Annotated in this window: 47 protein-coding genes and 1 pseudogene (1 of these 48 running past the window's edge); 16 read left to right on the forward strand and 32 right to left on the reverse strand. The window is 61.2% G+C overall.

Features of this window, described 5'->3' with window-relative positions; genetic code table 11:
- The 5 genes from HNO86_RS24445 to HNO86_RS24465 all read left to right on the forward strand — a co-directional run.
- Positions 1-1149: hypothetical protein (locus HNO86_RS24445; protein WP_175379491.1), on the forward strand; the 1149-nt coding region annotated here is incomplete at its 5' end.
- A gap of 10 nt (positions 1150-1159) precedes the next feature.
- Complete coding sequence (locus tag HNO86_RS24450; protein ID WP_175379492.1) at positions 1160-1642, forward strand: hypothetical protein; 483 nt, start codon at positions 1160-1162, stop codon at positions 1640-1642.
- Between the two features lie 306 nt (positions 1643-1948).
- Entirely contained in the window at positions 1949-2278 is a 330-nt protein-coding gene (locus HNO86_RS24455; RefSeq protein ID WP_175379493.1) for a DUF3077 domain-containing protein, read from the forward strand.
- A 438-nt stretch (positions 2279-2716) separates the two neighbouring features.
- Positions 2717-3046: a DUF3077 domain-containing protein gene (locus HNO86_RS24460; RefSeq protein ID WP_175379494.1), complete on the forward strand. Its 330-nt coding sequence runs from the start codon at positions 2717-2719 to the stop codon at positions 3044-3046.
- Positions 3019-3228, forward strand: a complete 210-nt coding sequence (locus tag HNO86_RS24465; RefSeq protein ID WP_218583533.1) for a hypothetical protein — start codon at positions 3019-3021, stop codon at positions 3226-3228. The genes HNO86_RS24460 and HNO86_RS24465 overlap by 28 nt, the downstream gene beginning before the upstream one ends.
- Before the next feature lie 56 nt (positions 3229-3284).
- Here HNO86_RS24465 and pelG read toward each other — a convergent pair whose 3' ends face one another.
- The 8 genes from pelG to HNO86_RS24505 all read right to left on the reverse strand — a co-directional run bounded on the left by pelG (position 3285) and on the right by HNO86_RS24505 (position 16459).
- Positions 3285-4655, reverse strand: a complete 1371-nt coding sequence (gene pelG, locus HNO86_RS24470; RefSeq protein ID WP_175379495.1) for an exopolysaccharide Pel transporter PelG — start codon at positions 4653-4655, stop codon at positions 3285-3287.
- Positions 4656-6170, reverse strand: coding sequence for a GT4 family glycosyltransferase PelF (gene pelF, locus HNO86_RS24475; RefSeq protein ID WP_175379496.1), 1515 nt, complete (start codon positions 6168-6170; stop codon positions 4656-4658). It lies immediately after the preceding gene.
- Positions 6167-7156: a HEAT repeat domain-containing protein gene (locus tag HNO86_RS24480; protein ID WP_175379497.1), complete on the reverse strand. Its 990-nt coding sequence runs from the start codon at positions 7154-7156 to the stop codon at positions 6167-6169. The genes pelF and HNO86_RS24480 overlap by 4 nt, the downstream gene beginning before the upstream one ends.
- Positions 7134-8498, reverse strand: coding sequence for a PelD GGDEF domain-containing protein (locus tag HNO86_RS24485; protein ID WP_256672746.1), 1365 nt, complete (start codon positions 8496-8498; stop codon positions 7134-7136). The genes HNO86_RS24480 and HNO86_RS24485 overlap by 23 nt, the downstream gene beginning before the upstream one ends.
- A gap of 5 nt (positions 8499-8503) precedes the next feature.
- The gene (locus tag HNO86_RS24490) at positions 8504-9022 is read right to left on the reverse strand and encodes a penicillin-binding protein activator LpoB (protein WP_175379498.1); all 519 of its coding nucleotides are present in this window, start codon (positions 9020-9022) and stop codon (positions 8504-8506) included.
- Positions 9023-9050: 28 nt separating this feature from the next.
- Positions 9051-12674 (reverse strand): tetratricopeptide repeat protein, encoded by a 3624-nt coding sequence (locus tag HNO86_RS24495; protein ID WP_175379499.1) that lies wholly within the window; start codon positions 12672-12674, stop codon positions 9051-9053.
- Positions 12652-15465, reverse strand: coding sequence for a bifunctional glycoside hydrolase 114/ polysaccharide deacetylase family protein (locus HNO86_RS24500; RefSeq protein ID WP_175379500.1), 2814 nt, complete (start codon positions 15463-15465; stop codon positions 12652-12654). Before HNO86_RS24500 ends, HNO86_RS24495 begins: the two co-directional genes overlap by 23 nt.
- Before the next feature lie 61 nt (positions 15466-15526).
- The gene (locus tag HNO86_RS24505) at positions 15527-16459 is read right to left on the reverse strand and encodes an SDR family NAD(P)-dependent oxidoreductase (RefSeq protein ID WP_175379501.1); all 933 of its coding nucleotides are present in this window, start codon (positions 16457-16459) and stop codon (positions 15527-15529) included.
- A 517-nt stretch (positions 16460-16976) separates the two neighbouring features.
- Between HNO86_RS24505 and rimJ the strand changes: the two genes are divergently transcribed.
- A complete protein-coding gene (rimJ, locus tag HNO86_RS24510) occupies positions 16977-17564 on the forward strand; it encodes a ribosomal protein S5-alanine N-acetyltransferase (protein ID WP_175379502.1) in 588 nt (195 codons plus the stop codon).
- 43 nt (positions 17565-17607) lie between these two features.
- On the opposite strand, the gene HNO86_RS24515 is transcribed toward rimJ, so the two are convergent.
- On the reverse strand, positions 17608-18441 hold the full coding sequence (locus HNO86_RS24515; protein WP_175379503.1) for a phosphatase PAP2 family protein: 834 nt from the start codon (positions 18439-18441) through the stop codon (positions 17608-17610).
- 26 nt (positions 18442-18467) lie between these two features.
- Positions 18468-19154: a histidine phosphatase family protein gene (locus tag HNO86_RS24520; protein WP_175379534.1), complete on the reverse strand. Its 687-nt coding sequence runs from the start codon at positions 19152-19154 to the stop codon at positions 18468-18470.
- A gap of 374 nt (positions 19155-19528) precedes the next feature.
- Here HNO86_RS24520 and HNO86_RS30700 point away from each other — a divergent pair.
- Together HNO86_RS30700 and HNO86_RS30705 are read left to right on the forward strand one after the other, a co-directional pair.
- Positions 19529-20455: pseudogene (locus HNO86_RS30700) on the forward strand (methyl-accepting chemotaxis protein); the annotation flags it as partial.
- On the forward strand, positions 20450-21313 hold the full coding sequence (locus HNO86_RS30705; protein ID WP_372242558.1) for a methyl-accepting chemotaxis protein: 864 nt from the start codon (positions 20450-20452) through the stop codon (positions 21311-21313). The pseudogene HNO86_RS30700 and the gene HNO86_RS30705, both read left to right, overlap by 6 nt.
- Before the next feature lie 92 nt (positions 21314-21405).
- Here the strand turns inward: HNO86_RS30705 and HNO86_RS24530 are convergent, their stop codons facing one another.
- The 8 genes from HNO86_RS24530 to HNO86_RS24565 form a co-directional block, all read right to left on the reverse strand.
- Positions 21406-21774: a glyoxalase superfamily protein gene (locus HNO86_RS24530; RefSeq protein WP_175379505.1), complete on the reverse strand. Its 369-nt coding sequence runs from the start codon at positions 21772-21774 to the stop codon at positions 21406-21408.
- A 274-nt stretch (positions 21775-22048) separates the two neighbouring features.
- A complete protein-coding gene (locus HNO86_RS24535; protein WP_175379506.1) occupies positions 22049-23506 on the reverse strand; it encodes a D-aminoacylase in 1458 nt (485 codons plus the stop codon).
- A gap of 1 nt (position 23507) precedes the next feature.
- Positions 23508-24368: a MurR/RpiR family transcriptional regulator gene (locus HNO86_RS24540; RefSeq protein ID WP_175379507.1), complete on the reverse strand. Its 861-nt coding sequence runs from the start codon at positions 24366-24368 to the stop codon at positions 23508-23510.
- 16 nt (positions 24369-24384) lie between these two features.
- Positions 24385-25734, reverse strand: a complete 1350-nt coding sequence (locus tag HNO86_RS24545) for a GntP family permease (protein WP_175379508.1) — start codon at positions 25732-25734, stop codon at positions 24385-24387.
- Between the two features lie 259 nt (positions 25735-25993).
- Complete coding sequence (locus HNO86_RS24550; RefSeq protein ID WP_175379509.1) at positions 25994-27439, reverse strand: SulP family inorganic anion transporter; 1446 nt, start codon at positions 27437-27439, stop codon at positions 25994-25996.
- A gap of 205 nt (positions 27440-27644) precedes the next feature.
- Positions 27645-28538, reverse strand: coding sequence for an NAD-dependent epimerase/dehydratase family protein (locus tag HNO86_RS24555; protein WP_175379510.1), 894 nt, complete (start codon positions 28536-28538; stop codon positions 27645-27647).
- 103 nt (positions 28539-28641) lie between these two features.
- Positions 28642-29553: a LysR substrate-binding domain-containing protein gene (locus HNO86_RS24560; protein ID WP_175379511.1), complete on the reverse strand. Its 912-nt coding sequence runs from the start codon at positions 29551-29553 to the stop codon at positions 28642-28644.
- A gap of 86 nt (positions 29554-29639) precedes the next feature.
- Positions 29640-30230 carry an NAD(P)H-dependent oxidoreductase gene (locus HNO86_RS24565; protein ID WP_175379512.1) on the reverse strand — a complete coding sequence of 197 codons (591 nt, stop codon included), beginning with the start codon at positions 30228-30230 and terminating at the stop codon, positions 29640-29642.
- Between the two features lie 163 nt (positions 30231-30393).
- Here HNO86_RS24565 and HNO86_RS24570 point away from each other — a divergent pair, with 163 nt between their 5' ends.
- Positions 30394-30708 carry an antibiotic biosynthesis monooxygenase gene (locus HNO86_RS24570; protein ID WP_175379513.1) on the forward strand — a complete coding sequence of 105 codons (315 nt, stop codon included), beginning with the start codon at positions 30394-30396 and terminating at the stop codon, positions 30706-30708.
- Here the strand turns inward: HNO86_RS24570 and HNO86_RS24575 are convergent.
- Complete coding sequence (locus HNO86_RS24575; protein ID WP_175379514.1) at positions 30698-31462, reverse strand: sulfite exporter TauE/SafE family protein; 765 nt, start codon at positions 31460-31462, stop codon at positions 30698-30700. The genes HNO86_RS24570 and HNO86_RS24575 overlap by 11 nt on opposite strands.
- Positions 31463-31669: 207 nt before the next feature.
- Here HNO86_RS24575 and HNO86_RS24580 point away from each other — a divergent pair, with 207 nt between their 5' ends.
- Positions 31670-32554 (forward strand): LysR substrate-binding domain-containing protein, encoded by an 885-nt coding sequence (locus HNO86_RS24580; protein ID WP_175379515.1) that lies wholly within the window; start codon positions 31670-31672, stop codon positions 32552-32554.
- Here HNO86_RS24580 and HNO86_RS24585 read toward each other — a convergent pair.
- On the reverse strand, positions 32495-33934 hold the full coding sequence (locus tag HNO86_RS24585; protein WP_175379516.1) for an amino acid permease: 1440 nt from the start codon (positions 33932-33934) through the stop codon (positions 32495-32497). The genes HNO86_RS24580 and HNO86_RS24585 overlap by 60 nt on opposite strands.
- Positions 33935-34063: 129 nt before the next feature.
- The gene (gene kynU, locus HNO86_RS24590) at positions 34064-35314 is read right to left on the reverse strand and encodes a kynureninase (protein WP_175379517.1); all 1251 of its coding nucleotides are present in this window, start codon (positions 35312-35314) and stop codon (positions 34064-34066) included.
- Positions 35315-35492: 178 nt separating this feature from the next.
- Between kynU and HNO86_RS24595 the strand changes: the two genes are divergently transcribed.
- Positions 35493-35966 carry an Lrp/AsnC family transcriptional regulator gene (locus HNO86_RS24595; RefSeq protein ID WP_175379518.1) on the forward strand — a complete coding sequence of 158 codons (474 nt, stop codon included), beginning with the start codon at positions 35493-35495 and terminating at the stop codon, positions 35964-35966.
- A 147-nt stretch (positions 35967-36113) separates the two neighbouring features.
- On the forward strand, positions 36114-37517 hold the full coding sequence (locus HNO86_RS24600; protein ID WP_175379519.1) for an amino acid permease: 1404 nt from the start codon (positions 36114-36116) through the stop codon (positions 37515-37517).
- Between the two features lie 57 nt (positions 37518-37574).
- Here HNO86_RS24600 and kynA read toward each other — a convergent pair whose 3' ends face one another.
- Both kynA and kynB read right to left on the reverse strand, forming a co-directional pair.
- Positions 37575-38429 carry a tryptophan 2,3-dioxygenase gene (kynA, locus tag HNO86_RS24605; RefSeq protein WP_175379520.1) on the reverse strand — a complete coding sequence of 285 codons (855 nt, stop codon included), beginning with the start codon at positions 38427-38429 and terminating at the stop codon, positions 37575-37577.
- Positions 38426-39085: an arylformamidase gene (kynB, locus tag HNO86_RS24610; protein WP_175379521.1), complete on the reverse strand. Its 660-nt coding sequence runs from the start codon at positions 39083-39085 to the stop codon at positions 38426-38428. The genes kynA and kynB overlap by 4 nt, the downstream gene beginning before the upstream one ends.
- A gap of 263 nt (positions 39086-39348) precedes the next feature.
- On the opposite strand from kynB, the gene HNO86_RS24615 reads away from it, so the two are divergent.
- From HNO86_RS24615 to HNO86_RS24625, 3 genes are all read left to right on the forward strand, one after another.
- Positions 39349-39699, forward strand: a complete 351-nt coding sequence (locus tag HNO86_RS24615) for a cupin domain-containing protein (protein ID WP_110966221.1) — start codon at positions 39349-39351, stop codon at positions 39697-39699.
- 460 nt (positions 39700-40159) lie between these two features.
- Positions 40160-41560 (forward strand): GABA permease, encoded by a 1401-nt coding sequence (gabP, locus tag HNO86_RS24620; RefSeq protein WP_175379522.1) that lies wholly within the window; start codon positions 40160-40162, stop codon positions 41558-41560.
- 87 nt (positions 41561-41647) lie between these two features.
- Positions 41648-42748: a GlxA family transcriptional regulator gene (locus HNO86_RS24625; protein WP_175379523.1), complete on the forward strand. Its 1101-nt coding sequence runs from the start codon at positions 41648-41650 to the stop codon at positions 42746-42748.
- Between the two features lie 265 nt (positions 42749-43013).
- Here HNO86_RS24625 and mmsB read toward each other — a convergent pair whose 3' ends face one another.
- Positions 43014-43901 (reverse strand): 3-hydroxyisobutyrate dehydrogenase, encoded by an 888-nt coding sequence (gene mmsB, locus HNO86_RS24630; RefSeq protein ID WP_175379524.1) that lies wholly within the window; start codon positions 43899-43901, stop codon positions 43014-43016.
- Between the two features lie 10 nt (positions 43902-43911).
- Positions 43912-45438 carry a CoA-acylating methylmalonate-semialdehyde dehydrogenase gene (locus HNO86_RS24635; protein WP_175379525.1) on the reverse strand — a complete coding sequence of 509 codons (1527 nt, stop codon included), beginning with the start codon at positions 45436-45438 and terminating at the stop codon, positions 43912-43914.
- A gap of 161 nt (positions 45439-45599) precedes the next feature.
- Between HNO86_RS24635 and HNO86_RS24640 the strand changes: the two genes are divergently transcribed.
- Positions 45600-46547 carry a LysR family transcriptional regulator gene (locus tag HNO86_RS24640; RefSeq protein ID WP_175379526.1) on the forward strand — a complete coding sequence of 316 codons (948 nt, stop codon included), beginning with the start codon at positions 45600-45602 and terminating at the stop codon, positions 46545-46547.
- A gap of 128 nt (positions 46548-46675) precedes the next feature.
- On the opposite strand, the gene HNO86_RS24645 is transcribed toward HNO86_RS24640, so the two are convergent.
- The 7 genes from HNO86_RS24645 to recC form a co-directional block, all read right to left on the reverse strand.
- The gene (locus HNO86_RS24645; protein WP_175379535.1) at positions 46676-47386 is read right to left on the reverse strand and encodes a CatB-related O-acetyltransferase; all 711 of its coding nucleotides are present in this window, start codon (positions 47384-47386) and stop codon (positions 46676-46678) included.
- 102 nt (positions 47387-47488) lie between these two features.
- Positions 47489-47998 carry an OmpA family protein gene (locus HNO86_RS24650; protein ID WP_175379527.1) on the reverse strand — a complete coding sequence of 170 codons (510 nt, stop codon included), beginning with the start codon at positions 47996-47998 and terminating at the stop codon, positions 47489-47491.
- A gap of 12 nt (positions 47999-48010) precedes the next feature.
- The gene (locus HNO86_RS24655; protein WP_175379528.1) at positions 48011-49267 is read right to left on the reverse strand and encodes a diguanylate cyclase domain-containing protein; all 1257 of its coding nucleotides are present in this window, start codon (positions 49265-49267) and stop codon (positions 48011-48013) included.
- Positions 49264-49839, reverse strand: coding sequence for a YfiR family protein (locus HNO86_RS24660; protein WP_175379529.1), 576 nt, complete (start codon positions 49837-49839; stop codon positions 49264-49266). The genes HNO86_RS24655 and HNO86_RS24660 overlap by 4 nt, the downstream gene beginning before the upstream one ends.
- Positions 49840-49934: 95 nt before the next feature.
- On the reverse strand, positions 49935-52040 hold the full coding sequence (gene recD, locus HNO86_RS24665; RefSeq protein ID WP_175379530.1) for an exodeoxyribonuclease V subunit alpha: 2106 nt from the start codon (positions 52038-52040) through the stop codon (positions 49935-49937).
- Entirely contained in the window at positions 52037-55729 is a 3693-nt protein-coding gene (recB, locus tag HNO86_RS24670; RefSeq protein WP_175379531.1) for an exodeoxyribonuclease V subunit beta, read from the reverse strand. The genes recD and recB overlap by 4 nt, the downstream gene beginning before the upstream one ends.
- On the reverse strand, positions 55726-57671 hold the 3' portion of the coding sequence (gene recC / locus HNO86_RS24675; RefSeq protein WP_175379532.1) for an exodeoxyribonuclease V subunit gamma. Its footprint extends 1507 nt past the window's final position; 1946 of the gene's 3453 nt are visible here — the last part of the coding sequence; its start codon lies off the right edge, out of view — the gene reads right to left on this strand; the stop codon is at positions 55726-55728. The genes recB and recC overlap by 4 nt, the downstream gene beginning before the upstream one ends.

Consider the following 57671-nt stretch of genomic DNA (forward strand, 5'->3'; position numbering starts at 1 on the left):
GATCGCCTCGGTTCACCGCCTGCGCAACCCGGGCAAGCATTATTCAAACTCCTCGCCGAGATCAAATGGTGGCTGCCGGTAGTTTCAACGCTTATCTCAATCTCACTACTCACCAAGTACCTCTGGGTAATCCATCACCCCGAGTTGATCCTGAGTTCGTTAGGGAACCCTTCGAACCTCGTCGCCTGGTTATTCTTCAGCCTGCTGATACTCGCGTCGCTGCTGCTCATCGTATCGGTGCCGTCTTTGGTCTTCACGTTGAGCATGTCTGTATGCACCGTTGACAGAGAGCTGGAAAAGAGGCTCGCCTTACGCTTTGGCCTCATCGTAGGCGGGGGCTACCTACTGCTATCGCTCAACCTGCTGGGGGCCCTCTTTGATCACACTATGGCCCCAGGCTACTTCTTCCCTATCGTCGTAGTAGCTGCCGCTTGTGCCTTGATTGTTCTGCTTCGCCGCGATGCGCCCCTGCACAACAAAGTACTGGAGCTGCCGCCTGGTCCCCGCAAACCCTTGCATCGCAAACTCTATTACACAGCCCTCGTTGGCTGGCTAGGTACGCTGCTAGCGTTTACTTCGGTGAGTGGAGTCATGCCCGCCCAGCTAGCCATCATGACGTGGCGAGGCGGAGAGAGCGACGAAGAGGCATTCGGGGGTATCGCTCTCTGCTTATTGATAATGTGCCTCTACCTAGCGCCAGTCCTCGTCTTTTATTTGACAAACGGCAATGCGATACAGCGCACCGGCCGAGCCGCACTAGTGCTGCTCGGGTGCATCTTCGTCAACGCCATGCTGTTGCCGGCCCTCTTGGACCTGTGGGTCTATTCCGCCGCCAATCTGATCAAAATCAGGGACAATATCGAGCTTAGCTATGTGTTGAATGAAAAGGATTATCCGAAGGAGGTATTCAGTAGCGCCCCGTGGCAACTGGAGAGCTACGAGGGGCCGAATGGTTTGTACAGCGTCAGGGCGTTTCGTCAGTTCCGCTTCGGCGATACGTTATTGATCTGTCCCGCTAGCTACCGAAATATCGCTTTGAAAGAGATCGACAGCTACGCACATCGCTGTATTGCGTTGTCCGAGGCCAAGGTGCATGTAGCCGCTCCTGTATTAAGTAAGGATGCCGCGACGGTAGCCAAGCCGAATTGATCCTGCCCCCATGCCTACTCACGTTCCGGTGTTGATTGAATACCGGAACGCAAAATATAAATCTATCCCCTTTTATCGCGCTTACTTGATAGAGTTGGCCACGATTCGTTTTTGGGGCAGACCTCAAAATGCACCGTCCATGGGAATCCAGACCACGCAGCGTTCCAAATGGTATTCCAAGCAAGCTCACCAAAAAATTATTTACGCGCCAAAACAGATAGATACCGACTGGTTTCAGATTACCCCGGCCCACCAAATGATCAAAAAAAGACGTCCACGGACGTCTTTTTTTGTGCCAGAGGTTTGGCAAATACAAGGATTAGCGCCCATTGAGGGCTGTTGGTATCTCACGGAAGAGCGACAACCGGCCTTCCCGATTCCGGCCGTTAGCAGACGAAATCGAACGTCCGGGATATCCCCCTGCCCTGCACCGATGGGCCGCATCGCGTTGTTTAAAAACCGCCGTTTAACCGATCCCACAAATCTTTCCTGAAAGCTACAGCACCTTGCGCCCTTGCCTACGGGTACGTGAGAATCCGCCGGCTTGTGCGCTTTTCAGACGGGTTCTATCGTTTTCCGGTCGCTGCGAAGTAGCGATCGGGTTTGGTAGCCCGGCTGACTTTTGTGCATAGCATCACCTGATCCAGGCACTTGCTTGTGTCTTTAATGGTGGCCATGCGCAGGGCGCTTTCGAGCGCGCCGGGTTTCCAAGTCACCGGTCTACCAACCCGCGTATGGCTGCCACCCTCGTTTGGTAGCGAGAGTGATGGCTCCTCGTTTCTGATTTGGAGTTTCACCTATGCCCAAGCCAACACCGAACCCGCCAAACACCGATACATCCTCTTCGCACGAAGATCCCCGTCTGACGACCATCGGCCTCACATCCTTTCATTACTGCCACAATCAACCGCTGTTCCGGGTCAACCGCGGCGTGCCCCTCGCAGATGCCTTGGAGCAAGCGTCGGATTTGCTCTACCTGGTCAAGTCATTGACCGTCGATGCCGCTTACTCCAAGGGCAGCGACCGTCACGCCTGGGCGGCACATCATTTGACGTCGATGAGCAAGGTAGTGGTCGATGATGTGCAGAAGGTGCTCAGCAGATGGCCACCGATGAAAGCTGGCGGCTAACAGTCAAACGCGACACAAAAAAGACGTCCCCTCGGACGTCTTTTTTTGTCCTGAAATTCGGGTACCGATGGGCCGCATCGCGTTGTTTAAAAACCGCCGTTTAACCGATCCCACAAATCTTTCCTGAAAGCTACAACACCTTGCGTCGCTGCCTACAGGTACGTGAGAATCCGCCGACTTGAGCGTTTTTGGGGTGGGTTTTATCGTTTTCCGGTCGCTGACCAAAACAGTGATCGGGGTTTGGTAGACCCTCCGCATCGACGCATAGCGTCACCGTTGTTCAACCCTCTTGCGGGTTGCGTTTTATGGTGGCCATGCGCAGGGCTCCTCCGGGGGCGCCGGTTCCGATGCCCGGTCTACCAACCTTCGTATGGCCGCCACCTTCCGTTTGGTAGCGAGTGGGTGATAGCCCCTTCGAATCGCATCGGAGTTCCATCTATGCCCAAGCCAACGCCGAACCCACCAAATACCGATACCTCCTCTTCGTACGAAGATCTTCGCCTGACGACCATCGGCCTCACGTCCTTTCACTACTGCAACAATCAACCGCTGTTCAGGGTCAACCGCGGCGTGTCCCTCGCAGATGCCTTGGAGCAAGCGTCGGATTTGCTCTACCTGGTCAAGTCATTGACCGTCGATGCCGCTTACTCCAAGGGCAACGACCGCCACGCATGGGCAGCCCATCATGTAGTGTCGATGAGCAAGGCAGTGGTCGATGATGTGCAGAAGGTGCTCAGCAGATGGCCACCGATGAACACCGACGGCTAGCAGTCGCACGCGACATCAAAAAAGACGTCCACGGACGTCTTTTCCTGCTCACGCCGCTTGGGGAAAGTTTGCGACCGATTCTGAATGCGCTGATCGAATGGGGCACACATCACGCCACGGAGCTGGACGAGGTTCATCGGCTGCTGCCCTGCGAAGCCGTCGTTCGGGATCGCCGTAACTGACGCCCTAAACCCTGTAGGAGCGAGCTTGCTCGCTCCTACAGTTTTTTCGGGATCAATCAGCGCGACAGCATGAAGGTGTCGTACTCCAGGTCTTCCAGCGCCGTGGACAACCGGTGCAGCCCCAGCAACACGCAGATCAGCAACGACAAGGTGAAGCCATAGCCGAAGAAGCTCGGGCCCAGGTGCATGCTGAGCAGCGTCAGGGTGGCGTTCAACACCGCAAACAGCACGCATAACTCCAGCACCACTTTGCGCTTGTCCAGGTAGAAGAACACGTTGAGCAGCGCCATGAACACCACCTGGATGCTCACACCGATCAGGTCGATGTAGAACAGCGGCAGGTAGTAACTGGAGATCCCCAGCCACTCCAGCAGACGTGGTGCGAACAGATACAACAGCACCACGGTCAGCCCTTGTACTTTGCAGATTTCCAGCAGGCCCTGGCGGATCGACAGGGTCATCTCGGTTTTCAGCGAGTTGATGTGCTGCAGGGTTTCACCTTCGCGGATCGCCCGGAACAGACGGTCGTACCACTCGGCGAAATCGGTCTCGATGCGCACCAGGAACACCGCCATGCCGGGAATGATCGCCAGGTACGCGAGGAAGATAGGCAAGTCATACAGGATCGATGCACGCAGCGGACCGATGACGTTGTTCGAGGTGCCTGGGTTGAACCAGAACAGGAACTTGTCGATCCAGATGCCGAAGTTGTAGAAAAACCCGGTCACCAGCAGGCTCATGAACACCTGACGACGCTGGAGGAAGTCGAAGGCGATCAGCTTCTCGGCGCGGTACTCACGCAGGATGTCGTAGAGAAACAGGAACAGCAGCGAGCTGTGCCCGATCAGCAAAGCCAGCAACAGCCCCGGGATCTGCAGGAACGCCAGTTGCCAGGCACTGATCACCATCAGCGTATAGCCCACCAGCATGGTCAGCAGAATGCGGTTATAGGCCTTCATCCCCGACAGGAAGATGATCACCATCCACAGGTTGCACAGCACCACGAAGTTCGCCAGCACCAGCAAGCGATAGATCAACGGCTGATCGAACAGCGTGCTCAGGATGACGATACCCAGCACGCCAGCGCTGATGGTGACCATCAGCAACACGCCCAACAGGTTGGGCAGGATCTGCTCGTACTTGTGTTCGAACAGGCGGTCGGAAACGAAGCGGGTGAAGAACAGCTGCAGGCCGCCGGTGAGAATCAGCGAGGTGGCCATCAGGTAGGTCACCGTCACCAGGAACTGACCCACCAGCGTATTGGGGATTACCAGCCCCAGACTGATGATACCCACCAGCATCACGCTGATGATCGACAGCACCCAGGGACCGGAGCTGATCAGCCCGGCGTACACATAAGCGTGCAAGGTCGCGGTGTAGGAATCGCGCGACAGGATCTTGCGGAGTTCGAAGCCAATCCCGGCCATTTAACTGTTCTCCATGGCGGCTTGATACAAATCGCGGTAGCGCTGCAGCATCAAGGCTTCGGTGTAGTAACGGGTGACCCGTTGCAGGCCGCTGGCCTGAGCGGCTTCCCAGCGTTGCGGGTTGCGCAGCAGTTCGAGGATGGCGGTACTGGTGGCTTGCGGATCGGCGATCGCCACGACCTTGCCGGCCAGGCCCAGGTCACGGTCTTCGGCGCTGCCGCCTTCGATCAGCTCGCGGCACGAGCCCACGTCGCTGCTGACCACCGGCGTACCGGCGGCCCAGGCTTCGAGGATCACCAACGGTTGCGCCTCGCTGATCGAGGTCAGCACCATCAGCCCCAGTTGCGGCAGGATTTCCTGAATGCGCTGGAAGCCAAGGAAATGCACCTTGCCCTCCAGCCCCAGGCTGGCCATCAGGCTGCGGCACTCGCTGACGTACTCTGGGTCTTCCTCTTCCGGACCGACAATCCAGCCTTCGGCATCGGGCATGGCGCTGATCACACCGCGCATGGCCCGCAGGAAGGTTTTCACGTCCTTGATCGGCACCACGCGCCCGATCAGCCCGACCACCGGTGCAATCCCCGGTTTGCGGGATTCGAGCGCCGCGGTCCACTGCGGCAGGTTGATGCCGTTAGGGATGACCCGCGTGCGAACCGGATCGGCGCCGTCCTTGATCTGTCGCTGACGGTTACCGTCATAGAGGGAAATGATGCTGTCGGCGCTGTTGTAGGTCAGCTGACCGATACGCTCGAAGAAGCGCACCCACAAGGTACGGATGTAACCGGAGCCTGAATCGAGGCTGCGATTCAGCGCCTCGCCGGAGCTCTCGGCGATCCAGCTGGCCTGTGCCAGGTCGATCTTGCGCTCCTTGGTGTAGATACCGTGCTCGCTCAGCAGATAGGTGCACTTCCAACGCTGCTTGAGGATGCAGCCCAGGAGCCCTGCGTAACCGGTGGAAATCGAATGCAGCACCCGCGCCCGCGGCATCTTGCGTGACGCTTCGGCGAGCATCAGCATCGGCGACTGCATCGAGCGCAGGGTCCAGAAATAGTTGATGAACGACGGGTCCGCGCAGTGCAGGCGATAGCCTTCGCTCAACGCTTCCCAACTGGCGCGGCTGCGCAGCACGTCGTCCAGGGTCATGCGGCCTTGAGCGATGCAGTCGAGCATTCTTTCACCCAGGGCCGGCTCCGGCGCGTCCGGGTGATGCAGGAAGCGATACAGGTCCTGCTGTTGCTGCAGATCGGCTTCCCGTGGGTTACCCAGATTAGCGGGCGAATGGGTCGCATCCTCGAGAAAGACTTCTTCGATGTGCAGCACGTTCGACGGCACTTCATAGCGACGCTCGCCATAGGCCACGCGTTGCCCGCCGATGAACATCACCGAGAAGGTCAATTCCGGCAGGCCCAGGATCATCTGGTGAATCCAGCTCGACACACCGCCACGCACGTAAGGCCAGGTGCCTTCGAGCAGCAGGCAGATGTCGGCCATCGGCGCCTCTTCCTTTTGACTCATGTCCAGCTCCTCACCAGATCAGCGAAGGGAGGTCGCTGACGGGTTTTTTCGGGAAGGCTGGCCAGCAACCCCGGGATTTCATGGTAATGACCGGATTCGAAGGCAAGCTCGGCGTGGAACGGCAGAATCTGCGCCGCGTCCATGCCGTCTTCCTGGGCCTTGGTCAGCAGCACTTCAGCGCGTTGAACATCGCCGCGCTCCAGAGCGATACGCCCGGCCAGCAGGAACAGCTCACCGCCCTCGCCCGCTTTCAAACCTTCTTCGGCATGCTCGTTGGCCTGATTGAGCACGTGCTCCAGCACGCTGCCCTGCGCCAGGCCCAGATAAGCCAGTTCCCAGTACCAGCGCGCCAGGGTGCCGTGCAACTTGCCGGCGGCCTTGGTGGTAGCGCCATTGAGTTGGCCGAGGGCAATCTGGATGCGCAGGTTGATGTCGCTTTCCTGCTTGTCGAGCATCGAGTAGGCGAGCAGTCGTACGTCGTCGCTCGGGTCGCCCAGCGCCAGCTTGAGGATCGGCACCGCTTCCTTGCCGGGCATGCGCTTGGTGGCCAGCAATGCGGCCAGGCGCTGATCCGGATCGGGGGCATGGCGCAGCACGTCCTGCAAACCGCCATCGGCGAAGATCGGCGAGCGGGTTTGCAGTTGCGCCCGATAAGGCAGGTCCGGAATGCCGACCGATTGCCACGCCTGCTTGTCGCGTTTACGCGGCAGGTACAGCGCCGGGAAGATCGCCGCGACCACACCCACGGTACCCAGAACCGGCACGAAGAACGCCAGGCTGAAAATGAACAGCGGACTCCACGGCAGCGGCGAACGGTAACGCGCCGGCAACAGCAGCCAGACCGCCGCGCACAGCATCACGCACGCCAGACCATGGCTGAGGGTGAACACCCACAACTGATGCACATCGGGCATGCCGGACCACAGGGTGGTCCAACTGCCCGCCTCTAACAACAGGGCTCCGCTAAACAGCCACTTGCTGATCATTCAGTCCACACTCGTTGAACAGGAAGTTACGCAGCCCGTTGGGTTCACCAGGCTCCAGATTGAAGGGCATGACGCGCACACCCAGACTGTCCATGCTGCTTTCAATACCGAAGTGCTCGTGCAGCATCAGGTTGATCCGCGCCAGGTAACCTTCGGTGCCCTGCGGACTGGTCAACGGCAGCAGTACCAGCAACAGTTGATGGTCACGGTTGTTACGCAGCGGCAAGTGCAAGTCCAGACCGCGCTGGCTGCGTTCGAGCAAGCGCGTCAGTTCTTCATTGGGGCGGGTCATTTCGAAGGCGAACAGGCCGGCCGACAACTTGTGTTTCTCGACGTCGACCACCGAGCGCTTGAGTTGCAGCGTGAAGTGCTGCGCCTCGGAATCCTGCAGGTGCAGCACCTTGGTGTCGCGCTGCAGCAGGTCGGCGATGTGCCCGGCCAGCAGCGCCAGCAGGCTCAAGGTACGTTCCTGGAAGGCGAAAAACGGCATCTGCCGCACAGCCAGTACCGCCAGCAGACGGCCTTCGGCATCGATCAACGGAATGCAGGCCTGAAGCGAGGAGAATTTCCCCACGTTACCGGCTTCGAGCAGTTCCTGGCGCACACTCACCAGCTCGCCACGCTCGAGACACAGTTTGACCAGACCATCGTCGACATCCAGAGCACCCATGACGCCAATGGTCGCCAGTGGCGCAGGCTGCACCCGCGCACCGTTTGCGTCCACGCGATAGAGGCCGGCCACTCGCAGGGAACCATACTGGCCCAGTACCGCGGTGATCGGGTCGGCCAATGCCGCCAGCGCATCGTTTTCGTCCGGCATCACCCGCAGTTTCTCGCGCAGGCCCAGCAACGAACTGCGCAGACTCTGGTCGCTGCCCGCCACACGCTGTTCCAGCAGATCGTGGGAGACCCGCAGAATCTGGTGCGAACGGGTGAATTCATCGAGACGATACTGACGGTAGTCGTTGGCCATTTGCAGGCGCTCCAGACGTCGCTCCCACAGGTCGCGAACCTCACCGACCAGCATCCCGCAAACCAGCATGCCTACGATCCACGACGGCTCGAGCTCCGTGTAACCGGCATGACCGGTGTAGCGCAGGACGAACACTGCCAGCACCAGAATCGCGCCGCTGAACAGGCCGCGAACAAATCCGTAACGCACACCCAACAGCAGCGGCGCCAGGATCGGCCAAGGAAAACCACCGTGCATCTGCAACGGGTCTTCCGGGGTCAACCACAGGCCGAGGAGGATGGCCAGGCCGGTCACCAAAAGCGTTTCCAGCCAAGACACCGGGCCACTGGCGCGAGGCGCCAGGCTGTAATCCATGTGTGGAGAATTCATCGCGATCACTCGAACCGAAGGGCGCCAACAAGTTTGTCGAGCACAGTCTGCGCGGTGCCCGCCAGGCTTTCACGGGACCAGCCGGCACGTGCGCCGCTCTTGCTCCACAGCACCTGACCGTTGCTGGCATCGAGTACGCGCAGGCTGATGCCTACCGCTGGCTCACCGTCCAGACCGTTCTTGTACTGCCACTCTTCAACGCTGCCGGAGACCACGTAGTCGAGCTTCTGCTGACGAGCCCAGTCGAGAGCGCCGGACAGACGCTCGTTGTCGTCCATCAACGCCTGCTCGCCCTGAGTGCTGGCCGGGTACACCCGAGGTTTTAGACCGTGGCTGCTGAGTACGCTGATCAGGATCTGCTCGCTGCGCTCACCCGCTTGTGGGGTTTGCGAATAGTTGACCATCGGCACCACACCCCATTGCGCGTTGCGTGGCAGGTTCGGGCTTGCTTCATCGGTGAAGCTTGCACAACCGGCAACAAACAGGACGGTCAGTGCCAGGCTCAGATTACGAATTGTTTGCATACGTCGTTCTCCCGTAAAAATTCTTTGATCAGCGTCCAAAGCGCACGCCGTAGCTCACACCCATTGTTCCACCGGACTTGCCGTCCCCGCCTTGTGGCGCGGATTGGTAGCCGAAGGTCAGGGCCAGTTCGTCATCACCCAGCACTTCAAAACCGATCCCGGTATTGATGCCGTAGTTGAAGGTTTGATCCGTCCATTGCCAGCCCGCCGTCAAATCCACCAGCCAGGTGTATTGCGGATGGGTGCGTACCAGATCCCCAGGCAAGCCACGACGCCAGGTGCTGCCGAAATACAGCTGGCCATAGCGGCTTTGCAACAGGTCACTGGCTTGTACGGTCGGGATGTCCGCCGGGTCGATCGGCTCGACGACACCATCCTCGTCAACGAACGGTTCCGGTGGTGCCGCGGAGATGACCGGGCCGCCAAAGTTGCTGGACAAGTAATTGAGCGTGCGGTCCTTGACCTTGTTTTTCTGGTAATCGACGCCGCTGCGCACGGACCAGTTGGGACCTGCGAATTCCAGGATGTGGTTGAGCTCCATTTTCAGCGCATGACCGTCACCCAGATCGTCGCCGGCCCGAGTGGAGAACTTGCGCTGGGCAACTTCCCAGCTGAACTGATCGCGACCGGTCAGGTTGTGACGGCCGCCCAGATACACACGGTCCTGCTGGCCGAAAGCGCGCATCAGGCCGCTGTCTTCGTTCTTGCGATGCCAGTCCAGACCTGTCTCCAGTTCATTGCTCACACCCAGCTGCCAGGTCCGCGACAGGCCAATGCCATTGCGGTCGTCGTCGCTACGCTGGCTGGTGTCGAGGAACAGCTTGTAGCTGCCGTTCTCGACGCCGTGCTGCAAGGTCAGCGCGGCATTGTGCTCTGTGCCGATTTCCGAAGACTTGATGTCATCGCCACTGTAGTCGCCCTGCTCAACCTGGAGATCGGCGTACAGCTTGTCGCCCAGGTTGTGCGCAATCTCCAGACGAGGCCCTTTGAACTCGACACCGCCGAAGTTCTGGTCCTGCCACGATATTTGCGCGCCTTGCGGCGTACGCTCGTGGATCTCCACAGCCTGACGGCGCAGCTGTTCGCGTACCTCTTCAGGCTGATCGTCACCCAATGCCGACAGACTGGTATCGAGGGCTTCGTTCAAGCGACCCAGGCGGTTGAGCGCCTGAGCCCGTTGCGCCGGGTTCAGATCGCTGCTGGCCAACAGGGCTTCGACCTGCGACTTGTTGCGGCTGCGCAGGGCTTCCTGGATCTGCTCGTAGCGCTCGACCTTCAAGCCCTGGCTACGTGCCCATGCCAGCCATTCATCCTTTTGCGATTCCGAATTGGTTGCGTCCAGACGCGCCAACAGGCGTTGGAACCACAACTGAAGCATGGCGGGCGAGCCGTCCTTCCACTTCAGCAATTCCTGCTGCGCCTTCTTCGGCGAATAGCTGCTGGTCATCAGACGAAGCCAGACCGCATAGCGTTGCGACGACGGCTTGATGTCCTCGCCTTCCGGGCTGCGCAACAGCTTCAGGCGCAAGCGCTGGGCGGCATCTTCATAGCCGGCGTTTTCCAGCGCATCGGCATAGGCCGCACGTACCAGCCAGTCGTTCGGACTGGTCTTGAGGTACATGCGATACCAGGCGAGTGCTTCAGCATCGCGCCCCAGCAGCTGGCTGGCACTGGCGAACGGCAGCCACAACAAACGGTCCTGACGCGCAATGTCGCGCCATTGGGTCATCAGCGGCTTGAGTTTCGCGGTGTTGGCCTGATCGACGTAGAACCACACCAGTTGCTCACGGAACAGGTTGTCATTCGGGTAGCGTGCCAGCCCCTCCTGATACAGACGCTCGGCCTCTTCGGCATTGCCCTGCTTGGCCGCCAACGCACCACGCATCGCCAGCACCTGGGCCTGGTCATAGGCATCCGGATATTGCTCGGCGTCCTTGAGCAGCGACACCACCAGCGTCCAGTCGTCCAGCTCCTGAGCCTGCTGCAGCGCTTCGACCAGACGCTGCGGATCGCGGGTACGCTCCCAGCTGCCGATGGTCAGCGTCAAGGCGCGTTTCGGGTCGCGCGTGCGGTACATCGCGATCAGCTGGCTCTCGTCGCCACTGGTCAACTTGCCATTGATCGAGAGCAATTTTTCCAGGGAAACCCGCAAATCCTCATCGCGCTCCAGATCCCAGGCCAGGGATGCGCGGGTGTGCCAGTAATTCTCGTCCTCGATGGTCGGATCATCGTCCTGCACCACCTTCCACGCGGACTCGTTATCGAACAGTTTGAAGTAGGTGTTGGCCCAGTCGACCTGCTCGGTGGTATTGAGCTTGAAGCGCTTGGCATAGCTCTCATAGACCTTGGCCTTGGTCTCGAACTGCCCGGTGTTTTCCAGGTTCTGCAACAGACGCGTCCACGCCAGGCGATGCGACGGGTATTTGCGCAGATATTTGTGGAACCAGGCTTCAGCCTCTTGCGGCGTGCCGCGCGATTCATGGCCGTAGTTCAGCGCGTCGATTTCGATATCGGTCAGCGCACGCTGATCCATGATCTCTTCGAGCAAAGGAATCGAACGATCGAAGTCAAACTGCTGACTCGCCAGACGCCATGCGTGCTCGCGCAGCTTCGGGTCTTCGCGCAGCCGCAGCAGGCTGATCCAGTAGGTCAGCGCGGCTTCGTTATCGCCACGCCATTCACCCAAATGGGCCATTTGCTCAAGCAACGCCTGATCTTCAGGGTGATCGATAACCAGTTGCTGACCGGTTTCCCAGGCGCCCGCAAGGTCGCCGATGGCCAGGCGAACATGGAAAGCCTTCAACGGGATCTGCGGGTTCTCCGGCTGCAGGACCTGCCACTGCGCGAGCACTCGCTGCGCCAGATCAAAGCGCTTGTTCGCGACCGCGACATCGACGCCTTGCTCCAGCCAGGCAACATCGGTCTGTGGATTGGTCAGCTGCGGCAATTCGTCGGCCAGCACCTGCGCCGCCTGTTCGCCACGACCGGCGGACAACAGGCTGTCGAAAGCCAGTTTCGAGAATTCGCGACGCTCAGTGGCGTCCTTGGCTTCTCTTTTGAGCTGCTGGTAGATGTCCGCTGCATGGCCCGGCTGCTCGCCTGCCATGAACCAGTGGGCGGCGGACTTCAGCGATTCGGTACGCAGCTTCGGCTCACGGTCGGCAATTTCCTCGTAGACGCCGGCGGCGAAAGCCGGGGCCTGCAATTCCAGCGCGAGCTTGGCCAGGGTTTGCAATTGCGGCGTTGGCAACTTTCGATGATCGAAGGTTTTGAACCGCTCGACCAATGCCTGCTGTGCAATCAGATCGTTGCTGGTTTCGGCAACCAGTGCGTCAATCTGCAGACGATAAAAAGCCTGCATATCCGCCGTCGGATTGGGCCAGGCCTCAAGATGCCGCCGGGCCTTTTCGTACTCGCCCAGACGAATCAGCAGATCGATCAGCTGCATGCGCAGGTGATCATCGTCCGGGTGAGCCGCCAGCAGCAGTTCGGCATAGTTGGCCGAGACAGCGTCCGGTTCACGACCATCGGGCTGGAATACTTCTTCACGCTGGAAGGTCGCCCACAGCAGACCTCCCACGGCAACCGCGACCACCGCCAGAGCCCATGGATTGAGCAGACGACTGTTTTTAGTTGCAGAGGAGTTGACCATTACTCACCTGCTTCATTGGTAATTGAAAAGTCCACAGCCCGGCAGACGACTTGCCTGCAAAACGCTGCCCATCCACTTCAACCCGGCAAGCGCTTGCCGAGCGTACCGAGAACGTCAGATCGAACTGCCCGGCAAACGAAAAACTCACGCGTTGATCATCCAGGTACTTCCAGTCCACCAAGGGCAGATTGGCGTCCTCCAGCGCCGGCCGGGTGTCCCGATCCGGGCGCAGGACCAGCAACGCACGGTCGCTGCTCAGGGCCACATAGCGGCCTTGCGGAATATCGCGAACACCGGCCACACCCTGCGAACGCAGCAGATCCGGCCAACCCATTTGCGGGTCCAGGCGCACGGTGCGCAATGCATCCATGCCGCGAATCTGCCAGTTGCCATCGGCGGTTCGTGCAACGCTGGCCTGATACAAGCCGTGCATCCGGTCGATGTAATCACTCATCCACAGCGAGATCGGCTTCTGCTCGCGCATGAAGCTGTAGATATCGTGCATGGCCTTGATCGAGGCTTGTTTGGTGCTCGAGTAGAAGTGGTAGTAAAGGTGCAGGCCGCGCAGGCGGCGTGGGCTGTCAGTCAGTTCGAAGGTTTCGATCAACTCGCGAAAGCCGTAGTACGGGCCATGCCACAGGTTGGTGTAGAGGTTCTCGTTGATGATCGGCGCGTAGTACTGCAAGCCGCCTTCGGTGGGACGCAACAGCGGGTTCAGACCGGTCAGCGAAGGATCGGCCTTAGTCATCATCGTTTCGGCGCCATTGACGTTTTTCAGTCCCGCGTCGTAGGCAATCTTCAGGGTCGACGCGCCAGGCAGGGCGTCACCTGGCCAGAACACCATCTTCACCGGCTTTTCCGGGGTGGTGAGCTGCTGGTTGATGTAGTCGCGCGAGCCGACCACCTCGCGATAGAAGTCGATTTTGTCGTAGCCCGGAATGACCATGTTCATGCCGTATTCAGGCTTGAAATTTTCGCGCTTCCTGGTCTTTTCCGGCTGCATGAAAAACGGGTGGCTAAAGGTGTGGGTGGCCACTTCAACCTTGGGGTTTGCAAAAATCTCGCGAGCGATGGGCTCAAGCTCACGGGCCAGATGCGGGAACTTGCCGTGCGGCGAAATCTCGCCTTCGATGATCGATACCGACGTCAGGAAAGGGTTGGGCTTGATGTAGTCGTCCAGCGTGTGACGACCAGCGTAGGGAGTGCCACGCACTTCGGCACGGGATGGAAAACCGTCGCCATCGATGTGCACGGTCGCGATGCGACGGCCGTTTTCGGTGGTGACGTCCGGGCGTGGCTGCTCAGGCAGGCGCAGGCTGGCCTTGAGGAAGGCGAACGGATCGAGAATCCAGCGACTGCGCTCGTTGTTCACTTCAAGAAGGTAAGGCGCCAATGCCAGTCCGCCCCAATCGCCAATGACGACCGGGTCGTAGGTTTCGCCAGCTTCGTTTTTCAGCGACAGCGCGGATGTCGGCCCCTTGGGCAATACCGAAACAGCGGTCAGGTCGCGGGATCGGGGCTGCACCGGTGCTTCAAAAGCGCCAACCAGCGCTTTGTCTTGATGAGTGACGGTCAGGGTTTGCGTACCCGGCGGAGCTTCACGTGTCAGGCCCATGCGCTTGAGCAGAACCCGGTCTTCGATCGGCAGACCGGAGAAGAACACCACGGGTACGTGCTCGTCCAGTCGCGCAACGACGAAGCGATTGAAAGCCGCCGCGTCCTGCGGCGAGCCGCTGGTCATCCAGGTGATGACCCCGGCATACAGGCCACTGAAGCCATACTTCGGCATGGAGCTGTTGGCCGGGATGTAATCGACGCGATAACCCAGGTATTCGAGCAGACCGCCGAGATAGGTATGACCGGCGTTATCCGCCAGCTCACCTTCGCGTGGGTCGTAAACCAGGGCCACGCGACGCGGCTGGATTTCGATGTTGCTGATGCCCATCGAGTTCAGGTCAGGGGTGCTGATAAAAGGAATGAAGCCTTCATCACGCAGACGCTTGGCCAGCTTGCGCGCTTCTTCACGACGCTCCGGTGGCAGGTAGTCGATGGCCACTAGCGGAATGCCTTTGGCACGCAACGGCTGCAACTGACCCAGCAGCCATTGGCGATCGGCTTCCGGCACTGGACGATAGCGCTTGGCGGCCGGATCCCAACCGGCGTACAGCGACTCGAATCCTACGGCAGCCGCCACCCCATCGAGCTCGGGCAATACCTCAAAGCCGCGGTTGAAGAACAACTTCAGTTTTGGCTGCTGCTTGTGCAGTTCACGCAGGAAACTGGCAAGGCCGGCACGCTGGGCTTCCTGCGTTGCCTTGGGCAGCAGGGTGAAGCTGTCGAGGGTATCGAGAAACAGGCCGCCATAACCCTGGGCTTGCAATTGCTTGGCACGGCCGAGCAAGTGTTCACGCCAGGCGGGAGCCGTCAGGTCCATGATCTGGCTGTTCCACGAGTCATTACGCATCGGGGAAACGGCTTTGGTCAGGCCGGCTTTAGCGATCTCGGCCTTGGAGCCGTCGAACTCGCCCACGGACAGGTAAGCGAACGGCTCACTGCCCATCGTGCGCAGGCTTTTGACATCAGCCGTGGTCATGTGCCCCGGCTCCACGACGGCCCATTCGAACTGCGCCAATTCAGCCAATGGCGGCTCATCGGCATACCAGAAGGTAACGCTGGAGGGCGACGGAAGTGCAGCGGCCTGCACGGCAGGCCCGCTCACGCACAAAGCCAGAGCGGCTAACAGTCGTTTGGCGACCGAGCGGACACGCGTCCTGCGAAAAACGATTTCCATAACTCACTCTTGAATTGTATGAACCAATATCACTGCACCCGAAGCAGTTACACCGAACGGGTTACAGACTGCGGATCAACTGCGCCAATCCGTTGCCGATCGACGTCGGCTCCGGAAGGTCAAAGCGCTCGAGCAAACGAGTATTGTTGGCGCGCGAGTGGCGAATATCGCCCTGACGTGGCGCCTGATAGTTCACCGTCAAGGGAGTGCCGGTAGCGGTTCCCAATTCGGCGATCAGATCATTGAGGCTGGTGGATCGGCTCAAGCCGATGTTCACGGCACCCGGTTGCGGCTCCTTCATCTCCACGGCCTGGAGCAGAATCTTTACCAGGTCCTGGACATAGACGAAGTCGCGGGTTTGCTTGCCGTCGCCGAAAATCGACACCGGCAGTTTCTTCATCGCACGCTCGGTAAAGATGCTGATCACGCCGGAGTACGGCGAAGATGGATCCTGGCGTGGGCCGAAGATGTTGAAGAAACGCAGGACTACCGGCTCCAGGCCGTGTTCTCGGCGATAGAAGTCCAGGTAGTACTCGCTCGCCAGTTTGTCGCTGGCGTAAGGCGTCAGAGGAGATTTCGGGGTGTCTTCGTCGATGGCGGTGCCTTCACCGTTGTTGCCATAGATGGCAGCACTGGAGGCAAACACGACGCGCTTGATGCCGGCTTTCGCCATGCTTTCGCAAACGTTCAGGGTGCCGACGAAATTGGCCTGGTGAGTCGAAACAGGGTCGTCAACCGACGCCTGCACCGAAGCCACTGCCGCCAAATGTACGACGGCGCCGCAATCGCGCATGGCCTGATTTACGACGCTGCTGTCGGCAACATCACCGGTAATCAGTTCCAGGCCGGATTTGTCCATCGGCAGATTGCTGACTTTGCCGGTCGACAGATTGTCCAGAACGCGAACTTTGTATCCCTTGGCCAGCAAGGCTTCCACAAGATGCGACCCAATGAAACCCGCCCCGCCAGTGACCAGTACGCGCTCAACAAACATGAAATTTCTTCCTGAAGATTCAAGCGGATACCAGATTGATTAGTCCGCTAACGGTGTGTGATCGGTTCCAGCATAGACCAATGTGGAGCAAGTGATACCAGGCGGTCACAACCGACGGCTTTATGGCGCAAAGCCATTAAAACGCTATCGATGATGGGAGATTCAGCGATTACTGTCAATAGGTTGTCGATTTCACTGCCGAGCGGTGAACGCCATGGGAAAACAGTCATTATTTTGACGACAATGATCGGATCCAAACGAGTGTAATTGAATGTGACGCAAGCTGGCACCCTGCCCTCAGCCTTGACACCAAAATTCAATTCTCTTCACGTTAAACAGAATGCCCGCACGCCACCCCACACATGAACATTTCTTCACCCCTGCCCAGGACCAGAACCTGTACATTTCCCTCGCTCATTCAAGAAACTACGGTTTGCCCGCCCTCCCGCGGGCTTTTTTTTGCCTGTAGATTGCCAGGCATTCTCTGCGTCCATGGGCCGATGGCCCGGAGTTTCCGATGACGATCTTCTCCCTGCCCTGCGAGCGGCTGACGCTGGCGATCCTGAGCCCCAGTCAGGCTGCGCTGGAAAGCGACTTTTACCTTCGCAACCAGGCGCATCTTGCGCCGTGGTCGCCGGTTCGTGCGGACGATTACTACAGCCCTGAACGAATTCGCTCGCGCCTGTCACAGCAAGCCATGGCTTTTGATGAGGGCTATGCGGTGCATTTCGCGGTGCTGGATCGTGATGACGGGCAGATGATTGGCGCGTGCAATTTCAGCGGCATCGTTCGCGGGGCATTTCAGGCGTGTTATCTGGGGTATCACATCTGCGAGTCCCGCCAGGGCCAGGGCTTGATGCGCGAGGCGCTGGAGGCGGGTATCGGGTATGTGTTCGAGACGCTGAACCTGCACCGGATCATGGCCAACTACATTCCGGGCAATGAGCGCAGTGCGCGGTTGCTGGAGCGCCTGGGTTTCGAGCGTGAGGGGTATGCCAAGGCGTACCTGAACATTGCCGGGCGCTGGCAGGATCATGTGATGACGGCGCTGGTGAGCACGGTTTGGGAGGATCCGGAGCGGCAATGGTCGAGGCAGTTGGGGTAAGGGAAAACATCCCGGCTTTTCACAAGGGATCGTTGGTCAAGTCTTAGACTGCAGGCTGAGTCTGCACGCCTGATACCGCCTTTTCATGCCTCTGCAACACCGGCGCCTCAAGCCGCGCCCTTCCATAAAACGCCAACGCCGTCAGCAGACACGCCAGCCACACGACAATCCCGGCCCAGAACGTGTGCGACATGTAATGCCAGCCCTGCAACACCCGCGTCGTGCCATACACGAAACCCAGTCCCAGCGAGCCGTACATCAGGGCCTTGGAGTAACGCCAGCGATAACGCCGCGCCACGAAGTACAGCGCCAGCATCGTGAAACCACCCGACGCATGCCCGCCCGGCCAGCAGCGACCATCACCGGCCACCTTCAGCAAATCGAAATTCTCGTACCACTCCTTGTGCTCGATCTTGCCGCCGTACTGCGTGGTTTCGATCGGGCAATACACGCTGGTGTGGCCCTTGAGGTAGTGGATCAGCCCGGTGCTGATGGAGAACGCGAACACCACGTAGAGAAAATCCCGGCGATGTCTGTGGGCAAAACGCAGCACTGGCGCGACTTTGATCTTTTCCAGGAAGGCACGCAGCTTCGGATGCTTGTCCATCCTGAACACTGTCCAGAAAAAAGACAGCACGGCACCGATCACCGCCAGTTCGCCGGTCCAGTTGGGAATGATCCGTGCCCATTTATGGGTGATCTTTTCGAACAGGTGCACATGATCCAGCGGAAAACTCTTGGTCACCGGGTCGTAAAAGAGATCGTTGAAGGCGATGTCGATTTTGGTGAGGTCGAACATCAGGAATACCACCACCGCACAGGCCAGGGGTATGCCGAAATTCATCCAGTAAAAACGCGAGCGGGAGGCGGTCTGCATGGTGTTTCCAGATTCCGGGAGTGAATTCATTGGTCAGCCACCGAGCGCCAGTCCGACGCCTCGATGAAGCCCAGCATGCGCGGCGCCTTGAGCGACTCGGCGGTGATGAACAGTGAGGCGCCATAACCCAGGGTCGAGCTTGGCAACTTGAGATCCCTTTCAATTTGCGACATGCATTCGCTGTGGGTCACCAGGATCAGGTTGCGGCCGGCCACCTTGTGCGCCAGGGCATCACGCAGCATGGTGCCCTTACAGTTGATCAACCATTCATCACCGGTATCGACCTTGTTGAACATGTAGCTGGCGGTTTGCGAGGTACGCATCATCGGGCTGTTGTAGATGTCGACCCTTCCCAGACCCAATCGCTCGAACTGCGCGCCCACCGCTACCGCGACGGCGCGCGAACGATCGGTAATGCCGTCGTCGCCGCTCAGGCAGGGCGCGGGGGAATGGTCGCAGCGCTCGACATGACGGACCAGCACGATCAAGTCGCCCTTGGCCCAACCGGCCTGCAACGCCCGCGCACCGGCAACGTTGCCATGGGCCAGGTCCGGCACCGCGGCCGGGCGCAATAAAAACAGGGTCAACGGAATCACCAGCAGCGCACAGGCCACGATCACGGCGCTATTGCGATAACGGGCAAGACGGCTCAGGTCGAACGTGCGGGTGATGCCAAACAGTCTCAATTCCACAACAAGCCGCCTCGCCGGCACGTACTTCAAATTCGATGCGCCGAGGGTAAAGGCAGGGGCGTAGGCAACCGGTGAAACACATGTGAAAAAAGAATCAACGTCCGCACAAATCCCCTGTTACAAAATCGCCATCACAAAATCCTTTCAGCTCTCGCGATTGCGGCCGATACAGGCCTGCTACACACCTTGCTGGCACCTAAAAACAACAATCTTCCAGCCAACCGACGATCGAGAAGCACTACGTTCCTGGAGGAATTTTGATGAATAGCTGGTTCGGCAACATCAGCGTGAACCTGAAACTGGGCCTGGGATTCGGCCTGGTCCTGGCCTTGACCTGCATCCTCGCCCTGACGGGCTGGACCAGCCTGGGCAGCCTAATCGACCGCAGCAACTGGATGAGCGACATCACCCAGCTCAACGCCGGCCTGACCAAGCTGCGCGTGGTGCGCCTGCAGTACATGCTGGCCAACGGCGATGAAACCATCGCGCAGAATGTTCAGAACACCCTTGAAGGGTTTTCCGCTCAACACCAGGCCGTCCTGACCAAGTTCAAGAGCCCGGAAAACATCAAGTTGCTCAAGGAGCAAGGCAAGGTCATCGACGACTACAAAACGTCCCTGGCCAAGATGCGCGGTGCCTATCGCGCGGCCAACGGCGCACGGGATGTGATGCTCACCAACGCAGAGGCCGCCAACGGCCTGATCAACGACATCAACAGCCACGTGCAGAAGCTGCCGCAGAGCGATCAACGCTTCGAGCAGTTCCAGGCCATCACCGCCGCCCGGGAAGCCTTCGTGCTGGCGCGTTATGAAGTGCGCGGCTACACCGCCACCACCAACGCCGAGACCGAGCGCAAAGCCATCGAGCAACTGGACCTGGCCATCGCCAGCGTGAAATCCCTGAACGTGCATTTCGCCGATGTCCAGCCAGACGCCCTGCGCCAGCTGGAAACCGCCCTGGGCAACTACCGCAGCGCCCTGCAGTCCTACAAGGCCGCTGACAGCGAGGTGGTACAGGCGCGCAAGGAAATGACTGACGAAGGCGCCGCCATCGTCTCCCTGAGCGAGCAGCTGTATCAGATCCAGCTCGACCGTCGCGACGCCGAAAGCGCACGCGCACAGACCATGCAGCTGATCAGCACCCTGCTGGCATTGCTGGTGGGCATCATTGCCGCCGTGGTCATCACCCGGCAGATCACCGGTCCCCTGCGTGAAACCCTGGTGGTGGTCGATCGCATCGCCAGCGGCGACCTGTCCCACGACATCAAGGTGACCCGCCGCGACGAACTCGGTGTGTTGCAGCAAGGCATCGCGCGCATGGGCGTGACACTGCGCGACCTGATCAGCGGCATCCGCGACGGCGTGACCCAGATCGCCAGCGCCGCCGAAGAATTGTCGGCGGTGACCGAGCAGACCAGCGCCGGGGTCAACAGCCAGAAGGTCGAGACCGATCAGGTCGCCACCGCCATGCACGAGATGACCGCCACGGTTCAGGAAGTCGCGCGCAACGCCGAACAGGCCTCGCAAGCGGCTGCGGCGGCGGATGGCGAAGCCCGTGAAGGCGACAAGGTGGTCAACGAAGCCATCGCCCAGATCGAGCGCCTGGCCAGCGAAGTGGTGCGTTCCACCGAAGCCATGAGCGTGCTGCAACAGGAAAGTGACAAGATCGGCAGCGTCATGGACGTGATCAAGGCCGTGGCCGAACAGACCAACCTGCTGGCGCTCAACGCCGCCATCGAAGCGGCCCGTGCCGGTGAAGCCGGTCGTGGTTTTGCGGTGGTGGCCGATGAAGTCCGTGGCCTGGCCCAGCGCACGCAGAAATCCACCGAAGAAATCGAAGGCCTGGTGGCCGGACTGCAGAACGGCACGCAACAGGTGTCGGCGGTGATGAACAACAGCCGCGTACTCACCGACAGCAGCGTGGCCCTGACCCGCAAGGCCGGCGAGTCACTGGACAACATCACCCGCACGGTGTCGAACATTCAGTCGATGAACCAGCAGATTGCCGCGGCGGCCGAGCAGCAGAGCGCGGTGGCCGAGGAGATCAGCCGCAGCATCATCAATGTGCGGGATGTATCGGAACAGACAGCAGCGGCCAGTGATGAGACGGCGGCGTCGAGTGTCGAGCTGGCGCGGTTGGGGAATCAGTTGCAGACGATGGTCAGCCACTTCCGGGTCTGATGTCAGGTCCACCGGTTCGCGGGCAAGCCTCGCTCCTACAGGAATTTGCGTACCCGTAGGAGCGAGGCTTGCCCGCGAAAGCGATCTAAACCTCAGACACAGATGGCATTGGTAAACACCAACCGATTACCAAACGGATCATGAACGGTCATGTCCTGGCTGCCCCACGGCATGGCCTGGATCTGTGGATGGGCGAACTTGTATTCCTTGGCCAGCAATTGCTGCTGGAAGGCTTCCAGTTCATCGGTCTCGATGCGCAGCGCCGAGCCCGGTGTCGCGTCGCCGTGGTGTTCGGACAGGTGCAACACACAGTCGCCACGGGAGACTTGCAGGTACAGCGGGAAATTGGCTTCGAAACGGTGCTGCCAGTCGATCTTGAATCCAAGGAAATCGACATAGAACTCAACCGCTTTGGTTTCGTCGAAGATCCGCAGGATCGGGGTGGTTTTGCCGAAGCTCATCAAGTTGCTCCCAGACAGAGGTAGCCCGCAGTGTAGATGGGCTTTACGTCAGCGGATCGGCTTACGGATGGCATTCTTTAATCTCAATCTGCCATCACCCCGAAACACCAAGGTACGCATGCCCCCTGTAGCAGCTGGCGAAGCCTGCGTCCGGCTGCGAAGCAGTCGTAAAACCTGCGCGCGAGGTCTACCTGAAGCACCGCGTCGCCTGATTTCGCGACTGCTTCGCAGCCGGACGCAGGCTTCGCCAGCTGCTACATGGACGCGTTGACCTTTAGTGAAATCCTTCGCGCAGGTCGCCCTGTCGCGCCAGAAAGCGCCCTTCCCTGCGGCCATTGGCCTGGCCGTCGCGATAGCTCAATACGCCGTTTACCCACACCCCTTCGATGCCTTCGGCCGCCCGCTGCGGATCGTTGAAATCCGCCACATCGCGAATGGTCGCCGGGTCGAACAACACCAGATCCGCCCAATGCCCTTCACGAATCTCACCGCGTTCCTTCAGGCCGAATCGCGCCGCCGACAGGCCGGTCATCTTGTGCACGGCGGTGTGCAGCGGGAACAGGCCTACGTCGCGGCTGAAATGGCCGAGTACCCGCGGGAAGGCGCCCCACAGGCGTGGGTGCGGAAACGGGTCTTCCGGCAGGCCATCGGAGCCGACCATCGACAGCGGGTGGGCGAGGATCCGGCGCACGTCGTTTTCGTCCATGCCGTAGTACACCGCGCCAGCCGGTTGCAGCTGGCGGGCCGCATCGAGCAGCGACAGGTTCCACTCGGCGGCGATATCCATCAGGTCGCGACCGCCCATTTCCGGATGCGGCGTGGACCAGGTGATGGTGATGCGATGGGCATCGGTGACCTGCTTGAGGTCCAGGGTCGACGAGCTGGCCGCATAGGGATAACAGTCGCAGCCCACCGGATGGGTTTTCGCCGCCTGTTCCAGCGACGCCAGCAGTTGCGGGCTGCGCCCCCAGTTACCGGCGCCGGCACACTTGAGGTGGGAAATGATCACCGGGGATTTCGCGTGGCGGCCAATCTGGTACGCCTCATCCATGGCCTCCAGCACCGGTTCGAATTCGCTGCGCAAGTGGGTGGTGTACACCGCGCCGAAGGCCGTGAGTTCTTCGGTCAGTTGCATGACTTCCTCGGTGGAGGCCGAGAACGCGCTAGCGTAGGCCAGCCCCGTGGACAGGCCCAGCGCACCGGCCTCCAGGCTCTCGCGCAATTGCTCACGCATACCGGCGATTTCATCGGCCGTGGCGGTGCGGAACAGGTCATCCAGATGGTTGCTGCGCAACGCGGTATGGCCGACCAATGCGGCCACGTTCAGCGTGGTATTGGCCGCTTCGACCGCCGCGCGGTAATCCCGGAAGGTTGGATAGACAAACGCCGCGGCGCTGCCCAGCAGGTTCATCGGGTCCGGCGGATCGCCGCGCAGGCTCACGGGCGAGGCGCTGATCCCGCAGTTGCCGACGATCACCGTGGTCACGCCCTGGCTGAGCTTGGGCAGCATCTGCGGCTGGCGGATCACTACCGTGTCGTCGTGGGTGTGCACGTCGATGAAACCCGGCGCCAGCACATGGCCCTGGGCGTCGATTTCCTCGGTGGCGCTGGCCTCGCGCAGGTCGCCGATGCGTTCGATGCGGCCGTTGAGAATGGCCACGTCGGCAGGGTAACCGGGGCGGTTGCCGCCGTCGATGATCAGGGCGTTGCGAATCAGCGTGTCGTACAGCATGTCAGTCTCCCAGCGGCAAGTGATCGTCGCCGCCGCGGTAATCGTCCAGGGCCAGTTTGATCCGCCGCAGACGCTCTTGATTGTCTTGAGGATTAGCCAGTGCCAGCTCGGTGGCAAGCACATCGATGGCCAGCAGCATGCCGTAGCGCGCCGCTGTCGGTTTATAGATGAAGGAGGTTTCGGCGCTTTGCAGCGGCAGCACGATGTCCGCCAGTTGCGCCAGCGGCGAGTCCTCGCGGGTGATGGCCAGGATTCGCGCGCCGTAGTTGCGCGCAAGCTCCACGGTTTCCACCAGCTCCGGGGTGATGCCGGTCAGTGAGCAGACAATCACCACCTGTTCGGCGCTGAGGCTGGCGGCGGTGACGCGCATCATCACCGCGTCGTGGCACACCGAAACCGGGTAACCGAGGCGCACCAGCCGCACCTGCAATTCGTCGCTGCACAGGGTCGAGCAGCCGCCCATGCCGAAGGCGTGAATCATCCGCGCCTTGCCCAGCAGTTTCACCGCGTCGGCAAACCTCGACTCATCGAAGCCCGACAGGTGCTGGCGCAGGGTCGACTCGATATCGCCGACGATCTGTCCATAGAACGCCGATTGCTCAGGCGTGCCCGCCGGATCCAGAAAACGGCTGCCAACGCCGCTGGCCTGGGCCAGTTGCAGGCGCAGGTCACGCAAGTCACGACAACCCACGCTGCGGGCGAAACGCGACAAGGTGGCGGTGCTGACTTCCGCCCGCTGCGCCAGCTCGTCGAGGCTGGCGGAGGCGGCGAACCCGACGTCGTCGAGCATCAGGCGGGCGATGCGTCCTTCACCGGCGCTGAAAGAATCCTGGCGGGCGCGAATCTGGTAAAGGATGTCCATGGCAACTGGGCTCCGGCTAGATCAGGTAGGAAAGGCCGACGGTCAGGCCGAAGGCGACGAGCGAAATCAGGGTCTCAAGCACGGTCCAGGTTTTAAACGTCTGGGCCACCGTCATGTTGAAGTATTCCTTGATCAACCAGAAGCCGCCGTCGTTGACGTGGGAGAAGATCACCGAGCCTGCACCGGTGGCCAGCACCAGCAATTCCGGATGCGGATAGCCCAGGCCGATGGCCACCGGCGCGACAACGCCGGAGGCTGTGGTCATGGCCACGGTCGCGGAGCCAGTGGCGATGCGCATCAGCGCGGCGAACAGCCACCCCATCAACAGCGGCGACAGATGGAATTCGTGGGCCAGGCCGACGATCTGGTCGGTGACGCCGGCGTCCACCAGGATCCGGTTCAGGCCGCCACCGGCACCTACCAGCAGGGTAATGCTGGCGGTCGGCGCCAGGCATTCGTTGGTGAACTTGAGGATCGATTCGCGGTTGAAGCCTTGGGCGATGCCGAGGGTCCAGAAGCTCAGTAGCGTCGCCAGCAACAGCGCGATCACCGAGTTGCCGATAAACAGCAGGAACTGGTTGAAACCGGTACCCGGCGTGGAGATCAGGTTGGCCCAGCCGCCGATCAGCATCAGCACCACCGGCAGCAGAATGGTCGCCATGGTGATACCGAAACCCGGCAGGCTGTCACGAGGTTCGCGCTCGAGGAACTGGCGCTCCAGCGGGTTTTCCGCCGGCAACTGGATGCGCGGCACGATGAACTTGGCGTACAGGGGACCGGCGATGATCGCCGTGGGAATGCCGATGGCAATCGCGTAGAGCAAGGTCTGGCCCACGGAGGCCTGATAGACCTGCACCGCAAGCATCGCCGCCGGGTGCGGCGGCACCAGCGCATGCACTACCGAAAGACCGGCGACCATCGGCAAACCGACCATCAGGATCGACACGCCAACCCGCCGCGCCACGGTGAACGCAATCGGCACCAACAATACGAAACCGACTTCGAAGAACAGCGGCAACCCCACCAGGAACGCGATGCAGACCATCGCCCAATGGGCGTTCTTCTCGCCGAAACGGTCGATCAAGGTCCGCGCCACCTGCTCGGCGCCCCCGGACTCGGCCATCATCTTGCCGAGCATCGTGCCCAGCGCCACCACCAGCGCGATGTGCCCCAACGTCTTGCCGACCCCCGCCTCATACGCCCCCACCACACCGGACGGCGGCATCCCGGCGACCAGCGCCAGGCCTAGGGAAATCAGGGTGATCACGATGAACGGATTGAGCCGGTAGCGAGCGATCAGAACGATCAGGGCGATGATGGCAACGGCGGCATACACCAGCAGCCAATAGCCGAAGGACAGGGTCATGCGGTACTCCTCGAGAGGGTCACGTCGAAAGTTTTGTGAAACTCTTAAAACATTTCGAAGCGTGAAACTCAAACGAGGTGAAAGTAATTTTCGTGCAGAGGTACGGAGTGTCGTTTTTGGATATGTCTTGTCGCGATTAATGAAAATCGCACAGGCTGATTTTCATGTTGAAGATCAAAAGATCGCAGCCTTCGGCAGCTCCTGCAGGGGAACGCATTCCAATGTAGGAGCTGCCGAAGGCTGCGATCTTTTTTACTGATCAGTCGTGACTGACATGCGCGCGCTTGAGCAGCTTCTTGCACCGCTCGGACAAATGGAGCACCCGCAGATGTTTCCCGGCCTTGGCATAACGCTCGCGCAAGGTCTTGAGGGCGGCGATGGCCGAGTAGTCGACGAAGCTCAGGTGGCGGCAGTCGATGGTCACCACCGCCGGGTCGTTGGCCGGATCGAACTGGTTGAGGAAAGGCGTGGTCGAGGCGAAGAACAGCGTGCCGTGCATCAGGTACAGCTTGCTGCCGTCGGCTTCCACATGGCTGTCGGCGTACAGTTCGCGGGCCTGCTGCCAGGCAAAGTTCAGCGCAGCAATGATGATCCCGCACAGCACCGCCGTGGCCAGATCGGTAAATACCGTGATCACCGTCACCGCGACAATCACCAGCACATCGTTGAGCGGCACCTTGTTCACCACCCGCAGCGAGGCCCAGGCGAAGGTCTGCTGCGACACCACGAACATCACCCCCACCAGCGCCGCCAGCGGAATGCGCTCGATCAGCGGCGACAGGAACAGGATGAACAGCAGGATCGCCACCCCGGCGACCACCCCGGACAGGCGACCACGGCCGCCGGAACTGAGGTTGATCACGGTCTGGCCGATCATCGCGCAACCGCCCATGCCGCCGAACGCACCGGACACCACGTTCGCCGCGCCCAGCGCCACGCACTCGCGGTCCGGGTAGCCGCGGCTCTCGGTGATTTCGTCGGTGAGGTTCAGGGTCAGCAGGGTTTCCAGCAGGCCCACCAGCGCCATCAGGATCGCGTAGGGGGCGATGATGCGCAGGGTGTCGAGGTTCCACGCAATGTCCGGCAAGGCGAAGGTCGGCAGGCCGCCGGCGATGTGCGCCATGTCGCCGAGGGTGCGGGTCGGCAGGCCGAGCAGGTACACCGCCAGCCCCACGCCGAGAATCGCCACCAGCGCCGGCGGCACCGTGCGGGTCAGGCGCGGCAACACGTAGACGATCGCCATCGTCACCGCGACCAGCCCGATCATCATGTACAGCGGCGCACCGCTCAGCCAGGCCTCACCGTCCTTGAAGTGCTCCAGCTGTGCCAGGGCAATGATGATCGCCAGGCCGTTGACGAACCCGAGCATCACCGGGTGCGGCACCATGCGCACCAGCTTGCCGAGCCTGAGCAGACCGAACGCCATCATGATCAACCCGCCCAGCAACACCGTGGCCAGCAAATACTGCACCCCGTGCTGCACCACCAGCGCGACGATCACCACCGCCATCGACCCCGCAGCTCCCGACACCATGCCCGGCCGCCCGCCGAACAGCGCGGTCAGCGTACAGATGAAGAACGCGCCATACAGGCCCATCAACGGATTGAGATGAGCCACCAGCGCAAAGGCGATGCATTCGGGCAGTAAGGCAAAAGACGTGGTGAGGCCGGCCAGGATATCGGCGCGCAGATTTTTTGGTTTCATGGGGGACCGCATGCAGGAGTCGCGAAAAGAATGTGCGGATGTTACGGATTTGAGGGCCACCCGGCCAGTTATGGCGATTTTGAGGACGCCATCGCGGGCAAGCCCGCTCCCACAAGGTCCGAGTCGTTCGTTGATTTTGTGAACGACTCAATTCCTGTGGCAGCGGGCTTGCCCGCGATGAACGATGACGCGGTCTAAAGCGAACTCACACCATCTCGTTACGAATCCACTCCACCACCGAAGTCCGCTTGGGCACCCAACCCAACAGTTCCCGGGCATGCTTGCCACGCACCCGGCTATTGGAACCCAGGCCATAGTTGGCCATTTCATACCCCCACTCGGCCTCCGCGTCCTTGAGCGGCCAGTCCTGCGGTTCACCCAGGTTCAGCGCCTTGGCCATGGCCGTAGTCATCTCAACGAACGACGCCTCGCCGCTTTCCACAAAGTAGAAAGTGCCCGGCACATTTTTGGTCAGCGCCAGCAGATACAGCGACACCACATCCTCGATATGCACGTTGGACCAGATGTTCTGCCCGGTCCCGACATGGCGCACCACGCCGCTTTTGCGCGCCTGTTTCAGCAGTCGCGGCAACTGCACACTGTCGCGATTGACGCCCAGGCTGTGGCCGTAGATCAGGGTGTTACAGATGACCGCCGAGTTCACGCCGTCCTTCGCCGCCGCCAGGATCAGGTTGTCGATGGCCACCCGGGCGGCCTTGTCCACGGTCGGTTCCGGCAGGTTGTCTTCGAAGTAGATGACGTCGCTGGATTTGCCGCCCGAGGCATCGCCGACGATGCTCGAACCGCTGGTGTGCAGAAACACTTTGTTCGTGCCGCGCAGGGCATCGAGCAAGGCCTCCACCGCGCCGCGATGGTCGCTGCTGGCGGCGTTGATCACCGCGTCGGCGGCACGGGCTTGCTCGGCCAGCAATGCGCGGTTATCCAGGGTGCCGATCACCGGAGTGATGCCCAGTGCCTTGAGTTCATCGGCCTGCTCGGCATTGCGTACCAGACCGGTAACGCTGTGGCCCGCCTGGATCAGGCCCGTGGCGATGGAACCGCCGATGAAGCCGGCAGCGCCGGTAACGAATACGTTCATGGAGAAACTCCCTGCGTTGATAAGTGATGCAAGGAGTATCGGGCAGCGGTCGGCGAGGAAAAATCCCCGCTGACCCAATTCACTCTTGCGCAGGGATCACGAATCAGTCCTTGAAGTCCGAGCTGGCATAGAGCGCCAGCTTGCCCTGGATGAAGTCGAGGAAACATTGAATGCGCAAGGCCAGTTGCGAGTTGCGGTAGTACACCGCGTTGATCGGCTGGCGGTAGCCGCTGTTGAACTCGGCCAGCAGCACTTTCAAGCGCCCGGCACGAATGTCCTCGATGGTCATGTAGTGCGACAGGCTGGCAATGCCCTGCCCTTCCAGCGCCAGATGGCGAATGGTCTCGCCGCTGGAGGCGCTGAGCGCGGCGTCGATCGGCCAGCGATCGCCATGCACGTGGCGCAACGGCCACTGGTTGAGGCCTTCGTTCTGGGTGAAGCCCAGCAGGCTATGACCGGACAGGTCGGCGACGGCCGTCGGCGTGCCGTGCCTCTGCAGATAAGCAGGGCTGGCGACAATGTGAATCGGGCTGCAACCGAGTGAGCGCGCGTGCAGGGTCGAGTCGGCCAGGGTGCCGATGCGGATGGCGATGTCGGTGCTTTGTTCGAGCAGGTCGATGATCAGGTCGTTGCTGTTGAGTTCAAGCTGGATCTGCGGGTAGAGACGGCGGAACTCATCGATGTAGGGCACGATGGCGTGCAGCATGAAGGGTGATGCGGCGTTGATCCGCAGGCGTCCGGACGGCATCTGCTGACGCGATGACAGGCGCTCTTCGAGTTCGTCCATCTGGTCGAGAATCAGCTTGGCGTGCTCGAAGAAGTACTTGCCCTCCTCGGTCAGGTCCATGCGTCTTGTCGTGCGGTTGATCAGGGTGGTGTCGAGCTTGGCCTCGAGCCGCGACAAGGTGCGGCTCACCGCCGACGGCGTCTGCCCGACCTGCTCGGCCGCCGCGGAAATCGATCCGCATTCAATCACGCAGACGAAGATCTGCAATTCATCGGATCTGGCTTTCACGTGTGTTCCTTGTCGATAGTCCGAGGGCCAATGCGCTGAACCTTGGCCCAGATGCTACAGCTCTGACTTTCGATAGTAGTCGAGCATCACGCCTTGAGGCCAAACACCTCAGCCAGATGCCGCTCGTACTGCGCCACATGCCCTTCGATGTCCGGACGCTTCATCACGTCCACCGCCAGGAAGGTCGGCAGGCCGGTCATGCCCAGGAATTCGTTGGCCTTGTGGAACGGGAAGTACACCGCGTCCACACCCTTGCCTTCGAAGAAATCGGTCGGATCGTCGAAGGCCTGCTGCGGTGCGTTCCAGGTCAGCGACAGCATGTACTGCTTGCCCTGGATCAGGCCGCCGCTGCCGTACTTCTGCGACGAGTCGGCGCGGGTGCGGCCGTCACTGGCATAGAGGCTGCCGTGGCCTTCGGTGAAGACTTCGTCGATGTACTTTTTCACGGTCCACGGCGCGCCCATCCACCAGCCGGGCATCTGGTAAATGATCACGTCGGCCCAGAGGAACTTGGCCACTTCTTCGGCGATGTCGTAGCCGCCGTCGATGAAGGTGGTTTTGACGTCCAGGCCACCCCGGTCCAGCACGGCCAGCGCGGCGTCGTGCAGGGTGGCGTTGTAGCGGCCGTCGGAGTGGGCGAATTGTTTGCCGCCGTTGAGCAACAGGACTTTTTTCATCAGGAACTCGGAGGGGTTTGGAAATTTGAGGAGCGGCACCTTACCGATGCGCCTCGCGCGAAAAAAGCGGCGTTTTCGCAAAACTCATTTGACTCAAACGCAAGAATCAGCAGGAGATTGTTGCCTTAGAATGGCGCCGATTCTGACTTGAGGAGAGTTTTCAGTGAGTGAAATGCAAGGCTTCATCCTGCACGCCAAGACCCGCCCGGAAAAATCCGACGCCTTCGAAGCGTTTTTCAGCGGTTACGTGGAAGCGAGTCGCGCCGAACCCGGCTGCATCGAGTACCACATGCTGCGCGACAAGCAGGACCCGACCCTGTTTATCTTCTACGAGATCTGGCAATCCCAGGCCCACCTGGACGTGCATTCGAACCTGCCGCACATGAAGCAGTTTCTGGCTCAGCGCGACGAGTACCTGGAACGGGACTTCGAGATTCGCGCCATCGAGATGATCAGTTCGTCTTCCGCTAGCCGCTGATCAACAGATGGCCGCCGAGCAACCCCAGGCCAATGAAGAACACCCGCTTGAACAACACCGCGCTGATCCGCTGACGCAGCCACTGCCCCAGCCACATGCCGAGCACCGCCGGGATCAGCGCCAGCAGCGAGGCGCTCAACTCGCCCCCGCCCAGGGCGCCGCGCCATGACAGCCCGGCGGCCAGGGCCAGGGTCGAGACGGTGAACGACAGCCCCAGCGCCTGCACCAGTTCGTCCTTGCTCAGGCCCAGCGCTTGCAGATAAGGCACCGCCGGAATCACGAACACGCCGGTGGCCGAGGTGATGACACCGGTGATCAGCCCGCACAACGGACCGAGCCAGCCCTCGCTCTGTTCGCCGACGCGCAAGGTCGGCAAAAACAGCCCACTGAGCGCATAGAGCAACAACGCCGCCCCCAGACCGCGCACCACCCAATGCCCACCGACCATGCCGATCCACAGCGTGCCCGCGCCGGTGCCAATGAAGATCGCCAGCAGCATCGGCCACAGCCGCCTGATCAGCCCCCGCAGATGACCGCCGAACGCCAGTTGCCAGACATTGGTCAGCGTGGCCGGAATGATCAACAGCGCCGCAGCCTGCGACGGCGCCATAGCCAGACCGAGCAGGCCCATGGAGATGGTCGGCAGACCAAGGCCGATCACACCCTTGATGGTGCCGGCGAGCAGGAAGGTGGCAATGACCAGCACAGACAAGGCCAGACCGAGGTTTTGGTAGAACGCGGCGAGAGTATTCATGGCGCTATCCTGCGCCTGGCGCGGGTGGTTGAAAATCTGCCATATACTGAGGGTGCCTCTTGCCTGGCAAGAGGCTGGATTTTTTGCGATGGCTACCGACGCCTTCGCGGGCAAGCCTCGCTCCTACAGGGCACCTCGATCTCTTTGTAGGAGCGAGGCTTGCCCGCGAAGAGGCCCTGACAGACACCACACCTCCCAAGGCCCCCCATGCACTTCGACCTCACCGACCTGCGCCTCTACCTGCACATCCTCGACACCGGCAACATCACCGCCGGCGCCGCGCGCAGTCATCTGTCCCTGGCAGCCGCCAGCGCAAGAATCCGGGCGATGGAATCTTCATTGGGCGTGGATTTCCTCGAACGCGGCCGCCGTGGAGTCACGCCGACACCGGCTGGAAAGGCCCTGGCACAGCACGCTCGCCTGCTGCTGCAACAGGCCGAGCGCATGCAGCAGGACCTCGCCGAATATGCCAAGGGCGTCAAAGGTCAGGTCCGCCTGCTCTGCAACACCACGGCAATCGCCGAACACCTGCCGGAACTGTTGGCGGACTTCCTCTGCCGTCATCCGAACCTCGACATCGACCTGCAGGAAATGCCCAGCCTGCGCATCGTCCACGCCCTGCGCCAGGGTGCGGCGGATCTGGGCATCGTCTCCGATGCCGTCGACACCCACGAACTGCAAATCCTGCCCTTCCGTGACGATCCGCTGGCCCTGATCATGCCCCCCGACCATCCGTTGGCCGGGAACACGACACCGCGCTTCAGCGATACCCTGCGCCACGACTACGTCGGGCTGGCCGCCGACAGCGCCCTGGCGGTGTACCTCGAAGAACAGGCCTTGCACGCCGGCTCCCGCCTGCAGATCCGCATCCGCGCCGAAGGCTTCGACGGTGTGATGCGCATGGTCGCTCACGGCGCCGGCGTGGGCATCGTGCCGGCCGCCGCCCTGCAGCGATATACAGCCGACCAGGCGCTGAAAAGCTTCATCCTTGAAGAACCCTGGGCACAGCGCAAACTGCTGCTGTGCGCCCGTTCATTCACCGGCCTGCCCGGCTACGCCCGAACCCTGCTCGACGCCCTGCGCGCCGACTGAAACCGGTTTGCCCTTGCGGAAAAACAGGCCGTAAACACAGCTGAGCAACAGCAGAAACGGCACGCCGAACACCAGGGTCATCTTGAAGTCGGCGGTGAAATAAGTGGTGATCATCACCGCCCCCATCAGCAGCAGACCCAGCCAGGTGGTGTAGGGAAACAGGCGCATGCGGAACGACAGTTTGCGTTCGCCGTGGCGCTGGTGATAACGCCGGAAGCAGTAGTGCGTCAGGAAGATCATGAACCAGGTGAAGATGGCGCCGAACATGGAAATCGCCATCATCAGGGTGAACGAACTTTCCGGATACAAGATGTTGAGCAGGGTCGCCAAAGCGATGCCCGAACTGGATAGCAACAATGCGTTCAACGGAATCCCCGACGGGCTCAACTTGCCCATGGCCTTGGGCGCGTAGCCGCCACGGGACAGGCTGAACATCATGCGCGTGGTGATGTACAACTGGCTGTTCATCGCCGACAGCGCCGCAATCAGGATCACGAAGTTCATCACCCCGGTCGCACCGGGAATTCCAATCGCCTGCATCACCGTGACGAACGGGCTCTGGGTCTGGCCGGAGCGGTCCCACGGTACGATCGCCAGCATCAGCGCCAGGGTCAGCAGGTAGAACACCACCAGCCGCACGATGGTCCCGCGAAAGGCTTTCTTCACCGCCTGTTCCGGGTCCTTGGCTTCACCGGCCGCCACCGCGATCATCTCCACGCTCAGGTAGCTGAAGATCGACACGATCACGGCGATCCACATGCCCTGCACGCCATTGGGGAAAAACCCGCCATGGGCGGTGTAGTTGTGAACGCCGTACTCGGGGTTGGCGGAGCCGAACACCAGGTACACCGCCAGAATGATGAAGCCGACGATGGCGCCGATCTTGATGGTCGAGAACCAGTACTCGAAGGTGCCGAAGGTCTTCACGCTGATGGCGTTGAGCACGATCAGCACACTGGAGAACGACAGGATCCACACCCACTCCGGCACGTTGGCGAACCAGTACTTCATGTACATCGCCACCGCCGTCACCTCGGTGCCGACCGCCAGCACGATGGCCGCCCAGTAGGCATAGCGCACCAGGAAACCCGCCAGCGGGCTGATATAAAACTCGGCATAGGCGCCGAACGAGCCGGAGGTCGAATGGGCCACGGTCATTTCCGCCAGGCAACCCATCAGCAGCAGGGTGATGATCGCGCCAATGGCGTAGCTGACCAGCACACTCGGCCCTGCATAACCGATGGCGTAGGCGCTGCCCATGAACAGCCCAGTGCCGATCGCGCCGCCGATGGCGATCATGCTCATCTGCCCCGACGTCAGCTGGCGCCGCAAGCCGTTTTCACGGTTGGATATCGTTTCAAAACCAGAGTTTTCGGTCATTTCTATGGCCTTTGGATTTTGTCTTTCTTGAAGGGCACGTTGTTGTTTTTTACCGATGAACAGCGGGACCGATCAGCGCACAAACGAATGCCGCCGGGAATAACCCCGGCGGTACGTACGCATGATCCATCAGGTGACGCTGTGGCGAACCTGGAACTGCGCTTGCGCCCAGGTTTTCTGATCGAGAATTTCGCCGAGGACCTGCACCGCGTCCCAGACCTCGGTGAAGCTCGTGTACAACGGAGTGAAGCCAAAGCGCATGATCCGCGGCTCGCGGTAGTCACCGATCACGCCACGGGCGATCAGGGCCTGGATCACCGCGTAGCCTTCGGGGTGTTCGAAGCTGACGTGGCTGCCGCGCTTCGCATGCTCGCGCGGCGTGACCAGGGTCAGCTCATGGCCGGCGCAGCGTTGCTCGACCAGCTCGATGAACAGGTCGGTCAGGGCCAGGGATTTACGGCGCAGGCTGGCGATGTCGGTCTGGGCGAAGACATCCAGGCCGCACTCGACCATCGCCAGTGACGTGATCGGCTGGGTGCCGCACAGATAACGGGCGATGCCCTGGCTCGGCTCGTAACGGGACTCCATGGCGAACTGCCGCGAATGGCCGAACCAGCCGGACAGCGGCTGCGGCACCAGATCGCACAATGGCGGCGAGACCCAGACGAACGCCTGGGAGCCGGGGCCGCCATTGAGGTATTTGTAGGTGCAGCCAATGGCGTAGTCGGCGCCCGCCCGATGCAGGTCCACCGGCACTGCGCCAGCGGAGTGCGCCAGGTCCCAGATGGTCAGCGCGCCGCACTCGTGGGCCAGTTCGGTCAGGGCCTGCATGTCGTGCATGTAGCCGGTCTTGTAGTTGACGTGAGTGAGCATCACCACTGCCGTGTCCTGGTCGATCGCCCGCGGCAGCTCTTCGGGGCTGTCCACCAGACGCAGGCTGTAGCCCTGCTGCAGCATCTCGGCCAGGCCTTCGGCGATGTACAGGTCGGTGGGGAAGTTGCTGCTCTCGGTGACGATCACCCGGCGTGTCGGTGAACGGCTTGCCTGCACGCGCAATGCGGCGCTGAGCACCTTGAACAGGTTGACCGAGGTGGTATCGGTGATCACCACTTCGCCGTCACCGGCGCCGATCAGGCCGGCCAGGCGGTTGCCCAGGCGCTCGCTCAGATCGCGCCAGCCGGCGGTGTTCCAGCTGCGAATCAGGCCATTGCCCCACTCTTCGGCGATCACCGCCTGGGCCCGTGCCAGCGCCGCGACAGGCCGCGCGCCCAGGGAGTTGCCATCGAGATAAATCACGCCTTCGGGCAGCGCGAACTGTTGGCGCAACGGCGCCAGGGCGTCCTGGGCATCGAGGGCCAGGCAATCGTTTCTTGTTGTCATGGTGAGTCCTGTTTCGGGCAGGTCGTGAAAGTCGCCAGGCGCAGTGTAAATCGCCTGTATCGGTGGAAAGATAATGAACGAAGCATTGAAGAATTTTCGTGCAAAGTGCGCAGCCATCGCGTAGTTATCTCGCAGAAAATTCGACTGACCCGCCAATAACCGTGGATTTATTTCAATCATGAATCTCGACGCGACAGACCTGCGAATCCTGCATCAACTGCAACAGGATGGACGTATCAGCAATCAGGAACTGGCGGAGAAGGTCGCCCTCTCGCCGTCGGCCTGCCTGCGCCGCCTGCGCCTGCTGGAAAGCGAAGGCGTGATCACCGGTTATCGCGCGGTGCTCAATGCCGAACAGCTGGGCATCGAACTGGAAGCCATCGTCCACGTGTCGTTGCGACAGGACGTCGAAGACTGGCACGAGACCTTCATCAAGAAGGTCCAGTCCTGGCCAGAAGTGGCCACCGCCTACGTGATCACCGGGGCGAGCAATTACGTGCTGCGCATCCAGGCCCGCAACCTCAAGCACTTCTCCGATTTCATCGTCAACCACCTCAACCGCACGGCGGGCGTGACCGACATTCGTTCGGAAATCGTTTTGCAGAAGATCAAGGAGCGGGAGGAGTTGCTGGATCTGGTGATCCGCAAATAACCGATCAAACAAACGACAAGCCCCCTCGCCACAGGGAATGATCGGTATGACCGCACAATGTCCGCAAATGTGTATCGAAAAGGTCACTAAGAGTAATATCTGCCCTTTCAAAAACAGCCTGACTACAAAAATTCAGAAGGGAACGCGATGGCGGACGAAATGTTGCAAACCGGCACACTCAAGCGGGGGTTGAAGAATCGACATATTCAACTGATCGCATTGGGTGGCGCCATTGGTACCGGGTTGTTCCTGGGTTCTGCCGGGGTACTGAAGTCCGCCGGTCCATCGATGATCCTCGGCTATGCAATCGCCGGTTTCATCGCCTTCCTGATCATGCGCCAGTTGGGCGAGATGATCGTCGAGGAGCCGGTCGCCGGTTCCTTCAGTCACTTTGCCCACAATTACTGGGGCAGCTTTGCCGGCTTTCTGTCGGGCTGGAACTACTGGGTGCTGTATGTGCTGGTGGGCATGGCCGAGCTGACGGCGGTCGGCAAATACATCCAGTTCTGGTGGCCGGAAGTGCCGACCTGGGTCAGCGCCGCGGTGTTCTTCGTGCTGGTCAACCTGATCAACACCCTGAACGTGAAAATCTTCGGCGAGATGGAGTTCTGGTTCGCAATCATCAAGGTCGTGGCGATCATCGGCATGATTGCCCTGGGCTGCTACATGCTGTTCAGCGGCACAGGCGGCCCGCAGGCCTCGGTGAGCAACCTGTGGAGTCACAACGGCTTCTTCCCCAACGGCTACAGCGGCCTGCTGATGTCAATGGCGTTCATCATGTTCGCCTTCGGCGGCCTGGAACTGGTCGGCATCACCGCCGCCGAAGCCAGCGAACCGCGCAAAGTCATTCCCAAGGCCATCAACCAGGTGGTTTACCGGGTGCTGATTTTCTACGTCGGCGCCCTCACCGTGCTGCTGTCGCTGTACCCATGGGACCAACTGCTGCAAACCCTGGGCGCGTCCGGCGATGCCTACGGTGGCAGTCCTTTCGTACAGATCTTCTCCCTGATCGGCAGCGACACCGCCGCACAGATTCTCAACTTCGTCGTGCTCACCGCGGCCTTGTCGGTCTACAACAGCGGCGTCTACTGCAACAGCCGCATGCTGTTCGGCCTGGCTGAACAGGGCGATGCGCCCAAGTCGCTGATGAAGCTGAACAAGCAAGGCGTGCCGTTGCTGGCGCTCGGCGTATCGGCGCTGGTCACCATGCTGGTGGTGCTGGTCAACTATGTGGCGCCGCACGAAGCGCTGGAGTTGCTGTTCGCCCTGGTGGTCGCGTCCCTGATGATCAACTGGGCGCTGATCAGCCTGACGCACCTGAAGTTCCGCAAGGCCATGGCCGAGCGCGGCGTGGTGCCGGGCTTCAAGGCCTTCTGGTCGCCGTTCACCAACTATCTGTGCCTGGCGTTCATGGCCGTGATCATTTACGTGATGTGGATGATCCCCGGCATCCGCGCCTCGGTAATCGCCGTGCCGATCTGGATCGCGATCATCTACGTGTTCTACCGCATTCGCATGGCCGCCCACCGCGACCTGCCAATCGCGCAGTAACCGCACAATGAAAAGCCCCGGTATTCAGTGAATGCCGGGGCTTTTTTTCGTCCGTACTCAGAGAGTCGAACGCAGTCTCCACAGCTCGGGGAACAGCACGGTATCGAGCATCTTGCGCAGATAGCCCACCCCTTCCGTACCGCCGGTGCCCGGCTGGAACCCGATGATCCGCTCAACGGTGGTCACATGCCGGAAGCGCCACTGGCGGAACGAGTCTTCCAGATCGATGAATTTTTCCGCCAGTTGATAAAGGTCCCAGTAACGCGACGGATCGGTGTAGACCTCACGCCAGGCGGCCTCGACCGAGCTGTCATGCACCGTCGGCTGCTTCGGATCACGCTGGAAACGCTGCGGGTCGATCTCGAGGCCGGCATTGACCAGCAGGCGAATCGCTTCGTCGTACAGCGAAGGCGTGGCGATTTCCTTTTCCAGCTCCGCCAGCAATTCCGGACGATGGGCATGGGGCTGCAACAGGGTCGCGCTCTTGTTGCCCAGGATGAATTCGATCTCCCGATACTGGAACGACTGGAAGCCCGAGGACTGACCCAGAAACGGCCGGATCGCGTGGTACTCGGTGGGCGTCATGGTCGCCAGCACGGTCCAGGCATGCACCAGTTGATCGAAGATCCGCGAGACCCGCGCCAGCATCTTGAACGCCGGCGGCAACTCGCCCAAACGCACGTGTTCGCGGGCGGCCTTGAGCTCATGCAGCATCAGCTTCATCCACAACTCGGACGTCTGGTGCTGAATGATGAACAGCATCTCGTTGTGATCCGGCGACAAGGGGTGCTGGGCCGTGAGGATGCGCCCCAGATCCAGATAATCGCCGTAGCTCATGGAGTCGGAGAAATTCAGCTCGGCGTTATGCCAACCCTCGGGAGGGGTGGCAGAAGAATAAGGGCATTGGCTCATTGGCAAGCTTCCTCGGTTTGAGGCGAATTCAGTTGACGCAGAATAGCCCGCACCGGGCTGGCGTCGAGATGGGCAAAACGCAGCGGCAGAGCGATCAGCTCGTAATCCCCTTCCGGGACTTCATCCAGCACGATGCCCTCCAGAATGGCCATGCCGTGACGTGCCACCGCGTTGTGCGAGTCCATGGTTTTCGATTGCTGCGGGTCCAGCGAGGGCGTGTCGATGCCGACCAGGCGCACGCCATGGCTCGCCAGCAGTTCGATGGTTTCCTTGGCGATTGCCGTGAAGTCCGGGTCCCAGGTGCTCAGCGGCGCCTGACGATAGGTGCGCAAAAGAACCCGCTCGGGCAGGTTTTCCAGCTTTCCTGTGAGCTGTTCGGGCTGAACCAGCGCGCCGCTGTCCAGGCAATGCAGGACGCGACATGGCCCGATATAGACATCCAGCGGCACCTCGCCAATGGCGGCGCCATCAGGGCTGTAGTGCAGCGGCGCATCGACGTGGGCGCCAGTGTGGGGCGACAGGGTAATGCGCCCGACATTCACTGGGCATTCGGGGCCGTAGCTCCAGACGCGCTCTTCCTGAAACGGCGTATCCCCGGGCCAGGTCGGTGTGGCGGTACTCAAGGGCGGGCTTATGTCCCACATTGTTTTTTTCATTGCAGCGCTTTCCGGAATTTTCCGAGGTAAATGATACGAGTGATGTCTGTATAGATTCTTGCAAAGATCTGCGACAACCGCCCTCCATGTCGCAAAAAATGCGAGAAATTCGACGATGCCCCGCAGGAAATTTCAACAGCCCCCGTAAGTCGTCATTGCGCTTCTGGATAGCCCAATGTCGAACACAGACAACTCAGGCCCCGGCAAGCCCGTCAGGATGGGCGCTTGCAACCTTATCCATCCATGCCTGGCCCGGAGTCATCATGACCGCTAATTCACCGATCACCGTACTTCGCGACACCCATCCGCTGCCCGTCCTCGACGCCTGCAAGTGGGAAAAACTCGAAGGCGATCCGCACACCGTCAACCTCAACGCCTACACCAGCGAAGACGGCAACAAGATCATGGGCACCTGGATCTGCACGCCGGGCAAGTGGTACGTGGAATACGTGAAGTGGGAATACTGCGACTTCCGCGAGGGCTACTGCATCATCACCCCTGAAGGCAAAGAGCCGATTCACCTGCGCGCCGGCGACATCTTCGTCATCGAGCCGGGCATGAAAGGCACCTGGGAAGTGGTGGAAACCGTGCGCAAGTATTTCGTCTTCGCCTGATCCCCAGCAAAACGACACCCGGTTACAAAAGCGACATCCGCCGCTCGGGTGGTTACTCAGGTAACGACTCGATGCGGCACACCTCCTCCGTTACACCCCCACCTTTCCCGCCTTACATCTGAAATGTCCGTGCCAAACGCCTCGGCGCAGTTTTGGCCGATCCTTTGAAAAACCCGATGATCGCTTTTTGCCACCCAGTGACCGCTGGGTTTTCTTCGTGAACGCAAAGCCTGCACGTGTCGATTTCAGATACGAAGGTGGCGCGATCAGGTAAAGGACGCGTCGGACAAGGCGGGTAAGGTGGCGCTGTTTTTTACCGATACACCACATCGCGATGATGGGTCGGACAAGAACGGCAACGTCTGGAGGGCGTCGCGTTCAGAAAGGGCATCAGGCAACCGTGACATTCACTTGCCCCCCATCAGTACGCACAAATGTCGCTCACCAGAGAAGAAAAATAATGATTAGCCCGAGCTCCAAGGATTCCAGTGGCCAATTGGCGCAGGGCTTCAAGCCTCGTCACGTCACCATGTTGTCGATCGCCGGGATCATCGGCGCCGGATTGTTCGTAGGCTCCGGGCATGCCATTGCAGCGGCCGGCCCGGCGGTATTGCTGGCTTATCTGTTCTCGGGCCTGCTGGTGGTTCTGGTCATGCGCATGCTCGGGGAAATGGCGGTGGCCAATCCCGACACCGGTTCGTTTTCCACCTACGCCGACCAGGCCATCGGTCGCTGGGCGGGCTTCACCATCGGCTGGCTCTACTGGTGGTTCTGGGTGCTGGTGATTCCCATCGAGGCACTCGCCGCCGGCCATGTGCTGAACCAGTGGTTCCCGCAGATCGATGCCTGGCTGTTCGCCCTGGTGTCGATCATCGCGCTGGTGATCACCAACCTGTTCAGTGTCTCCAAATACGGTGAGTTCGAATTCTGGTTCGCCATGGCCAAGGTCGTGGCGATCATCGGTTTCATCGGCGTGGGTTTCGCGGTGCTGATGGGCTGGATTCCCGATCGCCAGGTCAGCGGCTTGAGCGGGCTGATGGCCGAACACGGCGGGTTCGCACCCAATGGTCTGTCGGCGGTGGTGGGCGCCTTCATCACCATCATGTTCAGCTTCATCGGCACCGAGGCCGTGACCATCGCCGCCGCCGAATCCGACAACCCGTCGCAGAACATCGCCAAGGCCACCCGCTCGGTGATCTGGCGTATCGGCGTGTTCTACCTGTTGTCGATCTTCGTGGTCATCTCCGTGGTGCCGTGGAACGATCCGCTGCTGGCCGAGGTGGGCTCCTACCAGCGCGCCCTGGAGATCATGAACATCCCCCACGCCAAGTTCATGGTGGACGTGGTGGTGCTGATCGCCGTGGCCAGCTGCATGAACTCCTCGATCTACATCGCCTCGCGCATGCTCTACTCGCTGGGCCGTCGTGGCGATGCGCCAAGGGCCTTGAAGGTGACCTCCTCCGAAGGCGTGCCTCGGGCAGCGGTCATCGCCAGCACCGTACTGGGCGCGGCGATCACCGTGTGGAGCTACTTCATGCCCGCCGGACTGTTCGAATTCCTGCTGGCCAGCTCCGGTGCGATTGCCTTGCTGGTGTACCTGGCCATTGCCGTCTCGCAGTTGCGCATGCGCCGGATGCTGCGTCGGCAGAACGTCGAACTGACCTTTCGCATGTGGCTGTTTCCATGGCTGACGTGGCTGGTGATCGTGTTCATTTGCGCGGCGCTGGCAGTGATGATGGTGTCCCCGCAACACCGCACCGAAGTGACGACGACCATTGGCCTGGCGCTGGCGATTTCCTTCATCGGCCTGATCACCTCGCGTCAATCCGCACAGCCTGCAAGAGCGACCTCCGTGGGATAACGCAATAGAGATACCGGTTCCACACACCAGAGGCACGGCGCGACCGTGCCTCTGGCCGTCATCGCTCCCTCCGAGGTCATGACCACGATGTCATCCAGGTCCACCCTGCCCGACGGCAAACCAACCCAGGTCGTCGGTTTCCTTCTGCTCGATCAATTCACCCTGATTTCCCTGGCCTCCGCCGTGGAACCCTTGCGCATGGCCAATCAGTTGTCGGGGCAGGAGCTGTATCGCTGGCACACGTTCAGCCCCGGTGGCCAGCAAGTCTGGGCCAGTGACGGCGTGCCGATCACCCCGGATGCGTCCTGGGACGCTCCCTGGGTGGTGGATACGGTGATCGTCTGTGGCGGCGTCGGCATCCAGAGCGTGGTCACCCGCGAGCACATCTCCTGGCTCAAGGCCCTGGCGCGTCAATCCCGGCGCCTGGGCGGGATCTGCACCGGCAGTTGGGCATTGGCCAGGGCCGGGCTGCTCGACGGCTACGAGTGCAGCGTGCATTGGGAGTTTCTGGCGGCGATGCAGGAAGCGTTTCCGCGGGTCAGCATGAGCGCGAGCCTGTTCACCCTCGACCGCAACCGCTTCACCAGTTCCGGCGGAACCGCGCCCATGGACATGATGCTGCACCTGATCGGCCGCGATCATGGCCGGGAATTGTCGGCGGCGATTTCGGAGATGTTCGTCTACGAGCGCATTCGCAATGAGCAGGACCATCAGCGCGTACCACTCAAGCATGTGCTGGGCACCCATCAGCCCAAGCTGCAGGAAATCGTCGCGTTGATGGAGGCCAACCTCGAGGAGCCCATCGACCTGGATAACCTGGCCGATTACGTGGAGCTGTCGCGTCGACAGCTGGAGAGACTGTTCCAGAAATACCTGAACTGCACGCCGTCGCGGTACTACTTGCGATTGCGCCTGATCCGCGCACGGCAGTTGCTCAAGCAGACGTCGATGTCGCTCATTGAGCTGGCGACGGTCTGCGGGTTTGTGTCCACGCCGCACTTTTCCAAATGCTATCGCGAGTACTTCGGCGTGCCGCCGAGCGATGAGCGGGCGGGATCGGAAATGAGCCGCAAGCCGGCGACATTGGTGGTGGCACAACAGCCTTCCACCAGGCCGGTGACGGTGCTGGATCAGGCCAGAAATGAGTCAACCTTTGCCAGCGTGCGGATGAGCGATCATTCCCGGTAGCAGTCATTCTTCTGAATCGACATGTTTTTCAGACCCCGTCGACCGCACAACTCATGCTTGATCACCGCGCCTACGTGGACCGCTACCAGGATCAAAAGAACCACGCAGAGCTGTTGGTTGATGTTTCTGCCTTGAAAAGCAAAAGATCGCAGCCTTTGGCGGCTCCTACAGGTAACGCATTCCCATGTAGGAGCTGCCGAAGGCTGCGATCTTTTCAAGAATAAAAAACCGGGGACCCGCCCGACGCGGATCCCCGGAAACAGCCTTACGCAGGCTTGCGATAGCTGTTGATGATCGCCGAGAAGTCGTTGCCGCCCTCTCCACGCAGACTCATCGCCTGGTACAACTGCTGGGCCACCGCACCGAGAACGACCGGCTGGTGTGCCTGGCGCGCCGCTTCAGTGGCCAGGCCCAGGTCCTTGAGCATCAGCTCGGCACCGAAACCACCGGTGTAGCCGCGCGAGGCTGGCGCCGTTTCGACGATGCCGGGCCAGGGGTTGTACATCTCCGAACTCCAGCAACGACCGGTGGAGCTGTTGATGATGCCCGCCAGCACTTTGGTGTCGATGCCCAGGGCATCACCCAGGGCCATGGCTTCGCTGACGCCGACCATGGAAATGCCCAACAGCAGGTTGTTGCAGATTTTAGCGATTTGCCCGGTGCCGACCTCACCACAATGGACGATGTTGCGGCCCATTTGCGCCAGTACCGGTTGCAGGGTCGCGAACAATTCCGCGGTACCGCCGACCATGAAGGTCAGCGTGCCCGCCGCCGCACCACCGGTGCCGCCGGAGACCGGCGCATCGGCCATGGCCACGCCTTGTTTGGCAGCGGCGGCGGCCACGTCACGGGCGGTCTGTGGATCGATGGTGCTGCAATCCACCGCCGGCACGCCTTTGCCGATACCGGCGAGCACGCCGTCTTCACCCAGCCAGACACTGCGTACATGCACCGCGGCCGGCAGCATGGTGATCACCAGTTCCGCACCCTGCGCCGCCTCGCGAGCCGAGGCGCAGATGCTGCCGCCCAGTTGTTCCAGCTCCGCCAGCACGGTTTTGTTCAGATCCACCATGCGCAGCGAATGGCCGGCCTTGATCAGGTTGCGTGCCATCGGCGCGCCCATGTTGCCCAGACCGATAAAAGCGATTTTCATGCCCGGCTCCTTATCGCAGGTTGATGGTGGTGTTCACGCCGTCGTTGATGCTGTCGTCATCGAACCAACGGGCAGTGACCGTCTTGGTCTGAGTGTAGAACTGCACCACTTGCTTGCCATACGGACCGAGGTCGCCCAGCTTGGAACCACGGGAACCGGTGAAGCTGAAGAACGGGACCGGCACCGGAATCGGGATGTTGATACCAACCTGGCCAACGTCGATTTCGGCCTGGAATTTACGCGCCGCCGCACCGCTCTGGGTGAACAGGCCCGTGCCGTTGCCGAACGGGTTGGCGTTGACCAGGGCAATCGCCTCATCGAGAGTGGCGACTTCCAGCACCACCAGCACCGGGCCGAAGATTTCCTGGGTGTAGATCTGCATGTCGGTGGTCACGCCGGAGAACAGGGTCGGGCCGACAAAGTTGCCCTTCTCGTAACCCGGAACACTGATCTCGCGACCGTCCAGCTCCAGCTTGGCGCCTTCCTTGATGCCGCTCTCGATCAGATCGAGAATCCGCGCCTTGGCCTTTTTCGAAATCACCGGGCCGACGTCGGTGCCCGGCTCGCTGCCGGCATTGACCTTGAGCTTCTGCGCCAGCGCCTTGAGATCCGGCAGCCATTGCTTGGCCGCGCCCACCAGCACCACCACCGAGGTGGCCATGCAACGCTGACCGGCTGCGCCGAAACCGGCACCGACCAGGGCATTGAGCGCTTGTTCACGATTGGCGTCCGGCAGCACCACGGCGTGGTTCTTGGCGCCCATCATCGATTGCACGCGCTTGCCGTGTTTGCCGGCCAGGTCGTAGACGTGAGTACCGACCGCGGTCGAACCGACGAAGGACACCGCCTTGATGTCCTTGTGGGTGCAGAGCCCGTCCACCACGTCCTTGCCGCCGTGCACGACGTTCAGCACACCGGCCGGAATACCCGCTTCGATGGCCAGTTCTACCAGCAACATGGTCGACATCGGGTCCTGCTCGGATGGTTTGAGGACGAAGGTGTTGCCGCAGGCGATGGCCATCGGGAACATCCACAGCGGAATCATCGCCGGGAAGTTGAAAGGGGTGATGCCGGCACACACGCCGATCGGCTGGCGCAGGGTGTAGGTGTCGACGCCACCGGCGACGTTTTCAGCGAACTCGCCCATCTGCAGGGAACCGATGGAGCAGGCGTGCTCGACCACTTCCAGGCCACGGAAAATATCGCCTTCGGCGTCGGCAATGGTTTTGCCCTGCTCGGCGCTCAGCACCGCGGCGATGCGCTTGGAATGCTCGCGAATCAACGCCTGGAGTTTGAGCATGATGCGCATCCGCGCGCCGATCGGGGTCAGCTTCCAGGTCTGGAAGGCGCGATGGGCCGCGCTGATCGCCGCGTCGACTTCCTCGGTGGTGGCGAACGGAACCTTGGCCAGCACTTGCTGGGTCGCCGGGTTGACGATGTCGTGCCATTCGGTGGTCTTGGATTCGACCCACTCACCGTCGATCAACAGCTTGACCTTCTGCACGGTGGTTTCGTTGGGCGTGAGCGATGCGTTCATGTCGATCTCCTGGACGTTGTTCTTATTCAGAGAGCTATCAGTCGAGTCAAGGCGAGCAGGTCGCCTTGAGAGAAGTCCTGTGCCGCGAATAGGTTTCGCGCTGTTTTTGGAGTATAGATGTGCAAACTTCCAACAAGAACGCACATAAAAGCCGGTCCAACATGCAAAAAAACATCACGTCCCTGGGGTCGCTGAACTGGGACGACCTCAAGTTTTTCCTCGAAGTGGCCCGCACCCGCAAGGCCAGTACCGCCGCCAAACGCCTGGCGGTGGACTACACCACCGTGTCGCGGCGCATCAGTTCGCTGGAAGCTTCGTTGGGTACGCTGTTGTTCGAGAAGTCGCGGACCAGCGGCTTTGTCCTGACCGCCGAAGGTCAGCGCCTGATGGGTTATGCCGAATCGATCGAAAGCACGCTGCACATGGCCTGTGAACAGGTATCGGGGTCCGGCGTGGCGCTGTCCGGGCATGTACGCATGGGCTGCACCGAAGGCTTCGGCAGCTTCTTCATCACCCCGCAGCTGAGCCACTTCGTCGACGCCTACCCGGCCATCTCGGTGGACATCCTGCCCCTGCCGCACTTCATCAGCCTGTCCAAGCGCGAGGCCGACATCGTCATCGCCCTGGAACGCCCGGAACACGGGCCGTACGTGTGCTGCAAACTCTGCGACTACCGCCTGCAGCTCTACGCGACCCAGGAATACCTCGACAAACACCCGCCCATCCGCCGCGCGGCAGACCTGGGCAAGCATTCATTCATCAGTTATGTCGACGACCTGGCCTTCAGCTCGGAGCTGCTCTATCTGGCCAACGTCCTGCCCAGCGCCAGCGCCAACCTGCGCAGCACCAGCGTGATCGCACAATTCGTCGCGGCGCAGCAGGGACGCTCTCTGGCGATCCTGCCCTGCTTTCTCGCAGCACAGGATCCGCGGTTGCTGCCGGTGTTGCCGGAGGAGATCAACATCACCCGGCAATTCTGGATGTACTGCCGCGAAGACCTGCGCAAGCTCAAGCGGATCACCCTGTTGTGGGATTACATCAGGGAGGTGACGGAGCTCAATGGGCCGTTGTTGCTGGGCCAGACGCGGGAGTTGCGTTTCACCGACTAAGCCCCTGACAACACCATCCACGTGCAGGAGCTGTCGAGTGAAACGAGGCTGCGATCTTTTGATCCTGTTTTTAAAAGCAGGATCAAAAGATCGCAGCCTTCGGCAGCTCCTACAGGGGGGCGGCGTGTTCAGCCAGGCAGAACGCGGCAGCCCTTGCGAGTGAGCTCCAGCCGCTGGTAGCTTGCCCGATTTTCGTCACCCAGGCTCATCAACTGCGGCAACGCCGCCTCGGGATCATCCAGGCGCAAACCTTGAAGGAACTCGATATCGCGCTCCCACCATTTGCTTTCCAGCAAACGCGAAATGACCTCCGGGGAATGCCGATACTTGACCACTTTCGCCGGCACGCCCGCGACGATGGCGTAGGGCGGCACGTCATGAGCCACCACCGCACGGGTGGCGACAATGGCGCCGGTGCCGACTTTGACGCCTTCCATGATCATGGCGCTGTGGCCGATCCACACATCATCGCCAATCGTCACGTCGGCAATGACAGGTTCATACGTGAGCGCCGTGTCGGTGTACTGGAAAGGGTGGGAACTGACCCAGTCTGAAGGGTGAGTGTTTTTTTCCTGACCGATGTAACAGTTATTGCCAATGGAACAAAAACGCCCGATGGACGAAACCGTCGACAACTTGCTGTCACTGCGAATGTAGGTATGGGCGCCGATAGTCAGATGTCTGGCATCCATGATCACATGCCCCAGCGAGACACCTTCTTCAATCACCAGCGTCGTTTTTTTACCGAGTGATGACACCCCGCCCGCGAACTTGCACTTGTGCTCTCGAAGCCATCGCTTCCAAAAACGGTTTCGGTAAAAACTCAGTAATTTTTTCATCTGCTTAATCAACGCTTGTTTCTTGTTGTTCGAGCCTGAAGCGCTCATGCAAAAAATCAGATGCCCGGCTCGGACCGGGCAGGACACAAAGCATAGCGTCGATCAGTCGGCGCTCACCACAATGGCAACCCGGCGATTTTCCGTGCGGCCGGACGCCGTGTCATTGCTCGCCACCGGCTTGCTGCTGCCGAAACCCTGCAACTGGATGTTCTCCTGCTTCATGCCGGCGTCAGCCAGGACGATGGCGACGCTCTTGGCGCGGCGCAGGGAGAGCTGTTCGTTGTAGGCCTCCTTGCCCGACGCGTCGGTATGCCCATCGACCCTGACCCGCTCGATCCCGACGCTCAGCAACGACTTGCCTATGCGCTGGACGATTTCACTGCTCTGCGCATTGAGGCTGTCGACGTCGCTGCCAAACAGCACTTTGCCGGACAGGCCGAATGCCCAGCCTTCGTCGGTCAACTCGAAGCCTTGCTGTTTCAGCACGGCGATCTGCGCCGGGGTCAGGCCTTTTGGCGGCACCGACTGACAACCGGCCAGGCTCAGCACGGCCATCAACAGGGTGATCGAGAACAGTCGCAGGGTATGCTGGGTGAGTGAGTACACGGACATTCAGCTCCTTGATTAAACATCGGCGACAGGGTGCTCCGACCCTGCGGTGTGTTGCGCGCCCCGGGTGAGGCGCTTGGCTTGATACATCGCACCATCGGCGGCATCGAGCAGTGCGCTGGGCGTGCCCCCGTGATCGGGGTACACGGCGATGCCGATGCTCAGCGAGGTCATTACCTCGTGCGCCCCCGGCAGTTCGATGGGGACCTCCATACTGGCGAGGATCTTGTCGGCGATCCGCTCGGCGTCTTCGGTCTTGTGCAGCGGTGTCAGCAGCACCGCGAATTCATCGCCGCCCAGGCGCGCCACCAGATCTTCCTCACGCAGTTGCGCCTTGACCCGACTGGCCACGGCCATCAGCACGGCGTCGCCGGCGGCATGCCCGAAGCTGTCGTTGATGTCCTTGAACCGATCGCTGTCGAGGAACAGTACGGCCACTCGCTCGTTGAGCTTGTTGGCGTTACGCAGTGCCCGCATCAGGCGGCCTTCGAAAAACGCCCGGTTCGGCAGCCCCGTGAGGCTGTCGTGATTGGCCTGGTGCGCAAGGGACTCGTTCTCGCTGCGCAGGTGGATCTGCCTGGATTCGAGTTCGTCGAGCAGCGCATTGAAGTCGTTGCCCAGGTTGTCGAGTTCGGCGATGGTCGCCGGCGGCACGCGTCGGTCCAGGGCCCGCTCGCTGCGTGCGGCGTGAGCCACCGCGGCCAGCCGACGCAAGGGGCCGGTGATGCCGCGCAATTGTCGGCGCGCCAGATAAAGCGCGACCCAGGCACTGATCGCCGTGCACAGCAGAATCCCCACCAGACCACTGAGCAGAAAACGCATCAGGCTGCCACCGTGGCCGGTCAGCCGAATGCTGCCGATCTCGCGGTCCTGATGCAGGATCGGCATGCTGATGGGCTTCTCCAGAAAGGCCTTCGCCATCTGCATTTCGAGCCGGGTCAGCAATCCGGTTTCCGGTCGTTGCCAGCGCGCCAGCACCTGGCCTTTGGCATTCAAAACCTGGGCATCGGCCACTTCTTCGGTGGAGGCGATCAACGCCAACGCTTCGGAAGCGGCGGCCTTGTCGTTGAACACCACGGCCGCTTCCACGGTGTAATTGATCGAGCGGGCGATCAGGTGCAGGTTGTGATCGGCATACACCCGCAACGCCAGAATGCCCAACAAGGTCAGGGACACGCTGGCCATGGCCACGGCCACCAGCGCCACGATCAGATGACCGCGGCCGATGACCGAACGCAGGGACGGGCGATTACGCGGCTTGAGCACACTCATGTGGCCGCCGGCTTGCGACGGGACAGTTGCAGTACGCTCGGATGGATGCGCACACCACTGCGGGCGACGGAATCGAGATTGACCTCGAAGGACACCTGCTCATCGCTGACCCGCAGACAGAACAGGCTGCCGACGGTGCATTGATCGTCGCTTTCGCTGATGCTCAACACCGGGCGGCCGGTCAGCGCGGCGAACAGGTGGTTGCGCTCCTCAACGGTCAACTTGCCGATGTACGCCGCATCGCATTCACCGGCGATGGTCGGGTTGCTGGCCAGCAGGCGACGCACCGTCACGGGCCGGCCCGTCGCCTGGGTCGTGCCTTTGAGCAGGTCATCGGTGTATTCGGTGGGGCCGATCACGCACAGGCGAAGCCGGTCGGGTTCAACCGGCCAGCGGGCATAACTGAGAATGCCGAGGACAACTTCGGTGACGGCCTTGGCGCGTTGCTCGGCCAGGCTCGCAGGCGCTTGCGGTTGTGCGCAGACGATCCCCGACAGCAAACACAGAAGGCCGGCGAGCAGTGCCTGTTTGCAGCCCATGACATGCCCTGTCGTCCTGACAGCCACCTTCATGCAGGGATTCTCTTCAACCGTAACCAAATGATGCCGCAACGATAGCATAGCGACGGGACGCCAGCGAAGCAGCGCCCCTCATGCCCGATGCTTTTTCAATCAGCCAGGTCTGAATCGCCCTTGAGTTCGAGCATCAAGCCGCTCAGGCGTTTGACCTTGCGCTTGACCGCCTCTTCGAAGACGCCGCCACGGGGCTCGATCAAGGTGAACCAGTCCTTGGCCCGGGTGATCCCGGTGTAGATCAGTTCCTTGGTGAGCACCGGGTTCAGGGCATCCGGCAGGATCAGCGCGGTATGGGCGAACTCCGAGCCCTGGGATTTATGCACGGTCATGGCGTACACGGTCTCGACATCATTGAGCCGACTCGGAAGGACGAATCGCACTCCGCCCTGCCCGTCATTGCGCGGGAACGCCACGCGCAGCACCTGCTTGCCCGCCTCGGGGCCGTCGCGCTCGGGGAGCTTGAGGGCGATACCGATATCGCCGTTCATCAAGCCCAGGCCGTAGTCATTGCGGGTCATCAACACGGGACGTCCTTCATACCACTGCTGGTCGCTGTCGATCAGCCGCGCCCTGAGCAACGCCTCGGTGACCCGCACATTGAGCCCCTCCACACCCCACGGCCCCTTGCGCACCGCGCACAGCAACTGGAAGGCATCGAAGGCTTGCAGGACCTGGCGCGCCCAGTCCATCCAGCGCACATCGTCCAGCGCGGTATCGGAAGCCGGGCGCTGGTTGCGCAGCACGCTCAGGTAATGCCGATAGCCCTGGGGTCCTCCGCCATGTCCTTCGAGCAGCAAGCGCTCCAGGGCACGATCCTGTTCACTCTTGAGCGACACGCTGAACACGTCGCCGTGACTGCGTGCCGCCAGCAGTTTGCGCGCCTCGTCGGGCTGCTGCTGATTGACCCAACGGGCCAACTGACCGATGCCGCTGCCTTCGCCGAAACGCCGCGAATGACGCAACATCACCACCTGCTGCGCCAGCGGATGACTGCCTTGGGTATCTTCCTGCAAGCCGCTGGCTGCCAGGCTTTCGCCGCTGACCGACTCCAGCCACTGACGCGTTTGCGGGCTGTACCAACCGGCCTCGGCATCGCGACACAAATCCCCCAGCACCGCCCCCGCCTCCACCGAGGCCAACTGGTCCTTGTCACCCAACAACACCAAACGGGCATGGGGCGGCAAGGCGTCCAGCAGATTAGCCATCATTTCCAGGTCGATCATCGAAGCTTCGTCCACCACCAGCACATCCAGCGGCAGGCGATTGCCCCCGTGGTGGCGGAAGTGCCGGGTACCCGGACGACTGCCGAGCAAGCGGTGGACGGTGGTGACGTCGCAGGGAATCTTGTTGCGGATGTCTTCGCTGACTTTCAGCGTACGCACCTGCTGGCTGATGGATTCGGTCAGGCGCGCGGCGGCCTTGCCGGTGGGCGCCGCCAGACGGATTCTCAGCGGTTGGCCCGCTTCGACCGCGGGCGCCTGGAGCAAGGCCAGCAAACGCACCACGGTGGTGGTCTTGCCGGTGCCCGGTCCGCCGGTGACGATACTGAAGGCACCACGAGTCGCGAGGGCACAGGCGAGCTTCTGCCAGTCGATCACGTCACCGGATCCAGCCGTACCGAACAGACCGGTCAGGCGCTGAGGCAGGTCGCTCGGCGCGGCTTCGTGCACCTCAAGGCGTTGGCGCAACGCATGATCGATCTGCCGCTCGTAGGCCCAGTAGCGACGCAGATAAAGACGTTTGCCCGACAGCACCAGCGGACGCTGCTGCGCGGCTTCACTGGTGTCGACCGCCAGCGCGACCAGACTTCCGGCGGCCAGTACCTTGCACCAATGCGCACCGTCGAGCGATGCCAGCAACTGTGACGGCAGCATCGCGCCGCCGTGCACATCGCCTTCCGGCGGCAGCGACAGGGCGAAATCCGGTTCCTTCAAGGTTTCGAACAGATCCAGGCAGACATGCCCATGACCCAGTTGATGACTGGTCAACGCAGCGGCCAGCAGCACCAGCGGATCATCGTTCGGCGCCAGTTCATGCAGGAAGGCGACGAAGGCTTTATCCAGCGCCCGCAGCCAGCCACGCTCGACCCAGCGGGTGAGCAACACCAGCAGGTCGTCGGCGCGGTTCAAGGGGGCGAGTTCGGCGAGGTGGCCGGTTGCCGACGAGCTCGGCAGCACATCGGCGAAGGTGCGATTCATAGCAATACTCCCTGTTCCCACGCCGGTTCAGCCTTGGGCTCGGCTTTACCCTGGAACATGCGGTCCAGGCGCTCGATCAGCTCTCTGGGCGGACGGGCGAAATACACCCCTTGTGTCGGCGCACGGGTGCCGCGCAGGAACAGATACAGCGCGCCACCGACCTGCCGGTCGTAGTCGTAATCGGCCAGGCGCGCCTTGAGCTGGCGATGCAGGGCCAGCAGGTACAGCACGTATTGCAGGTCGTAACGGTTATCCAGAATCGACTGCTCCATGGCCTGCTCGGTGTACGCCGAGTCATCAGCGCCCAACCAGTTGGATTTGTAATCGGCGACGTAATAGCGACCGTCGTGCTCGAAGGTCAGGTCGACAAAGCCCTTGAACATGCCGTTGAGCAGCACTGGCTCGGCGGCCAGCCGCGGCATGCCGTTGTGGGTGTACTGGCGCACCAGCGCATCGAGTTTGAGCACGTCGACTTTATGGCTGGCGAACCAGAATTCCATTTCGACCTGATACTGGGTCAGCTGCTCGAATACCACAGGCGCCTGCCCCGCGCCCACCGGTAGCGGCGACTTGAGCAGATGCTGCAGCCAGTCGCTCAAGGTGGTGATCCAGCCTTCCCAGCCACGGCGATTGCAGCGCCGGGCGATGGCGTCTTCCACGTCTTGCGGCTTGACGGCGAAACCTTCGTCGCCGGCCCACTCGAGCAAGCCATGGAGAAAGGTGCCCGGGTTCGGACCGCGAGGGAAACGGTGAATATCCGCACCGCCGGCAAGCATCTCCCGGGGCGCTTGCGGATCGAGACGCTCGTCGTCGAAGAGCTTCTGCGCCTGCGGGCTTTCCGGCGACTCGTCACTGCCTTCGCTCAGCACATCGCTCAGGCGCAAGGCGCTGTAGGAAGCGATCCACCAGTTTTCGCTGGCCTTGCGTGCCGGCATCAGCGGAGCGCGCAAAGCGGCGTTGTTTTGCGGTGGATGGTAGTGCTCGGTGGTGGCTTGCGGCATTTCGCCGTGACCCAGGGACGGACAATCCTGCTGCAAGTCTTGCAGCCAGCGGTTGAGTTCCTGCGACTCGCTCAGGATAGCGCCGCCACCCAGCAGGTAACCCAGCGCCGACAGGTGCAGCACCGAGCTGTTGTTGTTCCCGCGCTTGAGGTCGGTCACCCCCAGCCAGCAGGCATGCTGCGCCCGGGTCAGGGCCACATAAAGCAGGCGCAGATCTTCGGCCAGTCGCTCGTCGTCAGCCAGGGCGATCAATTCGGCGGTCGGGTTCAGCGTCACCTGGGCCTTGCCGTCGGCATCGTGGTAATGCAGCGGCAAACGGCTGCCATCCACAGGTTTCGCCGAGCAAATGAACGGCAGGAACACCAGTGGATATTCAAGCCCCTTGGACTTGTGGATGGTCACCACCTTGACCAGTTGCTCATCACTTTCCAGGCGCAGAATCTGCTCTTCACCTGCCTGGCCGGACAACGCCAGATGCTCGGACAAATGCCGGATCAGCGCCTGCTCGCCATCCAGTTCGGCGGCGGCCTGTTGCAGCAATTCGCACAGATGCAGCAGGTTGGTCAGCACTCGCTCGCCATCGCTGCGGGCAATCAAAGTCTGGGGCAATTGGAAGTCATGCAGCAGGCAACGCAGCATCGGCAACACGCCCTGCTTGCGCCAGATCTCGCGATAACGACGGAACTGCATGACCCGGGATTCCCAGGCCATTTCGTCCTGATTGAGTTGCTCCAGTTCCACCAGCGACAGGTTGAGCGTGATGCAGGCCAGGGCGGCTCGTAGCGGTCGCTCGACATCCGGCTCGGCGCAGGCCTTGAGCCAGGTCAGCATGTCGTGAGCTTCCTGGGCGGCGAACACCGAATCCTTGTCCGACAGATAAACGCTGCGCACGCCGCGAGCGGAAAGCTCGGCGCGCACGGCCTGGGCTTCTTTGCCGTCGCGCACGAGGATGGCGATGTCGGCGGGCCGCAGGCCTTTGAAATCCTCGCCGTCGCGCGTGAACCCGGCCTGGTTTTGTTGCCCGCCGTTGAGCAACGCGGTGATCTGGCTGGCACAGGCGGCAGCCAGCTGTTGCCGGTACACCGCACCGGATAACGGCTGCTCGGAAGGCAGGTGCCAGACGTTCAGTGCCGGCACGGCCTGGCCATCGATCTGCAGAACTTCTTTGCGCCCTTGGGACTGGACCGGCAAGAACGGCACCGGGTTTTCGCCATCGCGCTCACGGAACAGGAATGCACCACGCCCGGCCTCGCGTGTCTCGGCGCGTTCGAAGACGTGATTCACGGCACTGACCATGCCATGGCTGGAGCGGAAGTTGGTGCCCAGGGTATGCAGGCGCCCCGTGGTTGCCTGGCGGGCGCGCAGGTAGGTGTAGATGTCGGCACCGCGGAAGGCGTAGATCGCCTGCTTCGGGTCGCCGATCAGGAACAGGCCGCTCTCGGAATTGTTGTCTTCGATGCGGTAGATGCTCTCGAAGATTCGGTACTGCACCGGGTCGGTGTCCTGGAATTCGTCGATCAGCGCGACCGGGAACTGCTCGCGGATCAAGGTCGCCAGGCGCTCGCCGCCTTCGGCCTGCAAGGCGGCGTCCAGACGCAACAGCATGTCGTCGAAGCCCATTTCCGCGCGGCGACGTTTTTCTTCCTCGAAGCGCGCACCGACCCAATGGGCGGCATGCTGCAGAACGGCAGCATCGGGTGTCGGCAAACCATCCAGGCACACTTTCAAGCCGTGCATGGCATCGAGGCCCGGATGGTCGGGAGCCGGGCCCTTCTTCCAGGCTTCAGCCATACCCTCAGGGGTCAACCGCGTGAAACCGGTGCCGATGTCCAGTTGCTCGAGGACTTCGTCTTCGGCCCAGGCCTTGATCTTCTCGAACCAGGGTTCGAAGTAGCGCGCCTGCATCTTGCGCCCGTCGACGCTTTTGCTGGCGACACCTTCGTGACAGATGGCGAGCAATTCATCGGCCCACTGACGCCACGGCATCTTGAGCTCCAGCAAGGCGGCGCGGCGCTCCTGCAGGCACTCCATGATCAGCTCGGCGGGCTCGCGGTTTTCAACCTTGTCCCGCTCGCTGGCAAACAGCCCGCGCACCCGCGGCAACAGCGCCGCCGGCCCACCCCAATTGGTCCGCACCCAGTTCAGGGCATCGCCATGCATCGGGTAGCAGAACAGGCGCCAGTAGTCGCGCAGGACTTCGCCTAGCAGGTCGCTGTGATCGGTTTCCAGGGTCTGGGTGAACAGGCTGCCGCTGTCGAAGGCGTGCTCACGCAACATGCGCTGGCACCAACTGTGGATCGTCGAAACCGCGGCTTCATCCATCCACTGCGCGGCGATGTCCAGGCGGTTGGCGCAGCCTGCCCACTGCTCAGGCAACCAGGAATCACGCAGTTCGGCGATCAAGCCATCAGGGGCTGGGGTTTCATCGCGGAAGAATCGCGCGGCTTGCGCCAGACGCGTGCGGATTCGCTCACGCAGTTCTTTGGTGGCCGCATCGGTGAAGGTCACGACGAGGATTTGCGGCGGCAACAATTCGCGCCCGAAACCATTGGCCTCGCCGCCATGACCGAGAACCAGACGCAGGTACAACGCGGAAATTGTGAAGGTCTTGCCGGTGCCGGCACTGGCTTCGATCAGTTGGCTGCCACGCAGCGGGAACGCCAGGGCCAGAGGTGTCTTGGTGGTCATGGGCGTGCCTCCTCGCTGGCCATCGAATGCCAAGGGGCCTCGAGCATCGGTTTGTACAGCGCTTCGCACCAGTCCGCGAAGGTTTCGTCGGCAACCAGTGCATCGTAATCGGCAAATTGACGGGCCAGCGCCACGCTTTCGCGGCGCTCACCGTCGGTGGTCAGGCCGTCGCCTTCATAGGCCTTGCGGGCAGCCGCTTCGGCCTTGACCGGATCGGTCTGGCCCAGCCAGGCGAACGCTGTCTTGACTGCGATCGGCAGCGGCTGGCGCATGCCGGCTTTCCAGGCCAGCAGCAGATCTCCCAATATCCGTTTCGCTGATTGGGTTTCCATCGGAGCGAGCATCAAGCTGTCATCGCTGGCTACCAACGCGGTGGTCATCTCAAGGCCATTGGCGCATGCGATCAGATGGTCGACCCAGGGCCGCGTCAGGCGATGCCATTTGCGCGACTTGATCGAACCGATGCTGTTGGGGATCGTAGTCACGGACAGCAATCCACCATCGGCCCGCTGATGCAGGCCACTGAGCCAGCCTTCGATGCGCAGATCATGCAGTTCCAGATTCACCGGTAGCGCGCTGGTTAACGGCGTTGGCCATAGAGCCAACAACTGCTGGTAGCGCTGCACCAGATCCGGCAGCGGTTCGATCAACTCTCGCTGGAGGCACTCGCCAAATCCGGCCATGGGCAGCAGGCCGCTGTTTTGCAGGCGCCGCGCTTGTGCCTCGAGAGCCTGGTCGGGGTTATCCACGTCATTGAGCGCGGCCTTCAGCAGGTTATCACTGAGGTTGTAGCGTTGCAGTGCGTCGAGAACGAAGGGCTCCTCATCCGCCAGAGGCACTTCGGCGGCTTCGAAGAACACCTTCAATCGTTGGCTGAAGAAATGTCGCACCGGGTTGCGCAGGAAATCCTGGAGCTGACCGATGCCCAGCGGCTCCTCCTGAACGTGAGGCGCGAGGATATCGTTATCGGTTGTCTGGCTCGGTGCGTGATGAAGCACCTGCCACTCGTTGGCGTAGCTGAACAGGTCATCGCCTTCATGGAAATAGCGCGCGCTGAAGGGTTGCAACGGGTGTTCCTGGGTCAGCGCTTCAAGCACGTCTTCTTCGGCGTCGCTTGATTTCCAGCCGCTGGCCAGGTGATCGCGCAACTGACCGATCAGTACCGACGCGGGGCGCTCGCTGTTGTCGCGAATGCTGCGGCCGACCCAGCTGATGTACAGTTGATCGCGTGCCGACAGCAGCGCTTCGAGCAACAGGTATCGGTCGTCTTCGCGACGTGAACGATCGCCCGGGCGGTAGTCGCTGCCCATGAGGTCGAAGTCCAGCGGCGGTTGCGCGCGCGGGTAGTCGCCGTCATTCATGCCCAGCAAACACACCAGTTTGAAAGGAATCGCACGCATCGGCATCAGGGTGCAGAAGTTCACCGCGCCGGCGAGGAAGCGTTGGGACAAGCGGCCCTGATCCAGGCCGGCCAGCCAGGCTTCGCGCACGACGGTCAGCGGCAGTTCGTCCTGCAGGCCGACCGATTCACAATTCTCCAGCCACGCTTCGCGCAGCTCTTCCAGTTGCGTCAGCAAGAAGTCGTCATGCTCGTTGGTGGCCTGAAAGAACAGCGACGTCAGTGCCTGCAAACGCAGGCTCCATTGGCTGGGTGATGCCGGTTGCGTGAGTTCCCGATGGGCGATTTCCAGCGCGTCCAGCAGCGAGACCAGCGGACCGATGAGTGCCGCATCCAGCCCGCCGATTTCGTTGTAAGGCTCGATGCCGCCGTACATGTTGCCACTGCCGACGGCATAACCAAGCAGCATGCGACGCAGGCCGAAACGCCAACTGTTTTGCTCAAGAGCCTCTGGCAAACCCAGGCCTGCACGTTGCTCGGCGTTCATGCCCCAACGAATGCCCGCGCCTTCGATCCAGCTGTGCAGGGTCGGCAGATCGCGCT

The organism is Pseudomonas sp. C1C7, from assembly GCF_013359595.1.
Lineage (GTDB): Bacteria > Pseudomonadota > Gammaproteobacteria > Pseudomonadales > Pseudomonadaceae > Aquipseudomonas.

Bases quoted from the DNA above. Each gene is read 5' to 3' on its own strand.
- HNO86_RS24660 (WP_175379529.1), bottom strand. From the start codon at position 49,839: ATGAAGGTGGCTGTCAGGACGACAGGGCATGTCATGGGCTGCAAACAG.
- HNO86_RS24540 (WP_175379507.1), bottom strand. From the start codon at position 24,368: ATGGACATCCTTTACCAGATTCGCGCCCGCCAGGATTCTTTCAGCGCC.
- pelG (WP_175379495.1), bottom strand. From the start codon at position 4,655: ATGGCCGGGATTGGCTTCGAACTCCGCAAGATCCTGTCGCGCGATTCC.
- HNO86_RS24490 (WP_175379498.1), bottom strand. From the start codon at position 9,022: ATGCAAACAATTCGTAATCTGAGCCTGGCACTGACCGTCCTGTTTGTT.
- HNO86_RS24635 (WP_175379525.1), bottom strand. From the start codon at position 45,438: ATGAACGCATCGCTCACGCCCAACGAAACCACCGTGCAGAAGGTCAAG.
- HNO86_RS24580 (WP_175379515.1), top strand. From the start codon at position 31,670: ATGCACTTCGACCTCACCGACCTGCGCCTCTACCTGCACATCCTCGAC.
- HNO86_RS24655 (WP_175379528.1), bottom strand. From the start codon at position 49,267: ATGAGTGTGCTCAAGCCGCGTAATCGCCCGTCCCTGCGTTCGGTCATC.
- HNO86_RS24460 (WP_175379494.1), top strand. From the start codon at position 2,717: ATGCCCAAGCCAACGCCGAACCCACCAAATACCGATACCTCCTCTTCG.
- HNO86_RS24645 (WP_175379535.1), bottom strand. From the start codon at position 47,386: ATGAAAAAATTACTGAGTTTTTACCGAAACCGTTTTTGGAAGCGATGG.
- HNO86_RS24625 (WP_175379523.1), top strand. From the start codon at position 41,648: ATGTCATCCAGGTCCACCCTGCCCGACGGCAAACCAACCCAGGTCGTC.
- HNO86_RS24600 (WP_175379519.1), top strand. From the start codon at position 36,114: ATGGCGGACGAAATGTTGCAAACCGGCACACTCAAGCGGGGGTTGAAG.
- HNO86_RS24505 (WP_175379501.1), bottom strand. From the start codon at position 16,459: ATGTTTGTTGAGCGCGTACTGGTCACTGGCGGGGCGGGTTTCATTGGG.
- recD (WP_175379530.1), bottom strand. From the start codon at position 52,040: ATGAATCGCACCTTCGCCGATGTGCTGCCGAGCTCGTCGGCAACCGGC.
- HNO86_RS24550 (WP_175379509.1), bottom strand. From the start codon at position 27,439: ATGAAACCAAAAAATCTGCGCGCCGATATCCTGGCCGGCCTCACCACG.
- kynB (WP_175379521.1), bottom strand. From the start codon at position 39,085: ATGAAAAAAACAATGTGGGACATAAGCCCGCCCTTGAGTACCGCCACA.
- recB (WP_175379531.1), bottom strand. From the start codon at position 55,729: ATGACCACCAAGACACCTCTGGCCCTGGCGTTCCCGCTGCGTGGCAGC.
- HNO86_RS24575 (WP_175379514.1), bottom strand. From the start codon at position 31,462: ATGAATACTCTCGCCGCGTTCTACCAAAACCTCGGTCTGGCCTTGTCT.
- rimJ (WP_175379502.1), top strand. From the start codon at position 16,977: ATGACGATCTTCTCCCTGCCCTGCGAGCGGCTGACGCTGGCGATCCTG.
- kynU (WP_175379517.1), bottom strand. From the start codon at position 35,314: ATGACAACAAGAAACGATTGCCTGGCCCTCGATGCCCAGGACGCCCTG.
- HNO86_RS24500 (WP_175379500.1), bottom strand. From the start codon at position 15,465: ATGGAAATCGTTTTTCGCAGGACGCGTGTCCGCTCGGTCGCCAAACGA.
- HNO86_RS30705 (WP_372242558.1), top strand. From the start codon at position 20,450: ATGGGCGTGACACTGCGCGACCTGATCAGCGGCATCCGCGACGGCGTG.
- HNO86_RS24565 (WP_175379512.1), bottom strand. From the start codon at position 30,230: ATGAAAAAAGTCCTGTTGCTCAACGGCGGCAAACAATTCGCCCACTCC.
- HNO86_RS24530 (WP_175379505.1), bottom strand. From the start codon at position 21,774: ATGAGCTTCGGCAAAACCACCCCGATCCTGCGGATCTTCGACGAAACC.
- HNO86_RS24465 (WP_218583533.1), top strand. From the start codon at position 3,019: ATGGCCACCGATGAACACCGACGGCTAGCAGTCGCACGCGACATCAAA.
- HNO86_RS24555 (WP_175379510.1), bottom strand. From the start codon at position 28,538: ATGAACGTATTCGTTACCGGCGCTGCCGGCTTCATCGGCGGTTCCATC.
- HNO86_RS24515 (WP_175379503.1), bottom strand. From the start codon at position 18,441: ATGCAGACCGCCTCCCGCTCGCGTTTTTACTGGATGAATTTCGGCATA.
- HNO86_RS24640 (WP_175379526.1), top strand. From the start codon at position 45,600: ATGCAAAAAAACATCACGTCCCTGGGGTCGCTGAACTGGGACGACCTC.
- HNO86_RS24455 (WP_175379493.1), top strand. From the start codon at position 1,949: ATGCCCAAGCCAACACCGAACCCGCCAAACACCGATACATCCTCTTCG.
- HNO86_RS24615 (WP_110966221.1), top strand. From the start codon at position 39,349: ATGACCGCTAATTCACCGATCACCGTACTTCGCGACACCCATCCGCTG.
- HNO86_RS24650 (WP_175379527.1), bottom strand. From the start codon at position 47,998: ATGTCCGTGTACTCACTCACCCAGCATACCCTGCGACTGTTCTCGATC.
- pelF (WP_175379496.1), bottom strand. From the start codon at position 6,170: ATGAGTCAAAAGGAAGAGGCGCCGATGGCCGACATCTGCCTGCTGCTC.
- HNO86_RS24450 (WP_175379492.1), top strand. From the start codon at position 1,160: ATGCCTACTCACGTTCCGGTGTTGATTGAATACCGGAACGCAAAATAT.
- HNO86_RS24535 (WP_175379506.1), bottom strand. From the start codon at position 23,506: ATGCTGTACGACACGCTGATTCGCAACGCCCTGATCATCGACGGCGGC.
- HNO86_RS24545 (WP_175379508.1), bottom strand. From the start codon at position 25,734: ATGACCCTGTCCTTCGGCTATTGGCTGCTGGTGTATGCCGCCGTTGCC.
- HNO86_RS24585 (WP_175379516.1), bottom strand. From the start codon at position 33,934: ATGACCGAAAACTCTGGTTTTGAAACGATATCCAACCGTGAAAACGGC.
- gabP (WP_175379522.1), top strand. From the start codon at position 40,160: ATGATTAGCCCGAGCTCCAAGGATTCCAGTGGCCAATTGGCGCAGGGC.
- HNO86_RS24495 (WP_175379499.1), bottom strand. From the start codon at position 12,674: ATGGTCAACTCCTCTGCAACTAAAAACAGTCGTCTGCTCAATCCATGG.
- HNO86_RS24480 (WP_175379497.1), bottom strand. From the start codon at position 7,156: ATGATCAGCAAGTGGCTGTTTAGCGGAGCCCTGTTGTTAGAGGCGGGC.
- HNO86_RS24595 (WP_175379518.1), top strand. From the start codon at position 35,493: ATGAATCTCGACGCGACAGACCTGCGAATCCTGCATCAACTGCAACAG.
- mmsB (WP_175379524.1), bottom strand. From the start codon at position 43,901: ATGAAAATCGCTTTTATCGGTCTGGGCAACATGGGCGCGCCGATGGCA.
- kynA (WP_175379520.1), bottom strand. From the start codon at position 38,429: ATGAGCCAATGCCCTTATTCTTCTGCCACCCCTCCCGAGGGTTGGCAT.
- HNO86_RS24485 (WP_256672746.1), bottom strand. From the start codon at position 8,498: ATGAATTCTCCACACATGGATTACAGCCTGGCGCCTCGCGCCAGTGGC.